General features: G+C 36.5%; 60 protein-coding genes (1 of these 60 only partly in view). 30 read left to right on the top strand and 30 right to left on the bottom strand.

The annotated features are described in order from the left end of the window. The first annotated feature begins 242 nt into the window (after window positions 1-242). Entirely contained in the window at window positions 243-674 is a 432-nt protein-coding gene (locus JKP34_RS06795) for a hypothetical protein (RefSeq protein WP_201919005.1), read from the top strand. Between the two features lie 120 nt (window positions 675-794). Here the strand turns inward: JKP34_RS06795 and JKP34_RS06790 are convergent, their stop codons facing one another. After that, window positions 795-2108 (bottom strand): Fic family protein, encoded by a 1314-nt coding sequence (locus JKP34_RS06790; RefSeq protein WP_201919003.1) that lies wholly within the window; start codon window positions 2106-2108, stop codon window positions 795-797. 183 nt (window positions 2109-2291) lie between these two features. On the opposite strand from JKP34_RS06790, the gene JKP34_RS06785 reads away from it, so the two are divergent. The 6 genes from JKP34_RS06785 to JKP34_RS06760 all read left to right on the top strand — a co-directional run bounded on the left by JKP34_RS06785 (window position 2292) and on the right by JKP34_RS06760 (window position 8125). Then, window positions 2292-2807, top strand: a complete 516-nt coding sequence (locus tag JKP34_RS06785) for a hypothetical protein (protein ID WP_201919001.1) — start codon at window positions 2292-2294, stop codon at window positions 2805-2807. A 408-nt stretch (window positions 2808-3215) separates the two neighbouring features. After that, window positions 3216-3992 (top strand): hypothetical protein, encoded by a 777-nt coding sequence (locus JKP34_RS06780; protein ID WP_201918999.1) that lies wholly within the window; start codon window positions 3216-3218, stop codon window positions 3990-3992. Window positions 3993-4385: 393 nt separating this feature from the next. Then, window positions 4386-5561: a DmpA family aminopeptidase gene (locus JKP34_RS06775; protein WP_201918997.1), complete on the top strand. Its 1176-nt coding sequence runs from the start codon at window positions 4386-4388 to the stop codon at window positions 5559-5561. Window positions 5562-5801: 240 nt separating this feature from the next. Continuing rightward, on the top strand, window positions 5802-6200 hold the full coding sequence (locus JKP34_RS06770; protein ID WP_201918995.1) for a hypothetical protein: 399 nt from the start codon (window positions 5802-5804) through the stop codon (window positions 6198-6200). Between the two features lie 382 nt (window positions 6201-6582). Continuing rightward, the gene (locus tag JKP34_RS06765; RefSeq protein WP_201918993.1) at window positions 6583-7542 is read left to right on the top strand and encodes an alpha/beta fold hydrolase; all 960 of its coding nucleotides are present in this window, start codon (window positions 6583-6585) and stop codon (window positions 7540-7542) included. Window positions 7543-7804: 262 nt separating this feature from the next. Continuing rightward, window positions 7805-8125 (top strand): hypothetical protein, encoded by a 321-nt coding sequence (locus JKP34_RS06760; RefSeq protein WP_201918991.1) that lies wholly within the window; start codon window positions 7805-7807, stop codon window positions 8123-8125. Between the two features lie 67 nt (window positions 8126-8192). Here JKP34_RS06760 and JKP34_RS06755 read toward each other — a convergent pair whose 3' ends face one another. After that, on the bottom strand, window positions 8193-10187 hold the full coding sequence (locus JKP34_RS06755; protein WP_201918988.1) for an alpha amylase C-terminal domain-containing protein: 1995 nt from the start codon (window positions 10185-10187) through the stop codon (window positions 8193-8195). A 238-nt stretch (window positions 10188-10425) separates the two neighbouring features. On the opposite strand from JKP34_RS06755, the gene JKP34_RS06750 reads away from it, so the two are divergent. Beyond that, window positions 10426-10830 carry an OsmC family protein gene (locus JKP34_RS06750; protein WP_201918986.1) on the top strand — a complete coding sequence of 135 codons (405 nt, stop codon included), beginning with the start codon at window positions 10426-10428 and terminating at the stop codon, window positions 10828-10830. A 201-nt stretch (window positions 10831-11031) separates the two neighbouring features. On the opposite strand, the gene hisC is transcribed toward JKP34_RS06750, so the two are convergent. Genes hisC through hisG form a run of 3 tightly spaced genes read right to left on the bottom strand, consistent with a single transcriptional unit; the run spans window position 11032 to window position 14226 of the window. Further along, a complete protein-coding gene (gene hisC / locus JKP34_RS06745) occupies window positions 11032-12072 on the bottom strand; it encodes a histidinol-phosphate transaminase (RefSeq protein ID WP_201918984.1) in 1041 nt (346 codons plus the stop codon). Window position 12073: 1 nt separating this feature from the next. Further along, window positions 12074-13363, bottom strand: a complete 1290-nt coding sequence (hisD, locus tag JKP34_RS06740) for a histidinol dehydrogenase (RefSeq protein ID WP_201918982.1) — start codon at window positions 13361-13363, stop codon at window positions 12074-12076. A gap of 5 nt (window positions 13364-13368) precedes the next feature. Further along, a complete protein-coding gene (gene hisG / locus JKP34_RS06735) occupies window positions 13369-14226 on the bottom strand; it encodes an ATP phosphoribosyltransferase (RefSeq protein ID WP_201918980.1) in 858 nt (285 codons plus the stop codon). A 43-nt stretch (window positions 14227-14269) separates the two neighbouring features. Between hisG and JKP34_RS06730 the strand changes: the two genes are divergently transcribed. The 7 genes from JKP34_RS06730 (at window position 14270) to JKP34_RS06700 (ending at window position 18168) form a co-directional block, all read left to right on the top strand. Next, a complete protein-coding gene (locus tag JKP34_RS06730) occupies window positions 14270-14413 on the top strand; it encodes a hypothetical protein (RefSeq protein WP_201918978.1) in 144 nt (47 codons plus the stop codon). Window positions 14414-14542: 129 nt separating this feature from the next. Continuing rightward, complete coding sequence (locus tag JKP34_RS06725) at window positions 14543-15019, top strand: Mpo1 family 2-hydroxy fatty acid dioxygenase (RefSeq protein WP_201918976.1); 477 nt, start codon at window positions 14543-14545, stop codon at window positions 15017-15019. A 43-nt stretch (window positions 15020-15062) separates the two neighbouring features. Next, entirely contained in the window at window positions 15063-15536 is a 474-nt protein-coding gene (locus tag JKP34_RS06720) for a hypothetical protein (protein ID WP_201918974.1), read from the top strand. A gap of 2 nt (window positions 15537-15538) precedes the next feature. After that, window positions 15539-16078: a dihydrofolate reductase family protein gene (locus JKP34_RS06715; protein ID WP_201918971.1), complete on the top strand. Its 540-nt coding sequence runs from the start codon at window positions 15539-15541 to the stop codon at window positions 16076-16078. Then, window positions 16047-16673 (top strand): pseudouridine synthase, encoded by a 627-nt coding sequence (locus JKP34_RS06710; RefSeq protein WP_317193654.1) that lies wholly within the window; start codon window positions 16047-16049, stop codon window positions 16671-16673. Before JKP34_RS06715 ends, JKP34_RS06710 begins: the two co-directional genes overlap by 32 nt. Before the next feature lie 9 nt (window positions 16674-16682). Next, window positions 16683-17057 (top strand): DUF1801 domain-containing protein, encoded by a 375-nt coding sequence (locus JKP34_RS06705; RefSeq protein ID WP_201918969.1) that lies wholly within the window; start codon window positions 16683-16685, stop codon window positions 17055-17057. A 16-nt stretch (window positions 17058-17073) separates the two neighbouring features. After that, window positions 17074-18168: a serine hydrolase domain-containing protein gene (locus tag JKP34_RS06700; protein ID WP_201918967.1), complete on the top strand. Its 1095-nt coding sequence runs from the start codon at window positions 17074-17076 to the stop codon at window positions 18166-18168. 9 nt (window positions 18169-18177) lie between these two features. Here the strand turns inward: JKP34_RS06700 and JKP34_RS06695 are convergent, their stop codons facing one another. The 4 genes from JKP34_RS06695 to JKP34_RS06680 all read right to left on the bottom strand — a co-directional run bounded on the left by JKP34_RS06695 (window position 18178) and on the right by JKP34_RS06680 (window position 21274). After that, complete coding sequence (locus JKP34_RS06695; protein WP_201918965.1) at window positions 18178-18876, bottom strand: hypothetical protein; 699 nt, start codon at window positions 18874-18876, stop codon at window positions 18178-18180. Window positions 18877-19221: 345 nt separating this feature from the next. Then, on the bottom strand, window positions 19222-20160 hold the full coding sequence (locus JKP34_RS06690; protein WP_201918963.1) for a hypothetical protein: 939 nt from the start codon (window positions 20158-20160) through the stop codon (window positions 19222-19224). Window positions 20161-20247: 87 nt separating this feature from the next. After that, window positions 20248-20790, bottom strand: coding sequence for a helix-turn-helix domain-containing protein (locus JKP34_RS06685; RefSeq protein WP_201918961.1), 543 nt, complete (start codon window positions 20788-20790; stop codon window positions 20248-20250). Next, window positions 20780-21274 carry a MepB family protein gene (locus JKP34_RS06680; RefSeq protein WP_201918959.1) on the bottom strand — a complete coding sequence of 165 codons (495 nt, stop codon included), beginning with the start codon at window positions 21272-21274 and terminating at the stop codon, window positions 20780-20782. The genes JKP34_RS06685 and JKP34_RS06680 overlap by 11 nt, the downstream gene beginning before the upstream one ends. A 322-nt stretch (window positions 21275-21596) precedes the next feature. On the opposite strand from JKP34_RS06680, the gene JKP34_RS06675 reads away from it, so the two are divergent. Both JKP34_RS06675 and JKP34_RS06670 read left to right on the top strand, forming a co-directional pair. After that, entirely contained in the window at window positions 21597-22022 is a 426-nt protein-coding gene (locus JKP34_RS06675) for a hypothetical protein (protein WP_201918957.1), read from the top strand. Beyond that, window positions 22006-22197: a helix-turn-helix transcriptional regulator gene (locus JKP34_RS06670; RefSeq protein ID WP_201918955.1), complete on the top strand. Its 192-nt coding sequence runs from the start codon at window positions 22006-22008 to the stop codon at window positions 22195-22197. Before JKP34_RS06675 ends, JKP34_RS06670 begins: the two co-directional genes overlap by 17 nt. A gap of 104 nt (window positions 22198-22301) precedes the next feature. On the opposite strand, the gene JKP34_RS06665 is transcribed toward JKP34_RS06670, so the two are convergent. From JKP34_RS06665 to JKP34_RS06630, 8 genes are all read right to left on the bottom strand, one after another. Continuing rightward, the gene (locus tag JKP34_RS06665) at window positions 22302-22712 is read right to left on the bottom strand and encodes an SRPBCC family protein (RefSeq protein WP_201918952.1); all 411 of its coding nucleotides are present in this window, start codon (window positions 22710-22712) and stop codon (window positions 22302-22304) included. Next, window positions 22709-23203 (bottom strand): SRPBCC family protein, encoded by a 495-nt coding sequence (locus tag JKP34_RS06660; RefSeq protein ID WP_201918950.1) that lies wholly within the window; start codon window positions 23201-23203, stop codon window positions 22709-22711. The genes JKP34_RS06665 and JKP34_RS06660 overlap by 4 nt, the downstream gene beginning before the upstream one ends. 1 nt (window position 23204) lies before the next feature. Then, window positions 23205-23528 (bottom strand): ArsR/SmtB family transcription factor, encoded by a 324-nt coding sequence (locus JKP34_RS06655; RefSeq protein ID WP_201918947.1) that lies wholly within the window; start codon window positions 23526-23528, stop codon window positions 23205-23207. A 340-nt stretch (window positions 23529-23868) separates the two neighbouring features. Then, on the bottom strand, window positions 23869-24201 hold the full coding sequence (locus JKP34_RS06650) for a hypothetical protein (RefSeq protein WP_201918945.1): 333 nt from the start codon (window positions 24199-24201) through the stop codon (window positions 23869-23871). Window positions 24202-24342: 141 nt separating this feature from the next. Then, the gene (locus tag JKP34_RS06645; RefSeq protein ID WP_201918943.1) at window positions 24343-26010 is read right to left on the bottom strand and encodes a metallophosphoesterase family protein; all 1668 of its coding nucleotides are present in this window, start codon (window positions 26008-26010) and stop codon (window positions 24343-24345) included. A 2-nt stretch (window positions 26011-26012) separates the two neighbouring features. Further along, window positions 26013-26879, bottom strand: coding sequence for a hypothetical protein (locus tag JKP34_RS06640; protein ID WP_201918941.1), 867 nt, complete (start codon window positions 26877-26879; stop codon window positions 26013-26015). A gap of 107 nt (window positions 26880-26986) precedes the next feature. Next, a complete protein-coding gene (locus JKP34_RS06635) occupies window positions 26987-28027 on the bottom strand; it encodes a hypothetical protein (protein WP_201918939.1) in 1041 nt (346 codons plus the stop codon). A 199-nt stretch (window positions 28028-28226) separates the two neighbouring features. Further along, window positions 28227-29048: a purine-nucleoside phosphorylase gene (locus tag JKP34_RS06630; protein WP_201919344.1), complete on the bottom strand. Its 822-nt coding sequence runs from the start codon at window positions 29046-29048 to the stop codon at window positions 28227-28229. Between the two features lie 139 nt (window positions 29049-29187). Between JKP34_RS06630 and JKP34_RS06625 the strand changes: the two genes are divergently transcribed. Together JKP34_RS06625 and JKP34_RS06620 are read left to right on the top strand one after the other, a co-directional pair. Further along, window positions 29188-29778 carry a YceI family protein gene (locus JKP34_RS06625; RefSeq protein ID WP_201918938.1) on the top strand — a complete coding sequence of 197 codons (591 nt, stop codon included), beginning with the start codon at window positions 29188-29190 and terminating at the stop codon, window positions 29776-29778. A 112-nt stretch (window positions 29779-29890) separates the two neighbouring features. Continuing rightward, window positions 29891-30415, top strand: a complete 525-nt coding sequence (locus JKP34_RS06620; RefSeq protein ID WP_201918937.1) for an NADPH-dependent FMN reductase — start codon at window positions 29891-29893, stop codon at window positions 30413-30415. On the opposite strand, the gene JKP34_RS06615 is transcribed toward JKP34_RS06620, so the two are convergent. Further along, window positions 30402-31031: a CatA-like O-acetyltransferase gene (locus JKP34_RS06615; RefSeq protein WP_201918936.1), complete on the bottom strand. Its 630-nt coding sequence runs from the start codon at window positions 31029-31031 to the stop codon at window positions 30402-30404. The two genes, JKP34_RS06620 and JKP34_RS06615, sit on opposite strands and share 14 nt — an antisense overlap. 88 nt (window positions 31032-31119) lie before the next feature. Here JKP34_RS06615 and JKP34_RS06610 point away from each other — a divergent pair, with 88 nt between their 5' ends. Both JKP34_RS06610 and JKP34_RS06605 read left to right on the top strand, forming a co-directional pair. Further along, a complete protein-coding gene (locus JKP34_RS06610; RefSeq protein WP_201918935.1) occupies window positions 31120-31758 on the top strand; it encodes a Crp/Fnr family transcriptional regulator in 639 nt (212 codons plus the stop codon). Between the two features lie 97 nt (window positions 31759-31855). Next, a complete protein-coding gene (locus tag JKP34_RS06605) occupies window positions 31856-33268 on the top strand; it encodes an MBL fold metallo-hydrolase (protein ID WP_201918934.1) in 1413 nt (470 codons plus the stop codon). A 180-nt stretch (window positions 33269-33448) separates the two neighbouring features. Here JKP34_RS06605 and JKP34_RS06600 read toward each other — a convergent pair whose 3' ends face one another. Further along, a complete protein-coding gene (locus JKP34_RS06600; protein ID WP_201918932.1) occupies window positions 33449-34834 on the bottom strand; it encodes an aminopeptidase P family protein in 1386 nt (461 codons plus the stop codon). A 211-nt stretch (window positions 34835-35045) separates the two neighbouring features. Between JKP34_RS06600 and JKP34_RS06595 the strand changes: the two genes are divergently transcribed. The 3 genes from JKP34_RS06595 to JKP34_RS06585 all read left to right on the top strand — a co-directional run bounded on the left by JKP34_RS06595 (window position 35046) and on the right by JKP34_RS06585 (window position 36426). Beyond that, window positions 35046-35624, top strand: a complete 579-nt coding sequence (locus JKP34_RS06595; RefSeq protein WP_201918930.1) for a YeeE/YedE family protein — start codon at window positions 35046-35048, stop codon at window positions 35622-35624. Window positions 35625-35634: 10 nt separating this feature from the next. After that, window positions 35635-36051 (top strand): YeeE/YedE family protein, encoded by a 417-nt coding sequence (locus tag JKP34_RS06590; protein WP_201918928.1) that lies wholly within the window; start codon window positions 35635-35637, stop codon window positions 36049-36051. Between the two features lie 66 nt (window positions 36052-36117). Further along, window positions 36118-36426 (top strand): rhodanese-like domain-containing protein, encoded by a 309-nt coding sequence (locus JKP34_RS06585; protein WP_201918926.1) that lies wholly within the window; start codon window positions 36118-36120, stop codon window positions 36424-36426. Between the two features lie 36 nt (window positions 36427-36462). On the opposite strand, the gene JKP34_RS06580 is transcribed toward JKP34_RS06585, so the two are convergent. Next, window positions 36463-37386 carry a hypothetical protein gene (locus tag JKP34_RS06580; RefSeq protein WP_201918925.1) on the bottom strand — a complete coding sequence of 308 codons (924 nt, stop codon included), beginning with the start codon at window positions 37384-37386 and terminating at the stop codon, window positions 36463-36465. 73 nt (window positions 37387-37459) lie between these two features. Here JKP34_RS06580 and JKP34_RS06575 point away from each other — a divergent pair, with 73 nt between their 5' ends. After that, entirely contained in the window at window positions 37460-37903 is a 444-nt protein-coding gene (locus JKP34_RS06575; protein WP_201918924.1) for a YybH family protein, read from the top strand. Here the strand turns inward: JKP34_RS06575 and JKP34_RS06570 are convergent. Next, a complete protein-coding gene (locus JKP34_RS06570) occupies window positions 37900-39033 on the bottom strand; it encodes a helix-turn-helix domain-containing protein (RefSeq protein WP_201918923.1) in 1134 nt (377 codons plus the stop codon). The two genes, JKP34_RS06575 and JKP34_RS06570, sit on opposite strands and share 4 nt — an antisense overlap. A gap of 75 nt (window positions 39034-39108) precedes the next feature. Beyond that, window positions 39109-39696 (bottom strand): hypothetical protein, encoded by a 588-nt coding sequence (locus JKP34_RS06565; protein WP_201918922.1) that lies wholly within the window; start codon window positions 39694-39696, stop codon window positions 39109-39111. Window positions 39697-39957: 261 nt separating this feature from the next. Between JKP34_RS06565 and JKP34_RS06560 the strand changes: the two genes are divergently transcribed. Then, window positions 39958-40254: a hypothetical protein gene (locus tag JKP34_RS06560; RefSeq protein WP_201918921.1), complete on the top strand. Its 297-nt coding sequence runs from the start codon at window positions 39958-39960 to the stop codon at window positions 40252-40254. A gap of 26 nt (window positions 40255-40280) precedes the next feature. Here JKP34_RS06560 and JKP34_RS06555 read toward each other — a convergent pair whose 3' ends face one another. Further along, window positions 40281-43472 (bottom strand): ligand-binding sensor domain-containing protein, encoded by a 3192-nt coding sequence (locus JKP34_RS06555; RefSeq protein ID WP_201918920.1) that lies wholly within the window; start codon window positions 43470-43472, stop codon window positions 40281-40283. Window positions 43473-43593: 121 nt separating this feature from the next. On the opposite strand from JKP34_RS06555, the gene JKP34_RS06550 reads away from it, so the two are divergent. Together JKP34_RS06550 and JKP34_RS06545 are read left to right on the top strand one after the other, a co-directional pair. Beyond that, window positions 43594-44223 carry a YdeI/OmpD-associated family protein gene (locus JKP34_RS06550; RefSeq protein WP_201918919.1) on the top strand — a complete coding sequence of 210 codons (630 nt, stop codon included), beginning with the start codon at window positions 43594-43596 and terminating at the stop codon, window positions 44221-44223. Between the two features lie 174 nt (window positions 44224-44397). Beyond that, window positions 44398-45231 carry a universal stress protein gene (locus tag JKP34_RS06545; RefSeq protein WP_201918918.1) on the top strand — a complete coding sequence of 278 codons (834 nt, stop codon included), beginning with the start codon at window positions 44398-44400 and terminating at the stop codon, window positions 45229-45231. Window positions 45232-45288: 57 nt separating this feature from the next. Here the strand turns inward: JKP34_RS06545 and JKP34_RS06540 are convergent, their stop codons facing one another. The 5 genes from JKP34_RS06540 to JKP34_RS06520 all read right to left on the bottom strand — a co-directional run bounded on the left by JKP34_RS06540 (window position 45289) and on the right by JKP34_RS06520 (window position 52364). Next, window positions 45289-46359, bottom strand: coding sequence for a phytase (locus JKP34_RS06540; RefSeq protein ID WP_201918917.1), 1071 nt, complete (start codon window positions 46357-46359; stop codon window positions 45289-45291). A gap of 118 nt (window positions 46360-46477) precedes the next feature. Further along, window positions 46478-47554, bottom strand: a complete 1077-nt coding sequence (locus JKP34_RS06535) for a hypothetical protein (protein WP_201918916.1) — start codon at window positions 47552-47554, stop codon at window positions 46478-46480. Between the two features lie 12 nt (window positions 47555-47566). Then, on the bottom strand, window positions 47567-50629 hold the full coding sequence (locus JKP34_RS06530) for a TonB-dependent receptor (RefSeq protein ID WP_201918915.1): 3063 nt from the start codon (window positions 50627-50629) through the stop codon (window positions 47567-47569). Window positions 50630-50729: 100 nt separating this feature from the next. Beyond that, window positions 50730-51704: a FecR family protein gene (locus JKP34_RS06525; RefSeq protein ID WP_236664905.1), complete on the bottom strand. Its 975-nt coding sequence runs from the start codon at window positions 51702-51704 to the stop codon at window positions 50730-50732. Window positions 51705-51794: 90 nt separating this feature from the next. Beyond that, window positions 51795-52364, bottom strand: a complete 570-nt coding sequence (locus JKP34_RS06520) for an RNA polymerase sigma-70 factor (protein ID WP_201918911.1) — start codon at window positions 52362-52364, stop codon at window positions 51795-51797. A 217-nt stretch (window positions 52365-52581) separates the two neighbouring features. On the opposite strand from JKP34_RS06520, the gene JKP34_RS06515 reads away from it, so the two are divergent. Continuing rightward, window positions 52582-53157 carry a Crp/Fnr family transcriptional regulator gene (locus tag JKP34_RS06515; RefSeq protein ID WP_201918909.1) on the top strand — a complete coding sequence of 192 codons (576 nt, stop codon included), beginning with the start codon at window positions 52582-52584 and terminating at the stop codon, window positions 53155-53157. A gap of 1 nt (window position 53158) precedes the next feature. Here JKP34_RS06515 and JKP34_RS06510 read toward each other — a convergent pair whose 3' ends face one another. Then, on the bottom strand, window positions 53159-55555 hold the full coding sequence (locus tag JKP34_RS06510) for a TonB-dependent receptor (RefSeq protein WP_201918907.1): 2397 nt from the start codon (window positions 55553-55555) through the stop codon (window positions 53159-53161). Between the two features lie 251 nt (window positions 55556-55806). On the opposite strand from JKP34_RS06510, the gene JKP34_RS06505 reads away from it, so the two are divergent. Then, entirely contained in the window at window positions 55807-56766 is a 960-nt protein-coding gene (locus tag JKP34_RS06505) for a DUF4407 domain-containing protein (protein WP_201918905.1), read from the top strand. Between the two features lie 25 nt (window positions 56767-56791). Here JKP34_RS06505 and JKP34_RS06500 read toward each other — a convergent pair whose 3' ends face one another. Beyond that, window positions 56792-57551: the 3' portion of a TolC family protein gene (locus tag JKP34_RS06500; RefSeq protein WP_201918903.1), read on the bottom strand. 677 nt of this gene lie beyond the right edge of the window; 760 of the gene's 1437 nt are visible here — the last part of the coding sequence; its start codon lies beyond the right edge, outside the window; the stop codon is at window positions 56792-56794.

Genomic DNA, 57551 nt, shown 5'->3' with positions numbered 1-57551 from the left:
TAAGGTTTCAACTTACCGTATCGGGACGGGACATTAGCTGGACCTAAGAAGGGACTCGAAGAAATTTAAATAGTAGCTACCTGCCAGCTCCATCGGGCGGACTGTATGTTACCTACCCCAGGTGGACATCACCTCTTTCTGTCAACCTGCCTTGTTGGGTAACGCATAAATTGCTAGTTTTCCATTTCATAGCTTGCTCCGGCAAACGGGTTTTATGCAGGCGTTGTGCATAATTATGCCGCATGAACTTAATACTCAAATTTTCACATCACCAGTTCACTGAAATAGCATTCATAATTGAGAATTCAAATGGATATTCGCATTCTGCGTATGAAAAATCGGTAATTGAAGAATCTGAATTGACAATCTACAAGCCTGCAGAACTAGTGCAATTTATCATAAGTGGTCTAGAATCTGAATTATATGAAAAGGAAACTGACAGGATTGCTGCTTATTGGGCACTTTCAAAAACATTTGACAAGAATCTGATTCCGAATTTAAAAAGTTGGCTAAAATCTGAATTAGAAAATGAAAAAAGTACTGCGGTTTTTCAAATCTTAATTGCACTTGACAGACTCGATGAACCCGTATTTCCTGGGAATCGGACTGGACAAGCATACAATGAAGTGGAACTTAATTATAAATACGCCAAAAACTATCTCAAAATAAAATAAACTGTGCACAACACTGGCTATACTGCATGGACAGCGTTTGGCCGATTTTTTATTACCTTTCAAAAAACTAAAAAACGGTCTGGCACGCTGCAACGCAGCATAGCCAACCGTTAGATTTCATTAGGCATTCAGATACATATCGACTTTTTCAGGTGAGGTCAATTTAAAAAAAACATTTCTCCCCTCTTTTTCTTCTTCTATAAGATCGAGCTTTTGTAGGTCATTTAAATCCTTCCTTGCTGTTTGTCTAACAATATCATGTTTTTGAGAGTAAGAAGAAATATTTACTCTGTTTGAATCTTTAGTGTATAAATAACCTATTAAATCCGCTTGACGCTTATGCAAGCCCTTCTCTATCAACTTATAGGCTATCAAATTAGACTTTTCTCTTTCATTCTTCTTTTTATCTCTGTAACGAACCAAACTTTCAAAAGCTACTCTGAGACTCTTTATGGAATACATTATAAAGTATGTCAGATCATTATCATCATTTTCAGTTTTCAAGAAGGCTTTATCGTATTGTATCCTAGAATCTAGGATCGCTCTTGATATTGATATACTTTTGATTAAACTGTAATCCTTTTTTAACAGAAACCAATAAAATAAAGCTCTTGCAGTACGTCCATTACCATCTTTAAACGGATGAATAAAACCAATCATAAAATGAATAATTGACGCCTTAATTATTGGATGAATAAATGTTTTATCTTCATTGACAAAATCGCACAATTCACCCATTAATGATTCGACAAATTTATGTTCTGGAGGGGTATGAGCTATTTCACCATCAATATGGTCTTGTACGTAAATTTGTCCATCACGAAATGAACCTGCACAATCCTCTGCACTTGTATTTGCAGTCATGATTCGGTGCACCTCAATAATCAGTTTGAAATCAAGACTACTTTTAACTTCTTCATCAATAAACTTAATACCTCGTAAATTATTAAATATCATTTGCTCAGACTCATTTCTTGGTTTTCGTCCTGATTTTAGCATCTCCCATGCCACTTTGGTGGTGGTTGCAGCACCTTCAATTTGTGAACTTGCTATCGCCTCTTCGAGCAATGAATTCTTCAAATATTCAGTCTTTTCAAAGCTAGTAATGGGACTCTTATAAAGGCCACCTACAAGTTTTAAATCAAATTCATGTAAATCTTTTTGAATAGACTCTGTCAAATTGAAACAGAAATCAAATTGACCAAACGATAACTTCTTATAATTTGAGCGTCTATTTAACTTAAGTAAGGCCCAGGATTTCACAGGATCAAAGGGTAGATCCTTTCTGTATTTAAAATCATCCCAGTATAAGTACCTTGAATTAATTAGCTTAAAAAAATCTTCGAATTTTTTTGAGAAAAATTCATGAACAATTTCTTTATCATTAAATATCAATTCATTAATATCAACTAATGGAGGTTTTTCAAACTTCATGTTAAATATGTTAAATATGAACACAAATTTAACATATATTTGTATTATTAAAAACAAAATCTAACAAACACTAAAATGAATATGTGAATTGAGCTCTTTGAAAGGATATTGCAAATCTGAAACTTTAGCGCTTTTTGCAACTTTAGTGCATACTCATTTTAGCTGGTCGTTAGAGCTCATACAATGCGAAAATCACCATTCATTTTATTACTAATTATCAATTTTGGCTGTTCAAAAAAACCCTCAAATGAGATTTCTGGCGTTTGGGCTTTCAGCAATAATATGGAATATGTCTCAGATACAATAAGTATTGAATCCGGTCTAAATGGAATAATTAAAACTAGTATTCAAACAGACTCTGGAATTGTAATTATTACCCACATTCAAGATTCAATAATATCTGTAAAACCTAGCTCAAAAAAAGATGTTTTGGAGATATACTTTGACAATGAAAAGCACGGTATTATCTCTCTTTATCAAATAGATTCTAATGACATCTCCTCTAGAGAAGACCCCAAATGGACTGCAAGCAACAACAGTTTTTGGGTTTACAATAAAAATTCTACTCAATATTTAATCATAGATTCAAATTTTGATAGAAAAGGAAATAGAATTCTAGATACTATAAAATTTCAATTACTTAACCCTAATCTGCTAATTCTTAATAAGGATACTTTAACAAAAATAAACAAGCCCTAACAACACATAAACCCCATTTGCTTTCTAATTTCATAGCTAAGTTTTCTGCAAGTGTCCCGCAATTTATGCTTTCAATTTGTTCTGGCTTCAGTGTAGCGGGCCCGCCTGCCGGACGGGCAGGACGGAACATTGTAGGATTAAAGGGCGGCTAAGGTTAAGCCAACTGCAACAGCACTTGAAATTTCGCGGGACTGGAGGACATCACTTTCAACCATCTACTTCAAGACAAGCAGTCAATTCTGTTAGTTTCTAGCAGCAGCGGGACTGTTTGTTACCTACCCTACTGCGGGAAATCACCTCTTTCTGTCAGCCTGCCTTGTTGGATAACGCATAAATTGCTAGTTTTCCATTTCATAGCCTGCTCGGGCAAACATGTTTTATGTAGGCGTTACCTGTAATAATTTGCAAATGAAACAACTTCTAATATTCAGCTTGCTTTTTGCTTTATTTGCCTGCACCTCAAACGATAAAAGTAAATCTGAGAAATTACAAATATCCGATAATGTAATCTCTTTGACTGATTCAATTATTTACATTACTTCGAATGATCAATCTGTCTATGTAGGTAAAAGAATTTTTCCTGAATCTAATTTATCAAATAGTGCAGCAAAACGACACCTTGCTAACTCAGAAATTAGCTCAGTAATTGAGGTAGGCGACACCATCTTTGTATTTCTAAACAATAACTTATTGATTAGTCAGTCAAACGAAACCTTCCCAAAGGTTAATGATTCACTCTTGAAATACCACTATCCAAAAGCTTACAATGTTGAAATAGACGATGATTTGCCATACTTTGCATATATAAGCAGTGATAAGGATGAACTGATACTTATGAAAGACCGTGAATCTGGAGAATTTCTATGGGAAGCCGCAGTTGTCACAGATACAATTTTAACCTTCATGAATGGAATCAAAATTGGTTCTAGCAAGGAAAGTATTTTTGAAAGATTCAATATATCAGGTGTCAATAAATCTGAACTAACTATAATATTAGATAATGCAAGATACCCTTCCCATATCTGGTATGAACAGTATAAATCTGAACTAAATAATTATGAACAGCCATCAATATCAATACTGTTAAGAATAGAAAACAACATACTAACTGGAATTCTAATGGATGGGTGGCTTTGTTTTAAAGATTCTGGCATTTTACTCTTGGACAAATGGAACGATAATTAAGTTACTACAGGTAACATAGCATAAAACCCATTTGCTTACTCATTTCATAGCTAGGTTTTCTGCTGGTGTCCCGCAATTTATGCTTTCACTTCGGGCAGGCTTCATCATAGCGGGACGACAGATTGTAGGATTAAAAAGCTGCTAAGGTTAAGCCAACTGCAACTCTTCTTGCTAGCTACGGAGGACTGGAAGACATCACTTTCAACCAACCACTTCAAGACAAGCAGTCAATTCCTTTAGTTTCTAGCAGCATTGGGACTATTTGTTACCTACCACCTCTTTCTGTCAGCCTGCCTTGTTGGATACCGCATAAATTGCTAGTTTTCCATTTCATAGCTTGCTCCGGCAAACATGTTTTATGTAGGCGTTGTACCACATTAAAAATCAACCAATATGAAAAGAACATTTTTTGTTTTAATAGTAATGCTCATTTGTTTCCATTCTTACGGACAAAAACCTAGAGCAAGAGATTTAGGAGTTCCATTTGTTGGTAAAACTGGTGAATTCAATGCTATTACAGATGTTAAAGGAGTCGAAGTTGGATATAGCACCATTATTTCTGGTAACGGAGAAAACATAGTAGGTAAAGGACCTATAAGAACTGGCGTTACTGCAATATTTCCGAGAGGAAAAGCCAAGAAATTTAGTCCAGTTTATGCCAATTGGTACAGTCTTAATGGAAATGGAGAAATGACAGGCACAACTTGGGTATCTGAATCAGGATTTTTAGAAACACCGATTATGATAACAAATACCAATAGTGTTGGAGTTGTTAGAGACGCAGTATTGAAGTGGTATGTGGATACGGATTGGTATAGCGGAGAAGATTGGTGGTACACTTATCCAGTAGTGGCTGAAACTTATGATGGTTTCCTTAATGACATATATGGTTTTCACGTCAAAGAAGAAAATGTATTGGAAGCTATAAAAAACTCATCAAGCGGAAAGATTGCTGAAGGTAATGTTGGTGGCGGAACTGGAATGATGTGTTTGGGATTTAAAGGAGGGACTGGAACTTCTTCAAGAGTTTTTAAAATTAATGATTCAACATTTACAGTTGGAGCAATTGTACAATCTAATTTTGGAGCAAAAAGAAACTTATCAATCGCAGGTGTTCCAGTTGGTGTTGAATTAAAAGACACTTTAAACTACAAGTTTAATGCTCCACCAAAATCAAGGAGGCAAGAAGGAGATGGTTCAATTATAGTAATTATAGCAACAGATGTTCCACTTTTACCACACCAATTAAAAAGAATTGCCCAAAGAATTCCTCTAGGAGTTGGAATTGTAGGTGGCCGTGGAAGTAATGGTTCTGGAGATATTTTTTTAGCCTTCTCAACTGCAAATGAAAGTGCTTTTAATCGGGATGAAACAACAACCGTAGAAACAATGTCGAATGATCGACTAATGCCTGTTTTTGAAGCAACTGTGCAGGCTGTTGAGGAAGCAATTATCAATGCAATGGTAGCCGCTGAAACTATGGAAGGTATTAATGGAAATAAGGCCTATGCTTTACCTCACGATTTACTAATTGAAACGTTGAAGAAGTATAATCGAATACAAAAATAACGTGGTACAACACTGTATAAGCGTAATGCGGGCGAAAGTGCTAAATTTAAACGAATTGAATATCAACAAACATAAAGTTAAACTGAAAGTGAAGTGCTTAGAACCCCGCAATACGATTATACCTGACCGTTAGCAACAATAATCTTTAACCGAACTCTTGGTTGGCTATTTTATACCTTCAGCTTTTTAATTCTTATCATTAAATTCATCATTGTTATCAAGAATGACATACAAGGAATAATGATAGATTACGATCAATACGAATCTTTATTTGGACTAATCTGGTCTTCAATTATTCTATTTGGTTACCTAATCGCCCCTTTTTTATGCCTTTTAGGTATAATTGGTTTTATTTTGAGAAACGTTATTGGATTTGTTTTAGCACTTACCTTCCCTTACTTCATCATATCCAATATGCTCATTAATACTGGCTATGAACTTCTAATAGATATTGAAGACTTTGCTCAGTTAATTTTTGCCGGGTTAATCATGATTCCTATCAATATACCTTCAACATATAAGCTGTTCAATAATAAACTGACAGCCATTAACCTCTTGAAGTTAAACTTCATTACCCTAGCAATTGGTGTCTGCCTAAACCTTACTCTTCAATTAATAATTTCCTCTTATTTAAACTAAAAAAGTTGCTAACATAGCATAAAACCCATTTGCTTACTCTTTTCATAGCACCTACCCTAGGTGGACATCACCTCTTTCTGGCGGGGATATTTAAAAGATAATACAAAAAAGTAAAACAACTATTCTGGAAATTCTTTAGGAAGTTGGTTTTCATTCAAAATCTTTATGTAATACTGTTTTAGAAAAACATACGAATACCACTTCAACTAACTATCGTAAAAGCCTATAAATAAAGGATTTGTAAATACTCGTACTTGTCTTTAAAATAACTCGTACGATTATTTTTAGAACAAATGCGTTCGACTTTTTCCATTCGGTCGCATAGCATTCATGAGGCTCACATATTTGTATCGAAATTATCTTTCACATAAACCACGATACAATGAAAACTTTATTTAAAATTTTAGCATTACTGTTATTAACAATTCATCTTTCCTTCGGACAAAATAATTCAGTAAAAATTGACACTCTTCTAACACCTGAAATTGGAGGAATGAAACAAGTGGTGGAAATCAAAACGGATGATTTAAACAAACCAATACTTTTATTTTTATCGGGTGGTCCGGGAAGCTCCATGATAAATACTGCGGATAATTTCACGAACTCTTTAAAAAATAAATTTACAATTGTCCAGTGGGACCAAAGGGACGCAGGAAAAACTTTAGAATTAAATCCTTCACCAACTCAACCATCAGTTGAACAAATGAAAAAGGATACGTATCAAGTTATACGTTTTCTGATAAAGGAATTAAAACAAGAAAAAATATATTTATTAGGTAGCTCCTGGGGAAATGTTTTAGGCTTTTATATTGTTGAAAATCATCCTGAATTGCTTCATGCCTATTTTGCTGTCAATCCGGTAATCAGTCAATTAGCGAGTGAAATGGAATTGCTCAAAATTTTGAAGGTTCATTTTAAAGATAACCCTATTGCCAGTAAAGAATTAGCGAGTGTAAATATTCCTTTTAAAATTGATGAAGACTTATTTTACTTAAGAAAATGGCTTTTTTATAAAGATGGCAAGGAATACGTAACAACTGATGCTTTCAAAAAGGGTTTTCTTAAGTGGTCAGAAACCTGGTCACCTGCATGGAACGAAGTAATGAATATTGATTTACCGAGAACTTTAAAGGAAGTACATTGCCCCATTTATTTTTTTGTTGGTAAAAATGACATTCAAACATCGACTGAAATTACAGAGAAATATTTTGAGGAATTGAAAGCACCAAAAAAAGACTTGTTTTTATTTGAAAAGTCTGGACATCAAATACATCAGGATGAACCAGAAAAATTCCAAAACACAATAATTAAGACATTGGAAACTAACAAAAGGGAAGAATAAAAACTACTATCAAAATTATATGAAATGAATTTAATTACTGACATTGATGAAACTGTCATGAAATGAAAAATTTAGCATCATACTTAATTAAGCAAGCTGGTAACAATGTATAATAGTAAGAGCGGTTTAGGTTTTAATCTGAACCGCTATTACTTTTCATTAAAAAACTTGTAAACCGAAAGAAAGTGCATTTTAATCCGCTACTACTCTTATACTTAAACGCTAGCAAGCATACTATTTCGAGTATTAACATAAAAGAAGAATGAAAAAAAATAAATTGATTTTTGCCTTAACTGTTGTTTCAATTTTGTTTTCAACAAGTTGTTCTGATCAACGGACTGGAATTGTTGATATTAAATTCACAACAGATTTAACTCAAACCGACCTTAATAAAATTCAGGAAGATTTGAAGTCACAAAACATCGATCTAACTTATGATTTACTTGAATTTGACGGATCCGGGAACTTGAAAAAAATCAGTGCATCAATTGATTATAACGATGGTTACAAGGGAAGCTTCCAATCCAGAGAACTTCAACCTGCTGACAGCCCAGGCTTCTATCATGACTTTTCTAAGAACTAGGTAATTTAAAATCACTTAATCCTTAAAAGGCACTAAAACCAAGCTCTTTCATCGGTTCTTCAACAAATCACTTCCTCTCCAACACAAAAGCTGCTCGGTTTACACAGTAGATAGAAATGTAGTTCTCTGCTGCTTCCTGAAAGCTTTGGTGCACCGTGGTTGAATCAACCCTTGCATGGCCACCAAATTGGGCATCATCAGAGTTAAGCAAATAATGGAAATTACCCTGCATGGGTACCCAGAATTTATAATCAGGAACAGAATTGTTCGGACTAAAATTGAAGATGAAGATGAGCCCCGCGCGTTCAAAAATCAACACCTGATTTTTTTCATCCATGTTGATGAGGTGTGCAGGCTCAGCATCTAACACCTTATACTCCTCAAGCAAAGCAATCATCGCCTTATCGAAATTGTTGAGGTACTCAAACTTCAACTCTTTATTATCTACTAATGACCACTGTCTGCGCGCGTATTTATAGCTCCAGTTGTTTCCTTCCCTAGGAAAATCCAACCATTCAGGATGGCCAAATTCATTACCAAAGAAATTGAGATACCCCTCTCCTCCCGCTGAAGCTGTTATCAATCTGATCAACTTATGTAGTGCTATGCCGCGGTCAATAATGAGGTTTTCATCAATTTTCTGCATATGCCAGTACATTTCCTTATCCATCAGCCAAAAAGCAATGGTCTTATCGCCTACCATGGCCTGATCATGCGACTCGGCATAAGCAATCGTTTTTTCTCTGTAGCGCCTATTGCTAAGCACATTCCAGATTTCATCCATCTGCCAATTTTCATCAGCCTTGTGTTTCAATAATTTGATCCATGAATCAGGGATTCCCATTCCCAGCCGGTAATCAAAACCTAAACCACCTTCATCCACAGCCTGACACATGCCTGGCATACCGCTCATATCTTCCGAAATGAGTATACAGTTAGGCTTAATTATTTTTGCCAAAGTAGTGGCTAGCTGCAAATAACGCACAGCATCCCAATCAACTCCGTCTTTGTAATACTTATCGTAATGATCAAAGGCCACCCCATTGCCATGATGATGGTACAGTATGCTGGTTACCCCATCAAAACGGAATCCATCGAAATGAAACTCCTCCAGCCAATACCGAAGATTGGAAAGCAAGAAACGCTCTACCTCCTCCTTTCCATAATCGAACAACTTAGAATCCCAGCCTTCATGGTAGCCCTTGCCTCCTTCATGAAAATATTGGTGACCACTACCATCAAAGTTATTGAGTCCTTCTGCTTCATTCTTTACAGCATGTGAATGCACAATATCCATTATCACCGCTATACCCATGTTGTGGGCTGTATTCACCAAGGACTTCAGCTCATTGGGCGTACCAAAGCGGGAAGAAGGTGCAAAGAAATTTGACACATGATAACCGAATGAACCATAATACGGATGCTCCGCAACAGCCATTAGTTGAATACAATTGTAGCCAAGTTCCTTTACTCTCGGTAGAATATTTTCTTCAAAATCTTTATAGGTACCAACACCTTCATATTCCTGCGCCATCCCGGTATGGCACTCATAAATAAGTGGTGCACCTAACTTTTTAAGATCAAACTTCTTGTCAGTCCATTTAAAAGCTTTCTCTGGTTTCCATATATAGCCGGAAAAGTCATATGATTCAGGATGTTGAATAGCATATTGAATGTAGGCCGGAAGTTTATCCGCACTGCCCTGTTCATTCTGTACCTTAACCTTTACCTGAGATAGATGTCCTAAGCCTTCCTTATCATCAATAAATACTTCCCAAACACCACCTTCTTTCCTTTGCATAGGGTGAGCTTCAGGATTCCAATTATTAAAATCACCAATAAGACTTAAGGCATCAGCTGCAGGTGCCCATTCACGATAATACCAGCCATTATGGTGCTCACTATGATTGAAACCTAATTCTTTATGTCTGAGGGCATAATGCTCTAAAGAATCATGCGATTTGATGATTCTGGCAAGATGTTGCTCATAGTAATCCAGGCGGTTTTCAATGTCTGCCTCGTAAGGTCTTAACCAGGGATCATCTTCAATAATTTTCAGCATAGGTTTTTGGTCTATCTATTGAAGTCAAAATTTAGTAAAAAGAATAGTCTGATGATAACTGATTGTACTAAAATACTTTAATCTACTTCTTTAATTTCACCAAGTGTTGAACGCCTGCAGATAATGTGCTTCTAAATCTTACACTTAACAATTTCTTATGATTGATGCCTAGCATCTTTCACGGGACTTATTAGCTTTGCAGAGATTTTATAAATAGGGAAGCTAAAAAGGATATACGATGAAAATAATCACTACCATGCTCGCTCCGAAGGAATATGAGAGCAAAAATGAATCGGGCAACATATTGAATATTGATATGTATGATGCAAAGGAAAAAGATTATTTCTCACCTATGGAGAGCCTTTTAGGTGCATTGGCTTCTTGTGCTTCTGTTGATTTGGTTGAGATGATTAAGAAGCGTAGAAAGGAACTTACCGACCTTAAAATAGAAACTGTTGGCAAGCGCAAGGAAGATCACCCCAGAGCTTTTACTGAAATTGAGTTAGTTTTTACACTTACTTCTCCTGATTTAGAACAGCAAGAAGCCGAAAAGCTGGTTGACTTAGCGGCAGATAAATATTGCTCTGTTGCAGGCACCTTAAATATAAAAGCAAGCCATAAGGTAATTATTGAAAGGGATTAGGCTTTTTAAGTCATCCTGAAAGGATATATTATTCACTCAATGAAGTTAGATCCCTACGGGATGACATTGGAATTGAATGATACTAAACTTTTAAGGTCATCCTGGAAGGATCTTATAATAATTTATCGAAAGAAAAATATCAGATCCCTGCAGGATGACAACAGATTACTAGAGGATTACTAAAAGTAGAGCAGCTAGCAACTATAAAGCAGCCAACTCCTCCACCATCTTCTGATTCTCTTCTTTGGTACCTACAGTTATTCTTAGGCAGTCATTACATAAAGCCACATTAGACCTATCACGAACCACGACACCTCTCTCAATTAGTTGACCATATTTTTGGTGTGCATCATTGACCTGAACCAGTAAGAAGTTGGCATCAGAAGGATAAATCTGTTTCACCCCTTTTACAGAGCTTAGTTTCTGCGTTAACCAGTCTCGCTCCGCTAAAATCTGTCTTACTTCTTCATCCTTTTTAGCCGCATCTTCAAGTGCCCGAAGGACAATTTCCTGATTAGGCCCACTGATGTTATAAGGTGGTTTCACTTTGTCCAGCACTGCAATCAATTCTGCGTTAGCATAAGCCATTCCTATTCTGACAGAAGCCAAGCCCCAGGCTTTGCTCATGGTTTGCAACACCACTAAATTAGGATAATGAGTTAGCCCAGATGTCCAGCTTTCCTGAGCAGAGAAATCAATGTAAGCTTCATCAATAATGACAATACCATCAAAATTCTGTAATAAATAAGTGATGTCATCTACCCTTAGGCTGTTACCTGTAGGATTGTTAGGACTACAGATAAAAAGCATTTTGGTAGATGCATTAGCCACCTTTAATATCTCTTTAGGTTGCAATTGATAGTCATCCGTTAAAGGTACTATCACATTATTTACATTGTGTATAGCCGCTGAAACACCATACATGCCGTAAGTTGGCGGACAAGTAATCACAGCATCTTTACCCGGCTCGCAGAAAATTCTAAAAAGTAGATCAATGGCTTCATCGCTGCCATTACCAATGAATAATTGATCCTGTTTTACTCCTTTCAGCTTAGCCAATTTCTGCTTAATAGCGACCTGATGTGGATCTGGATACCTGTTCCAACCTTGGTTGCTTTCCGTAAAAGGATTCTCATTGGCATCAAGAAACACTTTAGCAGCCCCTGAAAATTCATCGCGAGCAGATGAATAAGGCTTCAAATCTAAAATATGAGGTCTTAATAGTTCTTTCCAGTTGCGCATATTATTTCTTCTTTAGACTATTTAATCTGACCGTAACTGCATTTTTGTGCGCCCTTAGCGATTCAGCTTCAGCCATCACTTCCACTGTTGGTCCAATATTTTGGATACCTTCTTTCGTGATTTCCTGATAGGTTATGTTTTTGACAAAGCTGTCTAAAGAAACTCCACTATAAGCTCTGGCCGCTCCATTGGTAGGCAATGTATGGTTGGTACCAGAAGCATAATCTCCAGCTGACTCAGGTGTATAATAGCCGATGAAAATTGATCCGGCATTTTCTACTTTTTCAGCCATTTCTCTGGCATTCTTGCTCAGTAATATCAAATGCTCGGGTGCATAAGTATTTATAAGGTCTATCACCTCTTCTTCCTCTCTTAGGAGAATTACCATACTATCTTGTAAGCATCTATCGGCTATTTCCCAACGAGGTAGTTCACGCAATTGATTATAAATCTCCTTTTGCAAGCCATCAAAAAGCGCATCTGTAGTAGTCACAAAAACTACCTGGCTATCAACACCATGTTCAGCCTGTGACAACAAATCAGCTGCAATAAATGCAGGATCAGCATCTTTATCGGCATAAACTAAAACTTCTGATGGACCGGCAGGCATGTCAATAGCCACTCCATCTAAGCTTACCAATTGCTTGGCGGCCGTTACAAACTGATTACCTGGGCCGAAAATCTTATCAACCTTCGGTACTGTTTCTGTTCCGTAAGCCATAGCTGCTATCGCCTGAGCGCCTCCTACTTTTACAATTTTAGTGATACCAGCCTGCTCAGCACCGTATAATATAGCAGGATTGATATTGCCCTTTTTATCAGGTGGTGTACACAATACTATCTCTCTGCAACCAGCTATTTTTGCCGGAATTGCCAGCATTAAAACCGTGCTGAAAAGTGGCGCTGTTCCTCCCGGAATATATAAACCCACTTTAGGGATAGGAACGGCTCTTCGTTCACACATCACACCTTTCATCGTTTCAACCTTCAAAGGTTTTACTTTTTGAGCCTCATGGAATTGTGAGATGTTAGCAATAGCCTGCTTAATAGCCTTCTTTAAAGCATCTTCAACCTGATTAGCAGCCTCTGAAATTTCTTTGGAAGTAACCAATAGTTCTTCCAATTCGGTTTTATCAAACTCTTTGGTGTAGAACTGGAGCGCTTTATCTCCTTCGGCAATAACCTTCTCCAAAATAGGCTCAACCACTTTTCTGATATCTTTTAATGACTGGGTGGGTCTGGCCAGTATTTTTCCCCAATTGACCCTATCGGGATAGAAATAATCTTTCATCTTGCTTAAATAATCATTTTTTCAATCGGAGCTACTAAAATACCTTGTGCACCTACTTTCTTCAACTGTTCAATAACATCCCAGAACTCATCTTCTTTCACTACTGAATGCAATGAACTCCAACCTTCCATGGCAAGCGGTAAAACCGTTGGGCTTTTCATTCCCGGTAATAAGCTAATAATTTCATCGATGCTTTCATTTGGAGCATTCAAGAGAATGTATTTATTCTTTTTACCTTCCTGAACCGCATTAATTCTGAAAATCAGTTTATCAAGAATGTCTTGCTGCTCGGCATTAAGTGATTTATTGGCAATAAGCACCGCCTGTGATTTCATGATCACCTCGGTCTCCTTCAACCCATTGCTTAAAAGGGTACTTCCTGAGCTCACAATATCACATACGGCATCAGCAAGGCCAATACTTGGGGCAATTTCAACTGACCCACTAATTTCGTGGATTTCAGCATTTACTTTGTTTTTATCAAGAAAGCCCTTTAAAATTTTCGGATAGGAAGTCGCAATGCTCTTACCCGCTAACTCTTGCACTCCTTTGTAATCCCAATTTCTATCAACGCCTATCGAAAGTCGGCATTTAGAGAAGCCTAAAAGCTTCACATTGTCAACATCCTTTTCCTTTTCTACCAACACATTTTCGCCCACTATTCCTAAGTGTGCTACTCCATCTTCTACATAACCAGGAATATCATCATCACGCAGGAAGAGAAATTCTAAAGGGAAATTATCAGCTACTGCTTTTAATTTACCCATGCCATTATTGAATTTAATGCCGCACTCTTTGATAAGTTTTAGGGAGTCATCACTTAAACGACCAGATTTTTGTATTGCTATTTTTATTTTGTCCATTACGGTTTTTTTCGAATTGAATGAATACTAAAGTGTTTTACGAATGATTTGTTCGCAATTATTAAAATCAGATTTTGGATTGATGGCAAACACTTGCCTTGGGCGTTATGATGATTTATTCCTCTTAAAAAGAGGAATGATGGAATGGATGAGCAGCATGCATAGCTGGAGTAGCTATGTTGATTGAAGTGATATTTTCTGCTGCGTTTAACATGTGTTTGACAAAAGTAGAAAGGAATGCCATAAAAAAAAATCTTGATGAAAAATTTTATTGAAAAGGGTTTTCAATTAACTTAATTGATAAACTTAGATATCCATGAGACGAATAGATGCACTTTTAGAAGAATATGGCAGTAGCCATCAAAATCCTACCAATAAGCGTGTCCACTGGATATGTGTTCCAGCCATCTTTTGGTCTGTAGTGGCACTTATCTACAGCATTCCTAACGATTCATTAACCTATATTTTCGGCTCAGGTTATTTAGATAACTGGGCTGTAATCGTTTTAGGTGTGGTTATGATTTATTACCTAACACTATCTATCCCATTAGGTATTGGGATGTTCTTTGTGGCTGTAATAGCTATTTCCATTGCTCGTCTGGCTGATCAAGCCAACTTTCTACCACTTTGGGCCATTGCATTAATCGTTTTTGTTGTTGCCTGGATTGGTCAGTTTTGGGGACATAAAGTGGAAGGTAAAAAACCATCATTCTTCAAGGATTTACAATTTTTGTTAATCGGTCCGGCTTGGCTTATGCATTTTATTTTCAAAAAATTAGGGATTAGTTATTAGTTTTATTCATTAATGACATATCAATTTCTAAAACTAACTTCTTGTGAAGAAAAATTTACTCGCAATAGCTATCAATTTATCTATAATTAGTTTATGCTATTCCCAAAATAGTGATCAAAAGCCAAAAGCTGAATTTCCTGGAGGAAATGAAGCCTTCGGTGATTTTATTGTCCATCAACTATGTTGTTCCGATAATGCCCTTTATGACTGTGAAAATGCAAGAGTTTATGTGCGATTTGCAATTGATACTACTGGTCAAATTATTACTTCAGAAACTCAAATCGTAAATGGTAAAGATAGAGTTAGTGATAAAACTCAGAAAAAAATCATTGCTGCTTTTAACGCTAGTCCTCAATGGGATATTTTTGGTGAAATGCCATCTGATCAAAATATTATGTTTCCTAGAGTAATGCCACTGAGTTTAACCCCTAATGGCTTATCTTCTATGAGAAAGGATTATAAAAAAGAACTGAAAAGGCAAAAAAAGGAGGCAAAAAGAAAGGCGAAAAACAAGTGAGTTTGAAGAGTAAAAACCGAGTTTACATAGCCACTAGTATTGACGGCTACATTGCTGACAACAAAGGAAAAATAGATTGGCTGGATACCATCCCTAATACAGACTCCATAGATATGGGCTATAATGCCTTCATGGAAAATACTGATGCCCTTGTAATGGGAAAAAACACTTTCAAAACCGTACTTGGTTTCGGGATAGAATGGCCCTACGAAAAACCTGTATTTGTAGTCAGCACGGCCCCAATGGACATCCCGAAAGACCTTAATGATAAAGTATTTAATGTCACTGGTTCGGTGCACGAGATTCTTGAACACATACATCAACAAGGATTTCATAACCTCTATATTGATGGTGGCATCACCATTCAGAATTTTCTTAAGCACGACCTGATAGACGAGATGATTATAACAATCATCCCTGTTTTGTTGGGAGGTGGCATCCCCCTATTTTCGGCAATGGATAACAGACTCAATTTTAAGTGTACTCATTCAAAACTCTTTCTAGGCAGTATTGCCCAAAACCATTTTGTGCGAAAAGATTAATGCGCTATATATCTTGAATACTAAACACCGACATTTCAAAATATATAAGCCCTATGGTTACCTCTCACAATTCGTAAACAATCAAAACAGGAGGAAAAACAAAAAACTCTTGGGGGAACTAGCCGATTTCCCAGAAGGCACTATGGCAATAGGCCGGCTTGATGAAAAATCAGAAGGTTTACTTTTACTCACCACTGATGGCAAAACCAGCGAGCTTATAAGAAGTAAAAAGGTAGAAAAAGAATATTTCGCACAAGTAGATGGAATAATTACGCAAGAGGCTATTGACCGTCTGATTGCAGGTGTAGAATTTAATAATCGTGGCACAGACTTCCTGGCGAAAGCCCATGCTGCCCGTTTACTAAATCAGGAAGATTTAACTATTATACCGCAAATGAAAATTCGGTCTGATCGTCATGGACCTACAAGCTGGCTATCGATCACTTTAACAGAAGGTAAGTTCAGGCAAGTGCGTAAAATGACGGCTGCTGTTGACCATCCTACTTTAAGATTAGTCAGGGTAAGAATTGGCACAGTAGGCATTGAAGATTTAAAAGCTGGTGAGGTTATTGAAATAGATGAATCAAGTTTCTAACTTTAGTGGATGCGGCCTATCGATCTCTATTACGAAAAACAAACTGAGCAAAATAAAAGCTGTCTGTTAGCTCTAAGAGAGCTTATTATACTTCAAGACACTGCGATTAGTGAAAGCCTTAAATGGAACATTCCCTGTTTTAGTTTTTACAACCGTATGTTCTGTTTTCTGAATATTGAAAAGAAAAGTAATAAGCCCTACCTCCTATTTGTGGAAGGCCATCTGTTAAAACATGCTGCATTAGAAATAGGCAGCCGAAAGAGAATGAAGATATTAAGAGTTGATCCTGAAAAGGATATTCCTGTAGACACTATTCAAGAGGTTTTACAAGAGGCTTTGGATTTATATAGAAGTGGTAGAATAGCGGTTAAAATAAATCGTTAATGGCCCAAACTAATTTATGAAGAAACTATTCACTACTATACTTCTATTGATGCTTGGCATCTCAGTTTTTGGTCAAAACTCCTATGTTTACCAGCAACCAAAAGAATTGAATGATGGCTGGCCAACTAGTAACCTTAAGTCTCAAGGTATCGATTCTACATTATTTCATCTATTTTTTAATCAACTTAAGGGTAAGAAACACAAACTGCATAGCACCTTGCTCATAAAAGATGGCGTGTTGGTGCTGGAAGAATATTTTAATGACCAAAAAGCCAATGAACCTCATGACCTTCGCTCAACTTCAAAAAGTATTCGCTCTCTTTTGGTAGGCATAGCTATCGATAAAGGGTTTATTAACGATGTAAATGACCCAATCTCTAAATACCTCAAACAACCAGTTCCCAAAAAGAATTTGGATCCAAGCAAAGAGCAAATCACGATTCAGCATTTACTCACCATGTCAAGCGGTTTAGATTGTAATGACTGGGACAGAAAATCAAAAGGACAGGAAGATAAAGTCTACAGAAAAAAGGCTTGGCTTCAGTACACCTTAGATTTACCTATGGTCAATGAGCCTGGAGAAGTAGCCAATTATTGTTCGTTAGGTACTGTTTTATTGGCTGAGATTGTGAGTCAGGCTTCAGGCATGTCAATAGATCAATTTGCAGCAAAATATTTATTTGAACCTATGGGAATAAGCAATGTACAATGGGGGCATACATCAAATAAAGAGGTGATTCCTTCAGCTAAAAGGCTGTACATGATACCGCGTGATATGGCCAAAATTGGACAACTTATATTAAATAAAGGTAAGTGGAAGGGAAAGCAAATCATTTCTGAAAGCTGTGTCGCAGCTTCAACGACTTATCAAACTAAACTGGCAGGGCTTGACTACGGCTATCTTTGGTGGAACATACCTATTAAAGTAAAAGAAGAAGTATTAATAACTAAAACTGCTACCGGCAATGGCGGGCAGTACATTATGGTAGTACCTGAGAAGAATATTGTAGCTGTGTTTACTGGAGGTGCCTATAATTCAGAAGAAGACAAGCTACCATTTGCTATTTTAAAGGATGTTATATTAGCATCTATGGTAGATAATGCAGATTAAAGCCAACTGCTATTTGTAATTTTTTAATGCATCTATTAGTTTATCTTTTTTTATTTTTTCTAATGCAAATGGCAGAACGAAGAAAACTCCTGCCGTGTAAAATGCAAAATCATTTTTCATAAAACTGCCTTTATAAGGAGCTTCATTATCAATTATGTAATATCCTAAAAGTCCGGTTGCAATGGCCATTGAGGTATACTGTAGAATTTTGATTTGTTTTGCTTTATCTAAGCTTTCGCTTTTGTAGTTCAAATCAATAAAATCTTGATTTATGTTTTTATAAGTAAGCTTTTTTATTTCTTTATTTTTTAATTGATATTGAAAGTAGGTTTTATTACCTGTCTCAGCTTCTAATGCAAAAGTGTTTTTATTGTAGTATATTTTAACTGCCTCAGTCGAATCTTTTCTAAACATTAATTCAGTAAATCTAAATCTTCCTTTTTGGTTTAAATCGATTTTTTGCAATTGTCTGTAATACCCATTTTGGTCGTATCCTTTATAGCTTTTAATATCTTTTATTTTAATCTTTTGTCCGGATATAGAATCAACTGTTAAGAATGGTTTTTGAAAGGTTGGAGTTTCTTTTAAGTTTATCCAATTTGTTGTTTTAACGTCTCCAGATTCTAATGTGATTTCAATATTTTTTACATCTTGCGCATATCCGAATACCCCTAAAAAAAGAAGAAAGAGTGTCAAGTATTTTTTCATTAATGTGTCTTGTATTTTAATATTTGCTAAGAGCTTAAATAAATTAAGCTTGTTAGAGTAGGCTATGAAAAGCCAAAACTAGGAATTTATGCAGTATCCAACAAGGCTCACTGTTTATTAAAGTGATAGAGTCCGAAAGTGAAGAGTAATAACCAGACCTGTTAAACAAAGGTCGGCTCGATGATGGAAAATACTTGAGTTAGCTGAATTACTTTAAAATTTTTTGAGAAATACAGTATTTTTTTTCAGTCTTATTTGTGCTTATACAGAATTTATGGTCCAAAGCTTTAATTTTGGATTTCCAACTTATTCAACATAGTTAAGAAGTGAGCGTGGCGGCAGGCTTTATTCCACTTTAAACTTTTCATTTTTGCAGTCTAAGATTATTTTATGATTCAGAAAGAGCCTGTTGCCAATCATCCCCTGCATGCCGGAAAGTGCCATTAATGCATGCTGAATTTTTGATGTACCTTCAATGTAGGTAACCTCAGAAAGAGAAAGTGTAGTATCTACGAATTGAATTTTTTGGTTGGCCGGAGCTGAAACAATTTTTAAGGTATTTCCCCATGAATTTCCTTTGTCAGTTTTTTCTTTTCCTTCTCCGCTTCGGAATTTTTTCCAATCCTCTTTGCTGACAATCAGTTCATAACCACTTGTGCCGGAATCATACATGAATTTGAGATTTTCATTTCCGATTGTTGCAGGAAGTAATATTCTTCGTTTTTTGAATTCAAAATCGCTAAAGCCTTCTGCCAATACCCTTTCAGAGAATGAACAAAGATCGTTTTTGAAATCTAATGTTACTATTCGCTTTTCTAGTAAGTCAGTCCCCAATGTTCCTATTATATTTTTATTTTCCTTATTCTCAAAGTCAACTTTTACCCCATAATCAATCACCTTAAAAGAGTTAGATGAAACCTGCATATTTTGAAGTTTTAGCGCCAAAGGAATCCCGTTTGTTTTCTTAGGGAATGAAATCTGCATAGGAAATTTTTCCCGGATGGATTCCAATGGAGCTTTATAGAAAATGGTTGTTGGCGAACCGAAATCCAGTTGCATATAAAATAATTTATCAATCCCTTTAAGATTAACAGGCAGCAGCAAGGCAGCATGCGAATTACTATTAGTTGAAACCCACTCAATTGGTATGTTATCGGAATAGTATGCAACCTGAAGATAATTTTCCGGTGGGGTAAACTTTTGGTCAAAATAAAAGTATCCGCCAATACTTGAAATGATAAGAATTGCCACTAAGATCAGCAGCATTTTTTTAAATGTTTTCATCCAAATTTTTTGAGTAAAATTCGGGAAAGACCTTTAAAACTAACCTAAAAATTTGGCGTCAATTTTATGCCAATCTTACGACAGTGCTTATAAGATGCTGTTTTTTAGTTTAATAGCTAATTCCTGATGCTGGTTCAAACTGTAGCCGTTTTTTAAAATAATGATCGCGTTAATACAAATAAGTACGACCAGAAACACCATAAATAATGGAATTTTTAATGAGAGCTGAACTTGTAGAAACGGACTTACTATCATTAAAATACAAGTGATGCAGGTCCATACAATTTGAATGCTAAGAACACTTTTTCCCAGGGCTTTTGCTCGTTTATTTTTTGTGCGGGAGGTTAAAATTGCCGGGATAATAATATTGCCGAAAGGCAGGAGCAAAAATGATAAAGATGAAATGTTAATAATTTTTGCACGATCTATTTCAGAATCTAGGCTGTTGTTTTGGACAAGGACGTCAGGTTTGACTTCCAGGGCTTTTGCGATGGCCCTGAGCGTAAAACCTTTAGGTCTGTAGCCTGCCTCAATTCTTTGAATGGTTCTTAAAGAAACTCCTGATTTCGCGGCCAGCTCGGCCTGGGTAAGGTTTTGTTCCTCTCTTAACTGTTGAACCTCATTTTTCATTATACAGCTTAGTTACTTTTTTTAAGTCCGTTGAATCATTTATTTGATAAAAATAATTTAGTTGCCATTTTTGAGTTCGTTGGGCTTGTTTACTATGAAGGGTATCCCAGTTCGGATAAACTCTAAATGCGCGTTTTCCTTCTTTGTTTTCTGTTGATAGAATTCCTTTTTCCAGCAGTACAGATCTCGGAAATACAAACTGTCCAAATTCATTTTCAGTGCGGACGTTTACTGTATAAAAATCAATTCGGTCATTTTCATCAAAAGGTTGAATCGGACCATGCTCATTTCGTTTCCAGAATGTTACAAACTGTCCTTTCTTTGTTGGCGTTATTTTGGCATTTCTGCTCAAAATATTCAGTCCGTTGAGCTTAAATCGGCAAGCGTTATATTCTTTGCTTTCAGTTTCTGTTATAAAGTCCGAAAGCTGAAATGCGCATTTGTCATAAATTTCTGTTTTAATCTGATGCAGATTTCCGTCCATATGCTCAATTTCTTTTGATATTTCAATGCTCTTTGCTGCGTTTCATACCTTGAGTGCTCTTCTGTATCACGCCAAATTTGATAACTGACTCTTTAAAACTATCAAGCCGTTATTTCTAACATAGTCTTATCCCTAAGCAAATAAACATATTATGATTTAAATTTATCCTGATTTCTATCAGTAATGGCTTACTTTTTCTGTATTTCCGCTATCCTAACTGATTTACCTCATTCATTCACATCATATGCCTGATGCTTTTTCATTATCTGATTTGGATATGTGTTAGAAATAGTTAACTTTGTTAGAAATAATTAACATTCCGATGAAAGCAAAAACATTAGCAATTATAAAATTTTCTGTGGCTGCCGTTATTTTGAGTTTAATGAGCTTTTGGGTATTTCAGACCACAAAGCCATTGAATCAGTTCGCTTATATTATCATTGGCGTAATGCTGTTAATAGTTGGATTTGTGATTTACTTTGGTGTTCAGGCACTGAGGGACGCAAAATCAGGTCTAAATCCGGTAGATGAACTTTCGAAAAAATTAACCCAAAAGGCTGCTGCCACGGCTTATAAAATGTCGATTTATATGTGGCTATTTGGTTTGTTTGCTCTGGACCTATTTGCAATAGATTCAGTAAATAAAGCTAAGCTCGTTATCGCTATAGGAATGATTGGCATGACACTTATTTTCCTTTTTACTCGCTTGTACTTTTCAAGAGTCGGAATAGATGAGAACCAGGATTAAAGCACTGCGTGCCAGAGATAGCCTTACTCAAGTTGACCTTGCTAAGAAAGTTGGAGTGCGCAGGGAAACTATTGTTTTTCTTGAAAAAGGGAAATACAATCCTTCATTGAAATTAGCTTACGATATTTCAAAGGTATTCAACATGCAAATTGAGGAAGTTTTTATCATGGAATAAATGGCAACAAAATTTTGATTTTTAGATAGCGTTAGCGGTCTATATATGGTGCATAGCCATCCCGCAGGGCGGCTATGCCTATATACCTTTTGGCGGTAGTTTTTTTATTTTGATTCAACATATTTCTTGAAATTGTCTAAAATTGCATGCCATCCTTGTCTTTGCATTTCAACTGAGTTTTCATCTTCTACTTCAAAGGTCTCGATAACTTCTGTTTTATCTCCAATTTCTGAAAATGAAATTGTAACCTTTCTACCATCATCTAGTTTGTACTCCATCAATTTATTAGGTTCTAGCCGGGTAAATGTTGCAGTGTAATCAAAGGCCATACTGCCATCCTTGGCAGCCATGTGATAGTTGAGTTTTCCGCCTACTTTCAAATCATGCTCAGCTTTGGGGCAATGCCATTCGGGGGTTGCAAAATTCCAATTTTTGATATGTTCAGGAGTTGTCCATAGTTCCCAAACTTGATTGACTTTCCTGTTAATTGTGTTTTGAACTGTTACTGTTTTCATTTTTGTCCTTTTAAATTGATTAACAGATTATCTAAGTTTTCATATGCCATTGATAAGCCCTCTTTCATTCCCATTTGAATTACTTGTTTCAAATGTTCTTCAGAAGCATATTGAGTAACTACTGTTACAGTAGTTTGAGTAGAAGTTGAATGAAATTTGTTTTCAAATTTTGCGACTGGCATTTCTTCGTTGACATTACCATTTGTATCACAAAAAGCATCTTCTCCCGTGAAGACGGAAGGCTTGTTTATGATTTCATAAGTCGTTAAGCCCCAATGTTCTTCTCCTTTCGGTCCGCACATGGCATAAAGTCTTTGCCCATTTTCTTCGAAGGTCATCCGTTTCGTTTTGGATTCCCATGGTTTGGGCGCCCACCACTGGTCAAGTAGGTCTGCTTCGGTCCATGTTCGCCAAACAAGGTCAATTGAAGCATTAAATATTCGAGTCACAGTTAGTTGATTTCCGTTTGTTTCAAATTTTGTTTCAGTCATATTAGTTTTCTTTTTTGTCCTGTAGTTTAGTTAACAGAGAGTCCAATTGGTCAAAACGGGACTCCCATATTTTACGGAATGGCTCTAGCCAATCCGCAACTTCAGATAGGGTCTGAGCTTCTAACTTGCAAAAGCGTTCCCGACCTTCCTTATTTATTGTAATAACTCCACACTCTTGTAGATACTTAACATGCAAAGAAACTGCTTGCCTGGTCATGTCAAATTGCTCAGCTAGCGAGTTGACATTTTGAGATTCAGTTGTTAGCGACATTAGTATGTTCCTTCGAGTTGGGTCGGCAATGGCATTGAAAACATCTCTTCTCATAGTTTCATGCAATTTAAGCAAGTAATTACTTGCTTAATATAAGTGCAAGTTTTCACTTGCGCAATAAATTTATTTAAATTTTAAAGGATGGGGCTTTATTTGTGGCTGGTTTTCTAATAACCGCCAACGGCCTTCATAAAACCTGAATGTCCGCCTGATGATGGCATGAAATTGAATTGATTGAATTACCTTAAAAGCTGTTTAACCCTACAATGCCACATCCGGCCGTTAATGAAGTTGACACAAAGTGAAAGATAAATTGCTAGCTCATTACTGCTGAGTTTCCTATGAAATGCGGAGCGAATAGGTTTTACATTATGTTGGCATTAGTTTATTTTGACTATTTAATTCTTGTTTTTAATTCTTTAATAATTGAATCAAATTTAGAATTTCTTTCGGGAGGTGTCTTATAGGTCCATTCTGCACCATTTTTTTTATATATCTTAAAATACCATGGGTCGTCATGAGAAAAAAGTCTACCTATCAAACTTGTTGCTATATATAGTTGCATCCAAAAATTTTTATTTGGGTTGTAGTGTCGTACTTTTTCAATTTCATTGTAATTATACCTTTTATATATATTAATATCGGATTCTTTAATCTCAAAATGACCTTCATAGACTTTGATATCTGGATAACCCTTTTGTGAGAAGACTAAATCAGGATTGCTCATTTATGACCACATTAATGTTAATGCCCAACTAAAATGAGTATGCGCCACTATGGCTAGAAGCACTTAACTTTCTTGTTCGGATTGTCATATCAAAAGGTGCTGTTCGCATATTCATTTTTAGTGTTTGTTGTAGCACGTATATTATTCGCTTTTAATGCTAAAATCTATGTTCGGAGGTAGTATATCCTCATCTGGTAATTCTATATTGTTCAATACTGGGATTTTTAGATCAAGGCAAAATGTACCTTTAGAGTTTAAGTTTCTCGAAAATTCGGATTTAAGTTGATTATTATTAGAAATGACTGAGATTAGATGAAATTCAATAATACCATTCAATTGTTTGATTGCTTCAATGGTTTTGTTTACCGTACTACCTGAAGAAATAACATCAATAAATACTACAATGCTTTTAAGGTTAGGTATTATTTCCTCAAGCAGTGTGTTTTTGATCTCTAAATTTGAGTGGTATTGACCATGGCCTCTAGTAGCTAAACAAAAATGCTTAATTCCAGTTCGAACAGAAACTTGACTTCCAATTATTGCTCCCCAAAAATCTAATCCAATTATTGCAGTCTCGGATACGGAATGATTTAATAAGTTCTCAATCCTAGAGACGGATTTACTGACAATACTTGACAGTATTTTTTGTTCATTTAGAAGCTGGTTGATTGAAATCCAACCTAAAGAAGTATTATCATTACTAGTTTTAAAACGACCAAAGCTGTAAAGGTCAAGATTCTTAATTCTTTCAATAATTTTCTTTTCAATCGTATCACTTATTTTGTCAATATCATCAAAATTGATCGTTGGAGCAATTGGAGTTTTAGTTACTGGAACCTCTCGATCATTCTTAGATGTTTGGATCGTACGAATTTCTGATACTTCAGAAGACCAATATCCGTTCATTGCAGAATCCTCATGGGTAGTCATTCTGAAGTTATATGTAGCAATATTTTTAATATTAGAGCCTTCATCTATGTTTACAACCTTGCATTGCCTGCTTAGTTGACTTTCGGAATTTGTACTGCCACCAAACCTCCCAGTCATTACAAAGAGAGCACTCTCATAGAAAAGATGATCTGGAAAATGAGTATCGCCAAAGAACCATATCTTTAATACACCTGGGATATTGTTAATTCTAGATCTTAAGAATCCAGCTTGGCTCCACTGATGTTTGTCACTCCAATTTTCTTCTGAAACCCCGCCCAAACTGTTAGGAAAAACCTCAATGGGATAGTGACATCCGATTAATAGAATACTATTTTCTGGGATGTTTTCTCTTAAAATATCATTCACTATTATATCCACTTCTTCTTCGGAAATATTTCCCGGTTTCCCTTTTCGATCTGGTAGGTGAGACCCTAAAGTTGAATCTAGTGACAAATAATAAATTTCAGAATCCAATTTTTCTAAACAAGCACGGTCATTTGAGACAATTACTGTTGCAGTATATTGAATTGAAAAGTCTTTGTAAGGTATTCTAAGTTCACTGCTATTTGATCCATCAGATTTTTCTTTCTTATACTCATAATCATGATTTCCAATACAAGCACAAATGTTTGATTTCTCAACATTTAGCTTTAGACCGATATATTCAACGATTTCAGAAACATATTGAAAGTTGTCTGTTTTTCCCTTATCTACAAAATCACCAGAAATGACAATAATGTCAACTTTCTGGTTTGAATCTGTGATGCATTTAACAAGACCATCTAAGAACTCTTTATAATATCTTTTTCTTAGGTGCTCATCAGTTCCGCCAAAGTTATTGAGATGAAGATCGGTGATATGTAGAATAGATTTTAGCATACTTATAAAAGAGTGAATTCGGCATCAGGATTGAGTCCCTCAAGACTTTGTAAAGACATTAGTTCAAACTCATCTTTGAAATAGACTGAGTCAATTAGATTACCTAAAACTAGTGCGTGGCATAGTTTAGAGGATTTCATTTCTGTATAGGTTTTGGCAATCTTTATTTCTGTTCCTCCAAAGCAGAAGTCACCTATATAAATGTAATTTGTTCCTTTCTCTATGCGATTTAAGAATTCAATATCAAACACCTTATGCTTAGGGCCAAAATGATCAATTGTTTCATATTCAAGTTTTTTAATCAGACCAATCATAGCAGCAAACGGGGCACCTCTTAAACTTGCAGTAAGTAGCTTAACATTAGTTAGCTTATAAGTGTCCAAAAGCTCTTGAATTCTATCGGCCATGAAAAAGCACATCCACATAAACTTCTTAATTTCAGAAATGATCAAGTTTGAATTGTATTCTCCGTTCGCTAGGATAGGTGTGGAATGCAGACGTCTTTTCGAATCAAATTTTATAAAGGTTTTTTTAATTGATTCTTTAATAAAATCAGCTTTGAGAGTTTTCCTCTCTTCGCTAATCTCTTGTAATAAAACTTGATTTTGTTTTCCTAGTGAAATCCAATCTTCTGAAGAATTAGAGGTAATAGTTATATCATAATCCTTTTTAAGTCGGTCAATTATACTTAGAAGATGGTAGCCGTTAATTATTATTAATTGTCTTCCAATTTTTGATAAAGCGACAAAAACATCATCCAGTGCATGGTCATCGATGTTGACAATACCTGCGAAGTTTATCACTATAGTTTTGTCTTCAACAAAATCAGTAATTAAATGGGCAAGTAGATCACCAGCCTTTTTTTCCACACTATGGAGTAGGTTTGTGCCACTGGAACACCATATCAGAACCTGCATTCTTGTGAATATATACCTGCTACCTACAAAGGTTATATCGTTATTTTTCGTTTCAAGAATCATATGACAAACGGGATTTCGAATGCAACTCTTGAACCGACAAGGAAAGCGTCATACTCCTTGTAATAGCCCTGATATATTTCTTCTAGTGCCTTATATCCTCTTAGTGGCTTGCCAAGTGAGCTTATATCCACAATTTTCCCATCAAATTGAATTTTAAGTTCTTTGGCTTGATTCCATAAATGATTCTCCCAACGAACTTCTGTGTCATAAGATGACATATTAACGTAACCACCTGTTGCTAGCACGTCATCAATTGCCCGGTAAAGACCAATTTTATTTTTACTTAATAGAGAAGCCAGAATAATAGCCTTTGTATGAGATAATGGAGGTTTGTCTTTTAGCCATTCATAATTGGATTTCATGGATTTTGGAAAGCCAATTCCCGAATCACAAATTGCAGTAGTAATGCCTCTAGAACTTCTTTGTACTCCTACGAAAGCAATGTCATTCCCATGTAGTAGCGAATTAACAATAAGCTCTGATCCAGTAATTGTCAAAACGCTTTCAAGATTATTGCTCCAACTTTCATGAAAAATTTTAGTGTTGAACAAATTACTTAACCGAAGAGCTATAGAGTGCTTTATTTCTTGTCGTTTTCTATCTTTCCATTCAATAAGTTGTTCATTATTTGATCTATCAATATTTGGGAGATCACTATAGTAAAAAATCCTTGTTTTTGGATTTGTCTTACCTGTTTTGTGCCCCCCAAGCATTCCTTGCCAGTTATATAGGTCAAATTCTCTAGCTATCTGAACAAATCCAATGTCAGACAGAAATCCTTGAAATTCAGGTTGCCAATGGATTAAAATCTCAATTGGTGTTCCAATGAAGTCTCTGATCTTTTTGGAAATAGATAAAAAAGAAGTTAAAGCTGCAATGCTGACTCCTTTGGGGGGAATATTTCTAAGATCCCAAACTGGAATAGCTCCTCTTCCTTCAATATAACTATTACGTAATTCGTCCAATTGAGGAGCCAAGTACAGACTTAGGCTATTCAGGCTTTTCATCGGACCAACATTAATTACGCTTTTAGTCATTTCTTATTTAACTTTTTTCGGTTTAACATATGTGCTACAATACCCGAATATAGCAACCAAAGTTGTTATATCCGGCTTATATTATTTGAATAACCGATTGTAAGCATTTGTAAACGATTGTTGTCGTTTAGCAGAGAAGCTCTATATCGGTTGGAGTTTAACATCAGTTTAAGCTAAACAATTTGACTATATAATCCAATTATAGCTTCTCCAGTAAGCCTTTAAATACCTCCGTCATCTTTGGCTCGGCTTTCATGGCTGCTCCAATAATATCAGGAATGGAAACCTTCTTTAATTTCCCAGGATAGCATAAATCGGTAATTACCGAAACCGCAAAAACGGGGATATCTATATGGCGGGCAGCTATGTTTTCAGGTATGGTACTCATGCCCACGGCATCGGCACCAATTTTTTCAAGGTAACGGTATTCGGCTGGTGTTTCCAGGTTAGGGCCGGGCACACCGGCATAAACACCTTCTTTAATGTCAATACCTTTTTCCTCAGCTACTTCTTTGGCCAGCTCAATCAATTTAGGATCATAAGCTTCCCACATATCAGGAAAACGTCCGCCAAAAGTATCCAGGTTAGGGCCGCGTAAAGGGTTCTCCGGAAAAAGGTTGATATGATCTTGTATAATCATCAGGTCGCTGGTTTCAAAGCCTTTGTTCAAACCTCCGGCAGCATTGGAAATGAATAACTTTTCAATGCCTAAAAGCCTCATTACACGTACCGGCATAACCACCTGCTGCATGTTATAGCCTTCATAGTAATGAAACCTACCCTGCATGGCCACTATCTGCTTACCGCTAAGTTTACCGAAAATCAATTTGCCGGAATGGGTTTCCACTGTTGAAACAGGGAAGTTAGGGATGTCCGAATAGCTGATGGAGGCTTCAATTTCTATATCATCTACCAAGGCACCCAGGCCTGTGCCCAGTATAATACCTACCTCCGGTTTTGTATTGGTTTTACTTTGTATAAAGCTTACTGCTTCTTGTATTTGTGATAAACTTACTTGCATCATTTCAATTTTACTTCAATTTGATGGGATATTATGAATCCTCAAAAATTATTTCCGACTTTTTGTAACCTAATTTTTGTTTTTAAGTTTGCATACAATTACATGTAGGTACATGTAAAATCTAAAACCAAAAGAAATAATGAAAAAAACACTTTTAACAATCGGATTAGCACTTGCTGTAGTTTTATCGGCATTTACAATTGTAAGAAAAGAATTAGCAGTTGATACCGCTGCCAGCAGAATTGCCTGGGTAGGTGAAAAAGTTACAGGGCAGCACAACGGAACCGTGAAAATCAAATCAGGTGGTTTAGAAGTTGATGGCGATCAGATTACTGGTGGTTCATTCGTAATTGATATGACTACTATTGATGTAGAAGATTTAAGTGGCGATATGAAAGGTAAACTAATGGGCCATTTACGCTCTGATGATTTCTTCAGCGTAGAAAAGCACCCTACTGCTACTTTTACAATCACTTCAGTTGATAAAAGTGAGGCTACTGATGCTACACACTTCATCTCGGGTGATTTAACCATTAAAGGAAAAACCAATAAAGTTACTTTCCCTGCTACAGTAAGTATGGTAGGCGGTAAAGTAAATGCTACTGCTAATTTCGATTTAGACAGAACAAAGTGGGATATCCGCTACGGATCAGGTTCTTTCTTTGACGGATTAGGTGATAAAATGATCTATGACGATTTCAAAGTAGACTTATTACTTTCTACTAAATAAATCCAATTCTTTACATAAGGATTATTTAATTCTAAATTTGTCATCCTGTTTCCCTACTTATGCGGAGGCAGGATGACATTTATTTTTAAGCCATCAACAGAAAAATCATTCTATGATAACGATAGTAGCAGGTACTAACCGAAAGAATTCAGTATCATCCAGAGTGGCAGCTCTTTACCATGATTTACTCAGTAAGAAGGGCTATAAAGCTTCTGTTATTGATTTGGCGGAACTACCTGCAGACTTTACGGTTTCAGCACTCTATGAAAATTCCGGAAAGAATGACGAATTCAATCCTTTCAGAGAGCAGATAAGTTCTTCAGAGAAATTTGTTTTCATCATCCCCGAATACAATGGTTCTTTCCCTGGTGTACTAAAAGCCTTTATTGACGGACTGGAATATCCTAACAGCTTCAGGAATAAGAAATGTGCTTTAGTAGGTATTTCTTCTGGCGTACAAGGCGGTGGTTTAGCCTTGAGCCATATGACTGATATCTTCAATTATTTAGGTATGCATGTGCTGGCACTAAAGCCTAAACTGGCCAGAATAGAATCTAATTTTGACGGAGAAGAAATTACCGATGATCTTTACAATGAGTTATTAGCAGAACAGGCTGAACAGCTTATTCAATTTTAAAATAGGCTTCACACTTCTCAAAAAACTGACCTACTTGTAGCCCGTCAACAACAGCATGGTTTACATGTATGGAAATTGGAAGCAGTTTTTCACTTCCTTCTTCCAGCATTTTACCTACCGAAAGTTTAGGTATGCTGTCGTCAGTTTTAAATTTTCTGGCATGTGATATAGCTGTAAATTGCACCCAAGGCACGCTAGAGTAATGGAACACATCGGCCTCATTAACTACTAAATTAAGTCCTTCGGTTTGCTTTACCTGCTCAATTTCCCTCTGCATATTTTCCTGAAAAATACTGAAGTCTTTATGATAGGGTATTCTTGAAAAGGCGAAAGTTTCATCTTCGCGAAGCACTGTAGCTGAAACGTGTGTTTCTTCTAATAACCATAACTCCTCCTCAATAATTCTGGTACGAAGCGCCTCTATTTTATTGATGGCTTTAGCAATAACATGCGTATAAAAAGCATAAAAAGAGCAGTTCTGTTGCTTGCAAAAGCGGTAGGCCTCGGTACAGTTTACATTGGCAGCCATGCCGAAGAAGGGTTCATCAAATTGACTAAAAAACTCAAAATGTTCCTTTCTCTTATAAGTTGATAAATCGATACGACTTGCCTTCATATCAGGGTACTTTGATTAATTTTTCTGTTATTTGCATCAAACCTTTCGGCCATCAGTAAGTATGGATTATTGGCAATTTATTTAATTTATGTCAGAAACTAATTTTAATATAAAAGATACACTATCAGGAATCATTCAGGAGCAGCCTCTAATTGATGAAATAGCCACATTAGGAAGGCTAAAGAAAGTTAAGGCAGGAGCAAATGTAGTGAGCCCTAATCAGAATGCCAGTGAAATGCCAATTGTTATCACAGGTATTTTAAGAGTGATGAGGCATGACGAAAACGGTAATGAGGTATTTCTCTATTATTTGGAAGGAGGACAAACCTGTGCCATGTCTATCACCTGTTGTATTGAACAAAAGAAAAGTGCCTTTCATGTAGTGGCAGAAGAAGATTCCGTCCTCTGGATGATGCCTACCGCCTACCTTGACAGCTGGATGCAGAAATATCCCTCGTTCAGAAGGTTTGTGATGCGTTCATACCAAATGCGTTTTGATGAACTACTCACCACCCTCGACAGCATGGTTTTTATGCACCTCGATGAGCGTGTGTATAAATATCTACTCGATAAAAAGCAGGCCAGTGGCTCTTACGAAATCAATAAAACGCATCAACAAATTGCAGATGAATTGAATACCTCCAGGGTAGTGATTTCACGTGTGCTCAAAAAGCTGGAGAAGGAGGAAAAAATTGAGCAGCATAGAAATAAAATTGAAATACTTTAAATTTGAGCTTGCATGAGGCTGTTATAAGATTGTAACAATTGTTACGTCAATAAGGCAGCAGCCACGTTAGTTTTACCAAGAATAAAAAATCATTGTTATGCATATTGAACAAATATATACAGGATGTCTGGCGCAGGGAGCTTACTATATAGAAAGTGATGGTGAAGTAGCCATTGTGGATCCACTTCGTGAAAGTGCTCCTTATATAGAAAGAGCGCAGAAAAGAGGTGCTACCATAAAATATATTTTTGAGACGCACTTCCATGCGGACTTTGTTTCCGGACATGTTGATTTAGCGAAGAAAACCGGTGCCACCATTGTTTATGGACCAACGGCAAAGACTGAATTCGAAAGCTATGAGGCAAAAGATGGAGAAGAATTTAACATCGGTAAAATTAAAATAAGAGTACTTCACACGCCTGGTCATACATTGGAAAGTACCACTTATTTACTTATAAATGAGGAAGGTAAAGAGGAAGCCATTTTCAGTGGTGATACTTTATTTATTGGTGATGTAGGTAGACCAGACCTTGCTCAAAAAGGTGACATCACACAGGATGATTTGGCAGGCATGCTATATGATAGTCTTAGAAATAAAATCATGACACTTCCTGATGAGGTAACCGTGTATCCTGCACATGGTGCAGGTTCAGCTTGTGGCAAAAACATGAGCAAAGAAACTACCGATTCATTAGGCAATCAGAAAAAGACGAATTATGCACTTCGTGCTGATATGACCAAGGAAGAATTCATCAAAGAAGTGACAGATGGTTTGTTGCCACCTCCGCAATATTTTGCAGCTAATGTGGCTATGAACAAATCGGCAGATACCCATGGATTAGATGATATTTTGGCTAAAGGTAAAGTTGCTTTGGATGTAGATACTTTTGAGGCTTATGCCAACCATGAAGGTGCCTTGGTATTGGATACCAGAAACCAAAAGGATTTTGCTCAGGCGCATATTCCTAACTCAATATTTATTGGTATTGATGGTGGTTTCGCTCCTTGGGTAGGTGCTTTAATTCCGGATTTGCAGCAGCCGATCATCTTCCTTGCTGACGAAGGCAGAGAAGAAGAAGTGGTGACACGCTTATCTCGTGTGGGCTATGACAATACTTTAGGTTTCCTTAAAGGAGGCATTGATGCCTGGAAAGCAGCCGGAAAAGAAACGGATGCTGTAAAATCTATTCCTGCAACAGCATTTGCTGATGAATTAAAGAAAGGTGATTTACATGTTGTAGATGTACGTAAGCCATCAGAATTTAGTGCTGAGCATGTAGAAGATGCGGTAAATCATCCTTTAGATTACATCAATGAAGAAATGGAAAAACTGGAGGAAGATAAAACCTATCACTTGCATTGTGCAGGCGGTTATCGTTCTATGATTGCTGCCTCTATCTTAAAATCAAGAGGTTTTCACAATTTGGTAGATGTAGCCGGTGGTTTCAAAGCCATTAGCCAAACGGATATTCCTACCACCGATTATGTTTGTCCTACTACGTTGAAATAAAGTAAACTTTATCCTCAAATGAAAAAGGCTAGCTGAATGATTCAGCTAGCCTTTTTTTTATGAAATTGAATTTTTTCCTGGTTATTGCGAGCGCAGCGCAGGCAATCTTTGTTTTAATTCTATAAGCAATCAAAAGATTACTTTGTTCCTCGCAATTACCAGTTACTTTACATTATCTAATTAAGCTCTGGTATTTTCTACATCAGCAATGGTTTTAGGTACTTGTCTGCCAAGCATTTTTGCACCCTCATCAGTTATCACAAAATCCTCTTCAATTCTGATACCACCAAAGTCTTTATATTTCTCTAGCTCATCATAATTGATGAATTCTTCATATTTCTTCTCACTTTTCCAAAGATCTATCAGCTGTGGGATGATGTAGATACCAGGTTCCACAGTGATTACATTTCCTGCTTCTAATGCTTTACCCAAACGTAAAGACTTCAAGCCAAATTCAGTTGATTTCTTCAGTTCGTCAGTATAGCCCACATAAGGCTCACCTAGGTTCTCCATGTCATGTACATCCATCCCCATCATATGTCCCAGACCAGTTTGCATGAACATGGTATGAGCTCCTGCTGCTACAGCGCTTTCAGTATCGCCTTTAGTTAATCCCACAGCTTTCAATCCTTCAAAAATGGTTTTTCCGGCAAGTAAATGGATGTCTTTGAATCTCTTGCCCGGAGCAAGTTCTTTGATAGCTGCTTCATGAGCATCTAAAGCGATTTGATAAAGCTCTGCCTGTCGACTGGTGAACTTTTTATCAACAGGGAAAGTCCTAGTCATGTCACCGCAGTAGCCAGAAACTGCCTGGGCACCGCTATCGCAAAGCAATAAATCACCTGACTTCAGGGTGTTTCCTTGATAATGGTTATGTAGTGTTTGTCCATCTTTTGTAATAATCATTGGGAAGCTCAGCTCAGCGCCATGCATCTTAGCCGTATTTTGCACAATGGCACCTACCTCATATTCCTTCATACCAGGACGGGTATGCTGCATCGCAGCAATGTGCATTTGAGCGGTGATGTCAACTGCTTTTTCTAGTTCTTCAATTTCCTCAGTGGTTTTAATATTTCTTTGCTTCACTATAGCCTTAATCAGTTTTACTGAGGCTCCCTCGTCAACTTTGCTGACTGCTTGATTAGTTAAGTTAGATAAGGTAATCCTTTGCGTAGCACGATATGGTGGGAGGTAGTGTACGGTTCTGCCATCTGCCAAAGCTTTCTGCACTAGTTCGGCTAATTTGGCAAAAGGGGCAGTTTTGTCTATACCTACTTGCTCAGCTAATTCTTTCATGGTAGGCTGAAAACCTGTCCATACAATTTGATCAATGGTAAGATCATCGCCAAAGAGCATTTCCTCTCCACTGTCACAATCTATGATACCTGCAATATCAGGATTTATCAGTCCGAAAAAATAGCGGAAAGAACTATCCTGAACAAAGTGGTAATGGTTGTCGGCAAAGTTCATACTGCTTTCCGTATTGCCCAGCAATAGGATGATACCTTCATTCACATCTTTGCTCAGCTGAGCTCGTCTATTTTTATAAGTTTCGGATCTAAACATATTTTTATTATTAATTTTTCAGAAGAGCGAATATAAGGTAATCTGTTCGTAGAACAAGGCAAAATACGGACTGTTAGCAGCATAAAGGCTTTTTACAACTCATTGTTTTTCCATTGAATTGTTCTGTTAAAGACAAAAGTCATTAATATCCTACATAAGCGCAACAAAATTATATGTAGTTACATTTAATAGGGTGATAACTAAAATAAATATGTGGAGTAGTTTTATAGAATGGATTAATCAGCCCTGGCCCTGGTATGTAGCGGGGCCGTTGATAGCGGTAGTAATGTTGTCTTTAATATTGTTTGGAAAAACTTTTGGACTGTCATCCAACTTAAGAACCATGTGTTCGATACTTGGTGGAGGCAAAAGTTGCGATTATTTCGATTATGATTGGAAACAGCAAGGCTGGAATTTGGTGTTTGCTTTAGGTTTAATAATAGGCGGGTTTATAGCACATGAGTTTATGAGTGATAATCAACTTATTCAAATAGCAGAAACTACTGCGGAAAAGTTGGCCTCCTATGATATTTATGTACAAGCTGATGAGTTACTTCCTTCAGAAGTATTTAACTGGAGTAATGTGTTGAGTTTGCAAGGATTCATCTTCATTGTATTGGGTGGTTTTCTGGTAGGTTTCGGCACCCGATATGGAGGCGGCTGTACTTCAGGGCATGCCATTACAGGACTAAGTGATTTACAAAAAGCTTCTTTACTGGCTACTATTAGCTTCTTTGCCGGAGGTTTATTAATCACACATTTCGTAATGCCTTATCTTTTAAATCTTTGATTGCTGATTTATGCTTAAATTTTTTAAATACTTAGTAGTAGGTATCATATTTGGAATCACGCTAACCAAAGCTGAGGTTATTTCGTGGTATAGAATTTTTGAGATGTTTCAGTTTGATGCATTTCACATGTATGGAGTGATTGGCTCAGCCGTTGTAATTGGAATAATAGGTCTTCAAGTCATCAAATACTTTAATATTAAAACGTTAGCAGGAGAACCTATTCACATGCCTCCTAAAAAATTTAGCTGGGCCAGGTATACCATTGGAGGGTTAATCTTTGGTTTTGGCTGGGCACTTACCGGAGCATGCCCCGGACCACTTTTCATTTTAGTAGGTAATGGAGTTAATGTGGCTATTTTAATGATCTTATCAGCCCTTTTGGGTACTTATTGTTATGGTCTGCTAAGAAATCACCTGCCGCATTGAGCTAGGTAACAATTGTTACTTTTAGCCAACTAGAACTGCTTACATTTACGTAAAAAAGAACGAGTTATGAATTTTCTAAAAGATTTATTAGGTATAAAAAGTGTAGATTATAAGGCTCTAGTTGATGAAGGTGCTATTATAGTAGATGTGCGAACTCCGGGAGAATATAGTGGAGGTCATATAAAGGGATCCATAAACATTCCACTTGATACGCTAGAAAGAAATTTGAGCAAATTGAAGGATAAGCAGAAACCTGTTATTACCTGCTGTGCTTCAGGCATGCGCAGTGGCCGTGCAAAAGGTATTCTGGAAGCAAAAGGATACGAAAATGTAGTGAATGGTGGCGGATGGGCCTCGTTAAATGCTAAGATATAAATAGGACGGGAGAATAGTTGGGTTAAAAAAGGATGCTTAATCAGCATCCTTTTTTGTTTCTTCTTTTTCAGCTTGTAGTTTCTTTATTCTTTCGAGTTCTAATTTGGCTTCTTCGTTTTCAGGGTTCAGTTGAACTACTTTCTCATAGAAAATTATTGCATTCTCGTAATCTTCCATTTCTGCCAGTAATTCAGCGAAACGCTCCTGAACACGCCAGTTACCAGGGTAATAGGCTGTGTTTAAATTAAATGCGAATAGTGCCTGATCTTTCTGTCCTGCAGCATATAGAACGTTCCCTAGCGTGTTTAGCTCAGCATATCGACCCACTTTATAGTAAAGTGTTCGCCAAACATTGTTCATATCTTTATAGATCTCTTCCATGCTTTTTTCATCAAATAAATTAAGCATATAAGTTGCACCAGCATAGTTAGGAGCTGAAGGATAACCCGATGCAATTTGTGCTACATCAGTTAATAAATCAGTGCTTGGAGATTCTACAATTCTGGCATATTCCTTTCCATCTTCTTTAAAGATGAAGGTTGGAACGCGATGAATATTCAATCCTTTCTCTTCACCATTAGGGCCTTGTTTATAATTATCACCCGAACCATATAAAGCAGTAAATTTTAATTGTTCACGATCCAGGCCAAGTTCATCCCAGAGTTTTACGAAACGCGGTACCCATTCCTGGCTATCGCCACACCAGGTACCCATATAAATTTCAACGGTATCATCCTTTAAGTTTTCAGCCCAGTTGTAATCTTTTTCTTTTAATTGGAAATCGGCATAACCCTCATTGAACCAATGTGAATAGGTAGTGTCTTGCTTAAGATATTCTACAGAATATTCCCCAATCAGATGCTTTTCACCCTCATCGTTATGGTAAAACTGAACATCTTGCGCTATCAAAAGATTAGAGCTGATAAGGATTATGGAGGTAAAGGCTAATAGTTTTTTCATTATTGCTAATTGTTTATTATTTGGTAAATTAAATACTTCTGTAATAAGGAATGAAACCATTACTATAAATAGTATGAAAGGAATTAAGTTTATTTTTGGTTTAATGATTTCATGTGCTTTAGCAACTACACTCAAAGCACAAGACACAACACCAATTGAAGCCATAGATTTACCAGATGATTTAGAAATTGTACTACGCAATTATGAATCGCATTGGCGTAATTTTGATGCTCAGGGGCTGGCAAGCTTATTTACTGCAGATGGCTTTGTCATGTCACCAGCTAAGCCTCCGGTAAGAGGAAAGGACGCTATTACTAAAAAGTACAAAGGTTCCGGTGGACCTTTATTTTTATCGGCTTATGCTTATGCTGTTGAAGGTGATATAGCCTATATCATTGGTGGTTATAAGGGAAATGAAAACGGAGCTGACACTGGTAAATTCACTTTAACCTTGAAAAAAGAAGGTGATAAATGGCTTATTTTTTCCGATATGGACAACGGCAATGTAGGATATTAGGATTTACTAAGGTATTCCTTTGGCGAACAACCTTTTATTTTCTTGAATGCCCTGTTGAAAGTTGCCTTAGAGTTGAAACCTGAATCAAGCGCTATGGAAAGCATGGTGAACTGCCTGCCTTTATCAGACTTAAACAGTTTGATAAATTCTTCAATTCTGAGCTCATTGATGTAATCGTTAAAATTCTTATGCAAAACATGATTGATGGTTGCTGAAAGATGTACTGTGTTTACATCTAAATGCTGAGCCAATTCCTGCAAGCTTAAATCAGCCTGAAGGTATAACCTATCACTTTGCATCAACTTCTGAAGTGTATGAGCCAATTCACTCTTATCTAAGCTACTGGTTTGTGAGCTTGTATTAATGGGCTCGTTTTTAGCGAGCATTGCTTCCTGAGAAACATCTGTTTCAAAACTGATTTTAGCAGGCTGTGCTTGTGAATAGCCCGTCAAGCCAATGTAAAAAACTACCGCAACCAGGGCCAAATTCCACCACCAGTCCTGGTAGAAATCGAGCTGGTAAATACCATCCAAAACACCCATAATCTCACGACAGACTAACCAAAAAATCATGGCATAGATAAAGTTTCTGAACCATCGGAAGCTTATTAAATCCTCATTACTAAACTGGCTGAGGCTCCATTTTCTATAAGCTTTGTAAATATTGAGACATTTAGTGAGATAAAAGACATAAGAGCCCCACACCGCAAAGTGATAAACATAAGATAAGATCAGGTTATGAGTAGAACCAATCTTTTGCTGAACGCCTTCCGGTCCTTGCAAAAAGAAGAATAAGTCATAGCTGATGTAAATCAAATAAGGTGCAAAATGCCAAAAATGGTGCTTTTTAAGTTTAAAGGATCGGTTAACCTGCGACTTGAAATAGAAATAAACAACAGGCCCAAATAACAAACCTACACTCCTGGGAAAGCCATTCATTTCATTCCATAAAAAGTTTATACCCGCGAAACCGAAAGTATAATCTTGTAATTCCATCGCCAGGATGAACATAATCCACCCCAGAAAGCTATCTGAGTTGCGCTGTTCTCTGTAACCTCTTATAAGGAAGAGCAGCCACAGTAACAAGCTGAAAAAGTAACCTAGTTGAAGTGGTGTAGTATAGAGCGACATTGGTTTGTTAAAGAAGATTCCTTCACTTTACCTACTATTTGGTGAAGTTCAGGAATCTTGATGCATCATTTTAAATTACGAATCTTTTTCGAGTTGTTTGATTAAACGAGGCACATCAATTTTATCGCCCTGCTTAATATTTTTATCTACAATAAGCAATAACTTTCGTTTACCTCCTTTTTTGTAGTAAATCTTCTGTCCCATTTTTAGACCTACACCACTGCTGGAAAGAGGAGACAAGTTTGGGTTCATCACGCTGGGAATAATTAAAGGGACAGATCTGAGTGAGGAATTATAAAGCGTAAAACTTACTGTGGGCTTTTCTCTTTCTGACCTATTATCAGATTCTTTCTCAACAAACTTTAGATCGATGTTGGCTTCAACCAAATTGTTATTTGTTAATTTAAGTATAGTGCCAGCGGGAACATCCACCACTACTTTGCCCGTAGGCCCTAAGCCAAAGCCTTTTATTTGTTCGTTGGTTTCAGGATTAAGAACAGCTACTTTTATGCCTTTTCCGGTTTTATTTTTCAGCTGTACATCATATTCGGCAAATTCTTTATAGCTCAACTCGGCAGATTTGCCAGCGGCTATTTGAATGTTTTCGGTTTGTGCCATTGCTATATTGGTAGCAAAGAGCATTGTCATCAATAAAGTTTTCATTATTTCTTTTTTTAAGTGTTTTGCATTTTTGTTTCACCATTGGCTAGCATTTGGGTGAAAGATGAAACTAAGGTAACCGGTCATTAAGCCTTTTGCGCCTTATATTATGATTTGAGACTTCATAAATGGTAAGACTGAAGTCTTAAATGATTTGAGACTTTATTTAGATGATTTAATAAGTTCAGTTATTAATTCAGCTAGCCAACAATAGCATTTGAATCTAGTTTTTTATAAATTATAAGAAATCAGACACTTAATACCATGGCCATAGATAAAGACACTGTAGTTGATTTGCTAAATTACCTAATAACGGATAATAGCGGGCTTAGCTGGAAAATGGGAACCGGCTATCACAATGGTGTAGATATTTCCATCTATGAGGTATTGATTTATGAAATCAAATCACATAAAACCCTTGCTCGAATTGCATTCAATGGCTATTCAGGCCAGGTTGTTAACTCTACTTTCTTAAAAAATAGTGCTAAATCAGAACAGGTGATAGATTTATTGCTCGATTTGAGTAACTCCTTAAAAGAAGGGGAAAGGAAGTCTGCTTAATTTAAATATGAATACCATAAATTCTATTATGATAATTCCTCATTAAACAATTTAAGTGTAAAAAACACACTTGTGCCTTGGCCTTCTTTACTATCAACCCATACCTTCCCACTATTTTTTTCTACGAATTCTTTAATAAGCAAAGTACCAAGTCCAACACCTTTTTCTCCAGAAGTGCCAGGGGTGGAAATATTCGTTTCTAATGAAAAGAGACTATTGATTTTATTCTGATCCATTCCTAGACCAGTATCCTTCACCTCAATAATGGCCATATCATTATCAATCTTAACATTAAGCTCAATTGTATCTCCTGATTCGGAAAACTTGAGCGCATTACCTATTAAGTTTCTAAATATGGTTCTTACCTGATTTACATCTGCAAAAAGACGGATTTCTTTAGGGAAATTATTTAATACTTCAATGCCTTTCTTTTGAGCAGGATCTGCAAATAATTCAAGCATTTGCTGACCTATAACCTTCAGATTAAATGGTTCAGGCACAGTGGTTTCACCTGATAGTTGACTTTTAGACCAATCTAACAAATTGATAATTACAGCACTTAAGCCTTCAATTTTATCCCCTATATCCTTCTTGATATTGGCTAAATCCTCTTCTCTTAGAATTTTAGGGTCAAGCAACATAACAGTTCCTTTCAGAGTGGCAAGTGGGTTTCTCATGTCATGAGAAACCATAGAAAATAGCTTATCTTTTTGTTCATTTAACAGTTGTAGCTGGCTAGCCTGCTGCTCTATTTCCTCTTTCTGGTTTTCTATTTCAGCAGTCCGATAAAGAACTTGTTGCTCCAGCACTTTTTTTTGCTTCTTTATTACCGCTACCCTAATTTGAAATATAGCTACAATGACAAGCAGCAGCATTCCATAAAATAGCGATTGAGCCCACCAAGTTTCCCACCATGGTGGAGTAATTGAAATTTTTATGGCATTTTCTACCATCGGGACCTGTCCAAAAGCCTCTGCCCTAACTTTAAGCGTATAATCACCAGGGGGAACATTAGTGTAAACAGCCTTCCTGTTTTTGGCGCTTGTGCTAATCCATGCATTATCAAAGCCAGTCAGCTGATATTGATAGTTTACTTGTTCAGATCTGTTAAAATCTAATGCCGCAAATTCAAAAGCAAAAATATAATCTTTGTAATTGAAGATAACCCGATCTTGCGCATGCACACCTTTATATAGGAAAGTTGAATCGCTAATACCAACGGGCTCATTAAATAATAAAAGGCCTGTGTACTGCAGTTTAGGCTTGGTTCTTACAAAATCAATTTTTTCAGGATCGATTAATGATAATCCCTCGCTTCCTCCAAAATAAAAATTTCCTGATTTGCTCTTAAAACATGCCCTAGATAAGCAGCTATTGCCTGCTAAGCCGTCATTTCTATCGAGGTGTTTCAATAAACCTTTTTCAGGATGATAAATGTCAATTCCAGTATCAGACCCAAGCCAGAGATTTCCATTTTCCGCTATTAATATGGAGCTAACCTTTGTTGTTGTTAAGCCATCTCTATTTGTGAAAAAGTAGAGTGAGTCTGTACCGTGAATTAATTTTGCGAGACCTTTAGACGTGGATAGCCAGAGATTTTGCTCATTATCTTCAGCAATCATCAAGGTGATGTAAGGGAAGTTCTTAAATGATTTACCATCATTCAATAGCTTGCTTAATGAGGAAGAAGTAGCAACCCAAATACTTCCGTTGCTGGCTTGGTGAATATCATTTACATTATTGGAAGCAATTGATGAAGGGTTTTCAGGATTATGGGTGTATTGCTCAAATTTTCCAGTTGCAATATTCATTTTATTAAGGCCTCCATACCAAGAACCTGCCCAAAGATTGCCTTGACCATCATCTAGAACTTTTAGTACATTATTTCCTAGCAAACCTTCCTTAGAAGGCGCAATAAATTCAATTTCCTCAGTTTGAGTGTTGAGCTTACCAATACCTCTGGAGGTACCAAGCCATAGCGCGTTGTCTTTCCCAGGTGAGATAGACCAGATTGTACCCCTGGCCATGGCATCTCTGGTGCCATCAGACGCTAAATAAGTTTTAAATTTGTCTTCTGAAGGAGTATACTTGTTTAATCCAGACTGGCTGGTGCCAATCCAAATATTGCCTTTCTCATCCTCGTAAACAGACTTCACATTATTGGTGGTTATCGAATTTTCGTCACTATTATCATGTCTAAAACGAATTATTTTTTGCTCATTCGCATGAAAACGCCCTAATCCATCACCAGCGGAGCCCATCCATATTGTACCATCTGAACTTTGGTAAAGGCATTTTATGAAATTATTCGGAATACTATAAGGATCATCGTTATTGGCCGTAAAGCGATGAAAAACATTCTGAGACTTTTTATCCAATAGATTGAGTCCATGAGCCCATGTGCCTATCCAGAGTTGATCCAGATCATCTACCAATAATGAGTAGGCAGAACTGCTTGATAATGAGTATTTATCATTATCTTTTCTAGTAAAGTTAACAAACTCCTCCGTTTCCGGATTCAAGATATTTAGGCCATCATCCTCGGTGCCAATAGCTATTTTGCCATCAGGTAGTTCCACCAAATCACGCAATACATCAGAAGAAATACCGGAATTGTTCGCTGTGTTATATTGAGTAATTCTATTGTTTTCATACTTAATAAGACCCTGGCCAATAGTCGCAATCCATAGCCTTTCTTTGCTATCAACCAGAAGTTGAAAAACTCCTGGTACTTTTTCACCTGCGGATAAAGTTAGTTGCTCAGAGGTTTTACTAGTCAGGTTGTGCTTTACAACTCCTTGATCAGTACCTACATAAAGCAGGTTATTTGTTTTTTCCAGAGCTTCAACATATAAAGTATCAGCTAGTAAAATGCTTTCTTCTGTATCTATATTGAATGAAAATAGACCCTCATCAGCTCCTACTAAAATAATACTATCTGATACAGCAAGTAATACGTTGATTCTTATTGCCGAATCTGTTAGTGAGTCGTTTTTTGTTAATGGAAATGTTTTGAATTCATAGGCATCAAATCGGCATAAACCACCATTGGTACCAATCCATAAAAATCCATAAGAGTCTTCAATAATTGAATTAATTTCTTGTGATGGCAGTCCATCTTCTTCATCATACGAATGAAAACGGTAATTATATTGTTGAGACCATGCAAGGTGGCTAACTAATAAGAATAAAACTAAAGGGATAAACTTCCTGAACATATTTCAAATATACATTTCCCCGCCTTATTTGCTACAATATTTTTCATGTAAGAGACTATTACATCACGCAATTTTAGCTCTCATTAAATTTAAGTATCTTATTTTTTTATAAATTCATAGCATGAAAATCACCTCTGTTGATGAATATTTAAAAGATGGTTGTGGCCGTTGTTCGCTCTTTGCTACACCGGAATGTAAAGTACACCTATGGAGCAAGGAGTTACAAACGCTCAGAAAAATTGTGCTTTCCACCGGGCTTACTGAAGAAATTAAATGGGGTGTGCCATGCTATACGCACAAGGGTGCAAATGTAACCATGATAAGCGCCTTTAAGCCTCATGCTTCCATCAGCTTTATGAAAGGGTCTTTACTAAAAGATGAAGCAGGGCTTTTAGAAAAGCCAGGACCTAATACTCAAAACGACAGGGTTATTCGCTTTACCGATGCAAAACAAATTGAAAATAAACAGGACATACTTCTGGCTTATATACATGAAGCCATCGAATTGGAGAAAGCTGGAATAAAACCTGAGCCAAAACCTGAAGTTAGAAATATGGATTTACCAGAAGAGTTGGTAGACTTCTTCAATGATGATCCTACTTTAAAAGAAGCTTTTGAAGCCCTTACGCCTGGTAAGCAACGTAGTTATTTATTGCATATCACGCAGGCAAAACAAGCATCAACCAGAGTTTCTCGAATAGAAAAATGTATTCCTAAAATTATGGAAGGCAAAGGCTTTCATGATAGATAACTGTGAACTTTTAAAAAATACTAATCATTTCATTTATGCTACTGATGCATAAATAAGTAAAAATCAGAACCTGACATAAATCATAATTTCTGGCCACAGATGTCATAAGTAAGATGTTGGTATTAATGTAGCTTTAGTGGTATAAAAGGAAGATAAAACTTAAACTTCGTAGCCATGATTAAGCACATCTTAATACCGACAGATTTTTCACCATGCGCTATTAACGCCTTGGATTTCGCTGTTCATTTCGCACTTGACATGAGCACTAAACCCAAACTTACCATTCTCAATGCATACACCTTACCCCTTGCCTATTCTGACATCAACATCAGCTTTGGGCCAGGTCTTGAAGCTAATGAGGTAGAAGAGCATATTAAAAAGGAGTTCAGCGAACTTGAAGAGCAGGTACCCTTATTAAAACAACTGGACTATAAGACGTCCCTCAAAGCTACTTTTTTGAAGGATGCTGTTGAAGAATTCTGTGATGAAAAGAAAGTGGATTTAATTGTGATGGGTACACTAGGTGCCAGCGGAGTAGACGAAGTAGTGCTAGGTAGCAATGCACACAGGATCATTCAGTCTGCTGTAGCACCAGTTTTAGTGATACCACAAAACGCCAGTTATGGCAAGATCGAAAACATGGCAGTATCTAACGACTATAAGGGATTAACTCCTGATGCTATTATTGCCCTTAAAGATGTGGACATGACATTCGGGGCTAAGCTACACCTAATACATATTAGCAAAGAACCTATTCTTGATACTAAGAAGTCAGCGGAGGCAAAAGAGCTTTATCATCACCTGAAAGACATTCCACACCAATTTCATTTCATAAAGGATGAAAATGTTGAAATAGGCCTCCACAAATTCATGGAGCAAGAAGCTATTGACATGCTTGTAGTGGCACCAAGAAAAAAAGGACTATTCCAAAAGCTATTCGGAAGAAGTGAAAGTAAGTCGTTGATCTTTCATACTAAAATACCTTTACTGGCCCTGGTGAACGATTAAATAAAAAGCCAGCGAAATGCTGGCTTTTCTTTGCAACCGCACTATTAAAACAAACAATTATCTTTCATCAATCGCCCTTTGTATTTTTCGCCAGTCATAAATATGGAATGTCTTATCAGTTGACATGGCTACAAAAATCCCTTTAGGAAATTCTTGACCAAAATTCTTATTACTGGACTCACTACCATCGCTGTCCATAGTACTGAAAGGTAGTTCAGCAATTAAATCATGATTGCCAGATCTATCAAACACATGAAATTCATTACTACCCTGATCTGACACTAAAATATAACCGGTTTTCTCACCAGTAGGATAAATTGAAATTCCTTCTCGATCATCTCCGAAGTTGTCTTTACCGAATAATGCAAGCTCAACATTTGAAGAATCAGGATTCACAAACTGCTTTCTTATGCCCACATGTTCATCTGAATAGTAAACATAACCTAATTGATCATCTACGGCTATGGCCTCTATCTCCTTTATACCGCTCCAGTTTCCAAATTTCCTTACAACTTCTCCAACAACTTCATCATTGTCGTTATTTGTTAGTTGATACTGCCAGAAATAGCCTTCCTTTGGCCCTTCTTTTCTTCCTACAATGGCAAATATTTTACCATCACTCGGTTGCGTATATAATGCAATACCCATAGGTGCATTCAGTGAATCTCCTTCAAAAACTTTAATACCGCCAGCGTCTATTGGTGTTAATTCTGGTAGTCGGAATACTCTTATAGCATTTCTGAAACGCTCTGTACAGACAGCAATATCAATTGTATCACCTTGGTAAATAAAATCATAGGCTATATCAACATTATTAGGTCTTTCAAGATTAGTGATGCTCTTCTCTCGATCAATTTGACCATGTAAATTAAATACATATAGTCCACCAAGGGTATTGTCATCGCCTTTGTCAGTACCAATTATTAAACTAGCAGATGGATCCTCCTCATTATACCAAATGGCAGGATCATCTGTATCATAAGCAACTTTTTCAGTCACATAATCAGGCTCAATTATCGCTATTTGCTTATTCTCATTTTCATTTGAAGTCTCTTTCTTGGATATGTTACAAGCAGTAAGTACTAAAAAGCCGGATATTATAAAAAGTGTCGTATTATTTAATTTCATCTTTTATTATTGTTTGATTGAGCACAGCAAGTGCTTTTAAGATTATAAATGAGCACTTCTTTCTATCGATTTAGAATTAAGAAAGAAGTGCTGCTAATTAAAGGACAAGGATTGCGTATTAATCTTTTACTAAAGTGAATGAATACGCTCCATTTTCATTTCTGTAAAAAGCTTCCTCACCATAATTATCTTCATCAATCAATGAATTGATTTGAATAATTAAGGTTTCATTTTGAACGGATATGCTGTAACCGGCCTCTAGAATAAAATCAAGTTCTTCTTCAGGTTCTCCATCATCTTCATTAAAAACAAAGTAGCTACCTTCCAAAACTAATTCACCATCCTCTGCTTCAAATTCTGCCTCTATTTCGACCTCTATAGCCTCGAACTCACCAGCTTCACATTCATCCTCCTCTTCTTCCACTAATTCAATTTTAATAGCCATTTCTTCGTATTCAAATTCGAATTTGATCTCGCTTATTTCCTCGTATACAAGTTCGGAAAATTCAGCACTTACTGGTGAAAAAGCCTCTTTGAAACCATTGAAAACGGCTTCATCAGAAATATCTAATACCCACTCTGTAGTGATGGTTTCATCATCTAATAACTCAAATTCAAAGGTGGTAATTGGGCTGAATTGAATTCTTTCATTGGAAGAACTAATCCCCGTTACTTCGAAGCTAAATGATGGCCTTTCTTCATTCTCAATATCGTCATTAAAAATAGCTTCTTCTTCCTCTTCTCCGTCTTCAATAACGGTATTAAATGGCAGGTTGAAAACCACTTCAAATGACTCTGGCATACCTATTTCAGCATCAGGCGTAATGGAAATAGTACCTTCTCCGTTATTGAAAGTATATGCTAACTCTCCTTCATTACAATCATCTATTTCATAAATAACTTCTTTAATGTTTAGTTGATTGTCACCATCTCCAATATCAAATCCCGAAGCATCAGTTAGCTGATAGCTAAGTACTATTTCATCATCGGGCAACTCACCTATGTAATCTTCAAACTTAATTTCGAGTTTATAATCAGTTTCAGATTCATAAGTACCACCCTCATTTGCATCGAGCAGTAAAACGAAGAGGGAATCCTCCTCAGCATCTTTAGGTTCTACAAAATCTTGTTCTACACAAGCTGTAAAAGCAGTTAAAAGAAATATTGGAATAAATATTTTATATAAAGTCTTCATTATAAGTTTCTATTAAAGATTGAATTTTAAACCGATTCTTGACCACCATGAATAGAATTCACGCTGAATATAGTGGTCCTCTTCTCCTAGATAAACTTCATATGGTTGATTGGTAAGGTTCATCATTTCAGCAAAAACCTGGAATTTATTGTTAAAACGATAAGCCGCAGATAAATCAAGCTGTAAACGCTCTTTCACAAAAACGTCTTCAGATGCATCATCACCTAATTCTGCTAAATAAGAACCATTGAAGTTTGAGGAAATTCTCAAATTCAACTTCTTGTAGTCGTAAGAAAGTGAGAGGTTACCAACATGAGCGGCCTGACCTGGCAATCGGATATTCTCAGTCCCTGAACCTTCTTCTCTATTGAGAATGCTTGCTTCAGAATTTGTATAAGTATAGTTAGCATATATGCCAAGACCTCTCCAGATACCCGGTAGAAATGTAAAATTCTGTTGATAGGCTAGTTCTACACCTGTTAATGAAGCGGACTCTCCATTCTGAGATTGATTTAACACAACGTTTACATCATTGATCGTTGAATCGAATCTTTGTGTATAAATAAAATCATTAAGCTGTTTATGAAAAACTCCTCCCGAGATGATTCCTACTGTGCCAAAATAGTGTTCAACCATTAAATCCAGGTTGATAGCTGATACTGGTGCTAATTCCGGATTACCAATACTTCCTTCCCTCGCGTTGAGCTCTATTTCCTGCGATGGAACGATGTCCTCAAAATTTGGCCTAGAATAACTAGCAGTAGCAGCCAAACGAATATTAGTTAATGGATTAAGCTGATATTTAAGATGTGCCTGAGGCAGAATGAAATCATAAGTTACGCCCCCATTTACAGGATCGATACGATTTAAGTCACCTTCTATATCGAAAACTGCCGCCTGAGATTCATAGGTTACATTGGTAGTTTCATAACGAACACCTGCTAAAGCCATTAGCTTATTAAACTGTATTTTACCCATTAGATAGGCAGCATAAACATCTTCTGTAGCTGTATATGACTCAACAGATTCTGCGACTATTTTGTCATCTACCTCTAGTTTGAAGCCATTCCTGTTTTGGTTAAAGAAATCAGTAAACCTGCTAACATCAATATTGCGGTTAATGGCATATTTGTTATCTAAAAAGCTGTTATCAAGTAATCCGCCTTCAAACTTTTCTAATGTAAAATCACCTTCTAAGCCATCAAAGCTAACTTCATCTCCTTCCCAGCTGTAAACATTTTGTGTGATATCTAAAGACTTTTCCTTAAGCCTTACTTTACCACCTAGTTTAATTAAACCATCTGAATTACCCAGTTGAAAAGGAATTCCTAAATTTAACTTCGCAGTTTTGTTGATGTCTATAGCGAAAGTATTTCCGAACTCAACTTCATCAAATTCATAAATTGTATTATCCAAATAGTCAGCACCTTCAACCGCAAATTCAGGAAATAAAGGATTGCTGTCAAAGTCTAAAAGTATGTTATCAACTTCGGCTTTGAATACTGGTTCAAAGTCAAATGGTGTATCTTGATAAGCTTCCGCATAGGCAACTTCATAGTCTAGCATAAGGGACGGAAAAGTATGCTTACCACCCAAATTAAAACTGGTTACAATCTGCTTTTCTAACCTATCTTTACTAGCTCTTTCAATTTCAGCATCTTCAAAAGGAGAATTATCTTCATTAGCTACAAATAGAAATGTTCTTCTTTGTTCTCTATCTTGAAAATTATTGTAAATGGCTCTGAAGTATAAGTTACTATTAGGACTTACATTATAATCTAACGTACCACTTATTGCCGACCTACTTCTTTCAAGAGCATAATCTCTCAGCTCAAATTCGCTTCCATCTCTTTCCCAGTTATCCGATCCCCTATCAGTATAATAATGGCTTGTATTGATAAGTAAACCTAGCTGTTGTTTGTCACCAAATCTTTGACCGTATTGAAGTGATGCTTGCCCGTTTGGCTTTTGCATAAGGGCATTATAGCCTCCGATTAGTGTTCCATTAATACTTGGATTAGCCGATTTAGCTGTTCTCGTAATCAAATTTACTGAACCACCAATAGCATCACCATCCATATCCGGAGTAAGCGCTTTTGTTACCTCAATAGAAGCTAGTTGATCCGCAGGAATAGCATCAAGCGCTACAAACCTAACACCTGATTCAGGAGATGGAACCTGTTCACCATTAATATTTATATTAGTAAACTGAGGAGCTAATCCTCTCACCAAAACATACCTACCTTCACCTTGATCACGCTCAATGTTTGCTCCAGGAATCCTTTGTAAAGCCTCAGCAACGTTAGGATCCGGAAACCTACCAATTTGATCAGCAGCTACAACATTTTTGATATTATCAGCATTCTTCTGTTGATTTAACGCTTTCTGCTGTCCTTCAAGATTACCATAAGCAATCACTTCATTTAATGAGACCGTACTTGGTTTCATCAATATATTCTCTACCTGCACAATATCACTTTCTTTAACCTCCACCTCAATCAGCTTGGTTTCGAATCCTAAGTAACGAACCTCGAGTTGCTTAACATCGATTTGCGCAATTAAAGAAAACTCACCTTGCAAATCAGTAACGGTACCATTATTACTACCTGCAACAGTTATGCTTGCACCTGGTAAAGGTTCATTGGTTGCAGCATCAAGCACTTGCCCGGTAATAATCCCCCAGGCTTCTGCCTTTTTAATAACAGCTGGTGATTTGTGATTATGAGGACTTACCACAATACTTTGGTTAATTTGACGAAATTTTAAGTTTGCTTTTTCAGAAACCTCATAAAGAATATCAGCAACCGTAGCGTCTGATTTTCTTAATTCAATGGGTTGATTTAGCTTTACCCGATCGCTGCTATAAGTAAAAGTAAAATCTGTTTCGGATTCAATTGACCGCAAGAGTGCTTCTACACTTTCAAATCTTTTTTGGAGAGAAACCTCTACTGACTTTACATTTTGAGCATTTCCATTTTTGGCCCAAAGCGTGCTACTGAGCAGTGTTACCGTAAAAAGGCCGTAAAGTGTGAATTTGCTAAGCATAATTATACGCCTTAGTAACTTTTTTTTCATAATTTTGAATGTTTTGTTAGAACTATAGGGTTTTGATAAAATGTGATAGTCATTTGCCGATGACTATTAATTGGAAGAGGGCGTTGCCGCGCCCTCTTTTTTATTTTTGATTGTTACATCCTTTTCCGTTTATATATATTCTGTTCGATTTCACTTCATAAGAAATACCCAAAGCTTCTTTTAAGACTTCAAGTACATTTAACAGCTTCTCATTTTTAAACTGTCCGGTAAAAACACAATTTGCTATAGAGGAATTTTTGATTGTTATATCCATATAATACCATCTCTCAAGCTCCACAATTACCTGCTCTAATGAGGTATTCTTGAAATTCATTGTACCTGTTTGCCAAGCCAACACATCATTTAAATCCGCCTTACTTTTTGAGAGATGCTCATTTTCAAAAATGGCCTGCTGATGAGGTTCTAAGAATACTTTAGCATCAGAAGTGCTAACAGATACTTTTCCCGTGGCAACAGTCACTATCTGTTTTTGACCTTCGTAGGCCTCTATATTGAAAGATGTTCCCAGTACTTTGGTTTGAAGACCGGCAGATTGTATAATAAAAGGTTTGCTTTCATCTCTTTTTACTTTGAAAAAAGCTTCCCCACTTAAAACAACCTCTCTTATATCGTCATCAAAATGTTTTGGATAAGTAATGCTACTACCTACATTTAATATAACTAATGAACCATCAGACAATTTAACTTCTAGTCTTTCACCAAAAGCGGTGGTTTGAGTAACAAAACCATTCTGGTTGGTTTGTATTATATATAATAGGGCACTTGTAAGAATCATTAATGCGATGGCCGCGGCAAACCTAAACCTCCATTTATTTGATTTACTTCTTTGATTCTCCTGATATATGAAATCACTCACTTTATGAAAAGATTGATCTGAGGAAAATTCTGGTGTATTTAGTCGAAAGCTTTGATTCCATGCCTGTTTGGCTTCATGAAATTGCTCATAATTACTGATATTATCAGCCGCCCACTTTTCAATTACTGCATCTTCAACCGGGTTGGTTTCTCGTGCAAAGTAACGCGCCAAAAATTCGTCTGTTATTTCTTGAGACATTGGATAACTCATTTGTGTTTAGGACACAAAAATAAGAAAGCTACCCTTATAAAATCGTGTTAATTAAATATTAAGAAGTAAAAAAAGTCATTAACTCTTAATTAACATATCAAATGAGGTGTTTTTAAGATTTTCTCTTAAGAGTTTCAAGGCTTTACCCATATGAGCCTCTACTGTTTTAACAGAAATTTGAAGTAGTTCTGCAATTTCTTTATACGAAAAACCATCCTCACGATGAAGAAGAAAAACAACCTTAACTGGTTCAGATAGTATCCCTAGCATTTTCTCTATACCTACTTGATTTTCAGCATCGATCATTTGAAGTTCAGGAGTTGTATGATGAGCCTTATCTATATCTAGTTCATCTGTTGTAAACTCAATTTTATTCTTTCGAATTTCATTTAGGCTTTTGTGAATAACACATTTGTATAGGTATGCCTTTATGGATTTAGTGATAGATAACTTATTTCGTTTTTGCCATAAATGCATAAATACATCTGCAACAACCTCCTCTGCAAGATCTTTATCTTTTAAATATTGATAGGCAAATCGACATAGTGCTACATAATAACGCTCAAATAGCAGGCGCATAGCCTTCTCATTACCTTTCTGCATTTCCTGTAGCAGTTGTAAGTCAGTATGTAGCGAAATAACCTTCATGAGAAATTGAGCAATAAATTTGGTGGCATTTCATCTTTAAAACGAGCAATGTTTGTTATTAAATTTTTAAGGATGTATTGGCATCCTTAAAAATTATTGTTTCCGCCAGGTATGACTTTTGAGAAATTAAAAATCATGCCTCGCTTAATGCCAAGATATTACTATGTTCGTGTTAAAATAGAACAAGATTATTTTAGAGATGAGCAACACTGATATTTTGAAGAATTTTCTCGGGCAGATGCAGGTACTGACGGGAGAAGAAGTTGAGATTATTGCTGAAAACACGATTTTGAAGGATTATAAGAAGGGTTCCTTACTTTTAAAAGAAGGTGAAATCCCGAAATATTGTTACATGGTGCTATCCGGTTGTGTCAGAGAATTTGTGATAATAGATGGTGAAGAAAAATCAACAGCATTTTATACTGAAGGCGATAAAATCACGTCTTATACAGATCAGGGAAAAGGATTTGCCTCAAAGCACTATTTAGAATGTATTGAAAATTGTATTCTCACTATAAGTACTGAAAATTTTGAAGAAGAGCTTAGAAAATTAGTACCGAGGTTAGATGCCATAATTATTGAAGTAGCAAAGGAAAAATCTGGGAAAGAAAAGCAAGAATGGACTAAATTCATCTCTTCTTCCCCAGAAGAACGTTACCAAAATTTAATGGAAACAAGACCTACGCTATTGAACAGAGTTCCTCAGGTACAGCTGGCTTCGTTTTTAGGAATAAAGCCTGAATCATTAAGCAGGTTACGTAAAAGAATTCATGAAAAGAATAAACAGGCATAAGCTAAAAATAGAAACGGTATAAGACATTTGGCACTATCCCTACCTGTCTTTCATTGCCTATTCCATTTTCAGCACTTGTGTCATAAAACTCAGTAAGCCTAGCCCTATTATTAGTTATATTATCAATGTTTAGAAATAACTCGTGTGTTGTACTTCGTTTATTCCATTTATAACTCAAACTTAGTACTACATTGACAATATCGTCCAATTTTGTCTCATAAGCTCTCGAATAATCATATATCTGGCCATTTTCAGGGTCGACATCTAACCTACCCTCTCCATCTCTTAATAAGGGAATTATATGCCTGCCACCTCCTAAATGCGTTTTAAAGTTTACGCCAAATATTTGATTGTTTTTTCTACCCCAACCTTCAAACTCTTTCCCTGCCAGTAAATTCACAAGGTAATTTCCGTTAAAACGTGTATTTCTTTTTACACCATCCAATGCAGTGTAATTTGACTCATACAAACTGGCATTAAGTAAAAAGTAGAATCCCCTTCTCATAAACCGTTCTAAGTTTATTTCTACTCCATAATTTTCGCCTGTCCCTTCATTAACTAAATCAACATAATTCAACTCTAAGCCTTCATTTAAAGTTGAGTAAGAACTGCTTATACTATTTTCAACAGGTATGTTATAGAGTTGCTGATAATAAATTTCTGTACTTAACTGAATACCATCAGTAATGTATGATTTAAGGCTGGCTACATAGTGGTTAGCTCTAAGTAGGCCTAAGTCTAAGTTGGGATAAGTTCTTCTACCTTCGTCATCCAAAATTATAGTAAAGTAATTATGAATACTTTCCATTTTACTATGGTTGCCATAACCAAGGTTTAATTCTAACCTATCATTAAACAAATATTGCGCTGATAAACGAGGTTCAAGAGTGTTTTTATTGTTGAACAGAATATTATTGTTGTGCAATCCGGCTACAAAAGATAATTGGTTATTGGGAGAATACTTCCATGATGCAAAGGATTGTAAACTTTCTATACTTTCATTAAAATCTGCCAGGTATGTTCTTTGATTAGTTTCATTTAAGCTACTTTGAGTTAAGTCTTGTTCAGATATAGAGTATCTTAACCCAGCCCTGAAATTATGCTTTGCATTAACTTTATACGTAAATATGGAATTTAAACGATAAACACGTTTAAATAAGTCCGTTTGAAATTGAAGCCTCTGCTCAGTTTCATCATCGGTATATATATTTTCAAAAACTCTATCTTTAATACCTTCAGAAGAGTACGATAAGCTTGATTCTACAATTGCCTTTTTACCAATACTAATGAAGTGGTTTAATCCTGTATTGAAAAGAGAAGCATCTTTCTCAAAATCCTTAGTCACCTCTGACTGTATAAAATCTTCTCCCGGAGTTACCCAAGTAGCCGGGTCAACATCTTCAAAGGTAAAACCACTTTTCCCTTGCAAGCCATAAATTGAGAAAGCGCCCATCTTATCTGTTGGTAGCCACATTTTATAGGTAGCATCTTGAAAATTTAGATTCGCTCCATCAACCTCCACTAAATTTAATTCATTGGCCAAACCAATTGTAGAATATCTGTAGTTTATAAGATAAGACCCTTTATATCCTTTTTTAAAAGGACCTTCCAGGGTTAGATCAGTACCTAAAAGCCCTAGTCCTAAAATACCCTCAAACTTTTCGTTATTTCCTTTTCTGATTCTAACATCATAAATTCCAGATAAAGCATTGCCAAACTCTGAAGGAAAGGCTGCCATATAGAAATCTGACTTTGCTAAAATATTATTGTTCAGAGCCCCAACTATACCACTTATCGCATTCTGGTCTCCAAAATGATTTGGATTAGTAATTTCATTCCCCTCTAACCTCCACTGTATATACTTTGGGGAGTTTCCTCTTATAACAATTTCGTTGCCACCATCAGGAGCACTTGACACTCCGGCAAAATTCGAAGCTATTTTAGAAGGATCATTAAAACCGCCTGCATATCGTGAGGTTTCTTCAGGTGAAATTGATTTAGCACCCACCAAAGCAAAATCGTTAAGAACAGAATTATCACTTGGTGCTTTTATTACTACCTCGTTTAGTTTTTCTGCAGATTCCGCTAATTCAATTTCTAAAACTACTTCTTTTGCGGAGTTCAATTCGATATTTCCAATACTCTTGCTTTGGTAACCAATGTAGGAAACTAAAAGTCCTATTCTGCCTACTGAAACACTATCTATTCTAAATGTTCCATCTACATCAGTAGCATCTCCTTTTAAAGGATCGGAATCCATTACATAAACAGAAGCACCAACCAGAGGTTCTTTAGTAACCTCATCCATCACGATTCCTCTAACTGTTTGCGTATAATTTTGTGCTGAAATTTGAACAAAGACAGCAACGCAAAAAATAGTTGTTAAAATTACTTTCATCACTTTTTTGATTTTTTTTTAGTAGTTCAAAATTGTTCATGAAAGCTTTTGCATGCATTGACTTAAGTTAAGAAAGCAAGTTTGAATGAATAATTTGTAAAGAAAATAAGAGTAGAGGTACTGTTCAAATCTTTAATTGTCATGTACTATTTTCGAACACACCCAAGTTTAGAGAACTCTTTTAGGTTATTTAAAGCGAGTTTTCATGAATGGCACCTTACTTGATTTGTATATCGTCATATTAATCAGGTATGAATAAAGTTTCGAAATTCTTTTTGTTCTGCTCAGGCGTACATCAGCCATTATTGGAAGAGTGCCCTTCAGAGAAAAACAAGTTTGTAGGCATTGGAGCCTCAGTTTTCTTTACAGGATTATTTGCATGCATTGCTGCCACCTACACCTTAATGATAGTATTTAACTCCTATTTAATTCCCATCATAATAGGGCTGTTTTGGGGCCTAATGATTTTTAACCTGGACAGGTACATTATTTCCAGCATCCGTAAATATGAATCGCTGAAGATGAACTTATGGAGCATCATTCCCAGATTGATTTTGGCCTGCATGCTTTCTTTGGTTATTGCCAAGCCTTTAGAGCTTAAAATATTTGAGCAGGAAATAACTGATGAACTTACTCTAATCAGACGTGAAATAACACAGCAGCAAACAGATAGTATCAATCAACAACTAAAAAGTGAACTACAACTTATAGAACTCAAAGAAGATCAATTGGGTGGCGAGCTTGCAGTTAAAACAAACAAAAGAGACGAATTAGTCAAAACGGCTCAACAAGAAGCTGATGGTACAGGTGGAAGTGGAAAGAGAAACTTAGGCCCCATCTACGAAGTAAAGAAAGCTAACCTTCAGGCGTATCAGCAAGAGCTTTCCGAATTTAAGGAATATCATGACAGGCAGTTTTTAAAGCTGCAAAATCAAAAAGACAGCTTAAGAAATGCATCAGCCATGGCCATAGAAAATATACAGCAGCCTATGGCCAATGGGCCTGCTGCACAATTACATGCTTTAAACAGACTCAGCAGCAGGTCATCCACTTTATGGTGGGCAGTATTCTTTATTACGCTCCTATTCATTATAGTTGAGAGCACGCCTATTCTTTTAAAAACCCTGACACCTAGAGGACCTTATGATGAACTTCTCGATAGACTGGAAAAATCCTATCTGAAAAGACATAAAAAAAGCCAGCTCTCATGAGCTGGCCTTTCACTTTCTGATTAATTTAATTTTGCCAACCGCCACCAAGAGCTCTGTAAACATTCACCCTTGCATTCATGCGTTGCATTTTTGTTTCTACTAACTCAAATTTAGATTCCAGGGCATCTCTTTGAGTCAGTAGCACTTCCATATAATCTGCCCTGGCTGATCTGAATAAAGTATTAGCTATAGTGATGGATTCTGTTAACGCATCCACCTCTTTGGACTTTAAATCATAACTACTCTGAAGGTTACCAATATTTGACAATTGATTGGCCACCTCTATGTAGGCATTTAATACCGTACGCTCATAATCAATAACCGCCTGAATTTGTCTTGAATTAGCACTCTTATATTCAGCTTTAATAGCCTTTCTGTTAATTAAAGGGGCTGCCAATTCCCCTGCCAAAGAGTACAACATTGATTCAGGAGTTTTTACTAAAAATGATGGATTAAAGGCCTGAAGCCCTATGGCTGCCGATATATCCAACGATGGATAAAACCTTGCTTTAGCCACTTTGACATCCAACTTAGCAGCTTCAAGATTTAATGCTGCTTCTCTAACGTCCGGTCTGTTCTCTAACAATTGAGATGGAACACCTGCCTGTATAGTATCTGGCATTAAGTTGTTGAAGGTTTCTGCATCTCGCTCAATTGGTTGAGGATACCTACCTACCAGGTAATTCAGCTCATTTTCCGTTTCATAGATTCTTTGCTGAATATCGTATTGTAAGCTTCTGGTGTGAAATACTTCTGCCTCAAACTTACGAACAGCCAATTCAGTG

This window comes from Marivirga atlantica, assembly GCF_016734805.1.
Taxonomy (GTDB): Bacteria; Bacteroidota; Bacteroidia; order Cytophagales; family Cyclobacteriaceae; genus Marivirga; species Marivirga atlantica.
The sequence above is the reverse complement of the archived record's forward strand: the minus strand, read 5'-3'. Positions and strand labels throughout refer to the sequence as shown.

Coding starts and splice junctions, on each gene's coding strand:
- JKP34_RS06795 (WP_201919005.1), top strand. CDS start 243: ATGAACTTAATACTCAAATTTTCACATCACCAGTTCACTGAAATAGCA.
- JKP34_RS06790 (WP_201919003.1), bottom strand. CDS start 2,108: ATGAAGTTTGAAAAACCTCCATTAGTTGATATTAATGAATTGATATTT.
- JKP34_RS06785 (WP_201919001.1), top strand. CDS start 2,292: ATGCGAAAATCACCATTCATTTTATTACTAATTATCAATTTTGGCTGT.
- JKP34_RS06780 (WP_201918999.1), top strand. CDS start 3,216: ATGAAACAACTTCTAATATTCAGCTTGCTTTTTGCTTTATTTGCCTGC.
- JKP34_RS06775 (WP_201918997.1), top strand. CDS start 4,386: ATGAAAAGAACATTTTTTGTTTTAATAGTAATGCTCATTTGTTTCCAT.
- JKP34_RS06770 (WP_201918995.1), top strand. CDS start 5,802: ATGATAGATTACGATCAATACGAATCTTTATTTGGACTAATCTGGTCT.
- JKP34_RS06765 (WP_201918993.1), top strand. CDS start 6,583: ATGAAAACTTTATTTAAAATTTTAGCATTACTGTTATTAACAATTCAT.
- JKP34_RS06760 (WP_201918991.1), top strand. CDS start 7,805: ATGAAAAAAAATAAATTGATTTTTGCCTTAACTGTTGTTTCAATTTTG.
- JKP34_RS06755 (WP_201918988.1), bottom strand. CDS start 10,187: ATGCTGAAAATTATTGAAGATGATCCCTGGTTAAGACCTTACGAGGCA.
- JKP34_RS06750 (WP_201918986.1), top strand. CDS start 10,426: ATGAAAATAATCACTACCATGCTCGCTCCGAAGGAATATGAGAGCAAA.
- hisC (WP_201918984.1), bottom strand. CDS start 12,072: ATGCGCAACTGGAAAGAACTATTAAGACCTCATATTTTAGATTTGAAG.
- hisD (WP_201918982.1), bottom strand. CDS start 13,363: ATGAAAGATTATTTCTATCCCGATAGGGTCAATTGGGGAAAAATACTG.
- hisG (WP_201918980.1), bottom strand. CDS start 14,226: ATGGACAAAATAAAAATAGCAATACAAAAATCTGGTCGTTTAAGTGAT.
- JKP34_RS06730 (WP_201918978.1), top strand. CDS start 14,270: ATGATTTGTTCGCAATTATTAAAATCAGATTTTGGATTGATGGCAAAC.
- JKP34_RS06725 (WP_201918976.1), top strand. CDS start 14,543: ATGAGACGAATAGATGCACTTTTAGAAGAATATGGCAGTAGCCATCAA.
- JKP34_RS06705 (WP_201918969.1), top strand. CDS start 16,683: ATGCGGCCTATCGATCTCTATTACGAAAAACAAACTGAGCAAAATAAA.
- JKP34_RS06700 (WP_201918967.1), top strand. CDS start 17,074: ATGAAGAAACTATTCACTACTATACTTCTATTGATGCTTGGCATCTCA.
- JKP34_RS06695 (WP_201918965.1), bottom strand. CDS start 18,876: ATGAAAAAATACTTGACACTCTTTCTTCTTTTTTTAGGGGTATTCGGA.
- JKP34_RS06690 (WP_201918963.1), bottom strand. CDS start 20,160: ATGAAAACATTTAAAAAAATGCTGCTGATCTTAGTGGCAATTCTTATC.
- JKP34_RS06685 (WP_201918961.1), bottom strand. CDS start 20,790: ATGAAAAATGAGGTTCAACAGTTAAGAGAGGAACAAAACCTTACCCAG.
- JKP34_RS06680 (WP_201918959.1), bottom strand. CDS start 21,274: ATGGACGGAAATCTGCATCAGATTAAAACAGAAATTTATGACAAATGC.
- JKP34_RS06675 (WP_201918957.1), top strand. CDS start 21,597: ATGAAAGCAAAAACATTAGCAATTATAAAATTTTCTGTGGCTGCCGTT.
- JKP34_RS06670 (WP_201918955.1), top strand. CDS start 22,006: ATGAGAACCAGGATTAAAGCACTGCGTGCCAGAGATAGCCTTACTCAA.
- JKP34_RS06665 (WP_201918952.1), bottom strand. CDS start 22,712: ATGAAAACAGTAACAGTTCAAAACACAATTAACAGGAAAGTCAATCAA.
- JKP34_RS06660 (WP_201918950.1), bottom strand. CDS start 23,203: ATGACTGAAACAAAATTTGAAACAAACGGAAATCAACTAACTGTGACT.
- JKP34_RS06655 (WP_201918947.1), bottom strand. CDS start 23,528: ATGAGAAGAGATGTTTTCAATGCCATTGCCGACCCAACTCGAAGGAAC.
- JKP34_RS06650 (WP_201918945.1), bottom strand. CDS start 24,201: ATGAGCAATCCTGATTTAGTCTTCTCACAAAAGGGTTATCCAGATATC.
- JKP34_RS06645 (WP_201918943.1), bottom strand. CDS start 26,010: ATGCTAAAATCTATTCTACATATCACCGATCTTCATCTCAATAACTTT.
- JKP34_RS06635 (WP_201918939.1), bottom strand. CDS start 28,027: ATGACTAAAAGCGTAATTAATGTTGGTCCGATGAAAAGCCTGAATAGC.
- JKP34_RS06630 (WP_201919344.1), bottom strand. CDS start 29,048: ATGCAAGTAAGTTTATCACAAATACAAGAAGCAGTAAGCTTTATACAA.
- JKP34_RS06625 (WP_201918938.1), top strand. CDS start 29,188: ATGAAAAAAACACTTTTAACAATCGGATTAGCACTTGCTGTAGTTTTA.
- JKP34_RS06620 (WP_201918937.1), top strand. CDS start 29,891: ATGATAACGATAGTAGCAGGTACTAACCGAAAGAATTCAGTATCATCC.
- JKP34_RS06615 (WP_201918936.1), bottom strand. CDS start 31,031: ATGAAGGCAAGTCGTATCGATTTATCAACTTATAAGAGAAAGGAACAT.
- JKP34_RS06610 (WP_201918935.1), top strand. CDS start 31,120: ATGTCAGAAACTAATTTTAATATAAAAGATACACTATCAGGAATCATT.
- JKP34_RS06605 (WP_201918934.1), top strand. CDS start 31,856: ATGCATATTGAACAAATATATACAGGATGTCTGGCGCAGGGAGCTTAC.
- JKP34_RS06600 (WP_201918932.1), bottom strand. CDS start 34,834: ATGTTTAGATCCGAAACTTATAAAAATAGACGAGCTCAGCTGAGCAAA.
- JKP34_RS06595 (WP_201918930.1), top strand. CDS start 35,046: ATGTGGAGTAGTTTTATAGAATGGATTAATCAGCCCTGGCCCTGGTAT.
- JKP34_RS06590 (WP_201918928.1), top strand. CDS start 35,635: ATGCTTAAATTTTTTAAATACTTAGTAGTAGGTATCATATTTGGAATC.
- JKP34_RS06585 (WP_201918926.1), top strand. CDS start 36,118: ATGAATTTTCTAAAAGATTTATTAGGTATAAAAAGTGTAGATTATAAG.
- JKP34_RS06580 (WP_201918925.1), bottom strand. CDS start 37,386: ATGAAAAAACTATTAGCCTTTACCTCCATAATCCTTATCAGCTCTAAT.
- JKP34_RS06575 (WP_201918924.1), top strand. CDS start 37,460: ATGAAAGGAATTAAGTTTATTTTTGGTTTAATGATTTCATGTGCTTTA.
- JKP34_RS06570 (WP_201918923.1), bottom strand. CDS start 39,033: ATGTCGCTCTATACTACACCACTTCAACTAGGTTACTTTTTCAGCTTG.
- JKP34_RS06565 (WP_201918922.1), bottom strand. CDS start 39,696: ATGAAAACTTTATTGATGACAATGCTCTTTGCTACCAATATAGCAATG.
- JKP34_RS06560 (WP_201918921.1), top strand. CDS start 39,958: ATGGCCATAGATAAAGACACTGTAGTTGATTTGCTAAATTACCTAATA.
- JKP34_RS06555 (WP_201918920.1), bottom strand. CDS start 43,472: ATGTTCAGGAAGTTTATCCCTTTAGTTTTATTCTTATTAGTTAGCCAC.
- JKP34_RS06550 (WP_201918919.1), top strand. CDS start 43,594: ATGAAAATCACCTCTGTTGATGAATATTTAAAAGATGGTTGTGGCCGT.
- JKP34_RS06545 (WP_201918918.1), top strand. CDS start 44,398: ATGATTAAGCACATCTTAATACCGACAGATTTTTCACCATGCGCTATT.
- JKP34_RS06540 (WP_201918917.1), bottom strand. CDS start 46,359: ATGAAATTAAATAATACGACACTTTTTATAATATCCGGCTTTTTAGTA.
- JKP34_RS06535 (WP_201918916.1), bottom strand. CDS start 47,554: ATGAAGACTTTATATAAAATATTTATTCCAATATTTCTTTTAACTGCT.
- JKP34_RS06530 (WP_201918915.1), bottom strand. CDS start 50,629: ATGAAAAAAAAGTTACTAAGGCGTATAATTATGCTTAGCAAATTCACA.
- JKP34_RS06525 (WP_236664905.1), bottom strand. CDS start 51,704: ATGTCTCAAGAAATAACAGACGAATTTTTGGCGCGTTACTTTGCACGA.
- JKP34_RS06520 (WP_201918911.1), bottom strand. CDS start 52,364: ATGAAGGTTATTTCGCTACATACTGACTTACAACTGCTACAGGAAATG.
- JKP34_RS06510 (WP_201918907.1), bottom strand. CDS start 55,555: ATGAAAGTAATTTTAACAACTATTTTTTGCGTTGCTGTCTTTGTTCAA.
- JKP34_RS06505 (WP_201918905.1), top strand. CDS start 55,807: ATGAATAAAGTTTCGAAATTCTTTTTGTTCTGCTCAGGCGTACATCAG.